Annotated in this window: 55 protein-coding genes and 1 tRNA gene (1 of these 56 running past the window's edge); 24 read left to right on the top strand and 32 right to left on the bottom strand. The window is 70.8% G+C overall.

Annotated features, from left to right (window positions below):
* The 3 genes from VFV21_RS08735 to VFV21_RS08725 all read right to left on the bottom strand — a co-directional run.
* Window positions 1–192, bottom strand: partial view of a serine hydrolase gene (locus VFV21_RS08735; protein WP_329669039.1) — the 5' end (the start) only. Its footprint begins 1,404 nt before the window's first position; the window shows 192 of its 1,596 coding nt (coding positions 1–192); it begins with the start codon at window positions 190–192; the stop codon falls past the left edge of the window.
* Window positions 193–309: 117 nt separating this feature from the next.
* On the bottom strand, window positions 310–1,017 hold the full coding sequence (locus VFV21_RS08730; protein ID WP_329669038.1) for a pirin family protein: 708 nt from the start codon (window positions 1,015–1,017) through the stop codon (window positions 310–312).
* 252 nt (window positions 1,018–1,269) lie between these two features.
* Window positions 1,270–2,169, bottom strand: coding sequence for a dienelactone hydrolase family protein (locus tag VFV21_RS08725; RefSeq protein WP_329669037.1), 900 nt, complete (start codon window positions 2,167–2,169; stop codon window positions 1,270–1,272).
* A gap of 213 nt (window positions 2,170–2,382) precedes the next feature.
* Between VFV21_RS08725 and VFV21_RS08720 the strand changes: the two genes are divergently transcribed.
* From VFV21_RS08720 to VFV21_RS08705, 4 genes are read left to right on the top strand one after another with little or no spacing between them, the layout of a single operon-like run.
* Complete coding sequence (locus tag VFV21_RS08720; protein ID WP_329669036.1) at window positions 2,383–3,063, top strand: YIP1 family protein; 681 nt, start codon at window positions 2,383–2,385, stop codon at window positions 3,061–3,063.
* A gap of 25 nt (window positions 3,064–3,088) precedes the next feature.
* Entirely contained in the window at window positions 3,089–4,318 is a 1,230-nt protein-coding gene (locus VFV21_RS08715) for an efflux RND transporter periplasmic adaptor subunit (protein WP_329669035.1), read from the top strand.
* Window positions 4,315–5,007, top strand: a complete 693-nt coding sequence (locus VFV21_RS08710; protein WP_329669034.1) for an ABC transporter ATP-binding protein — start codon at window positions 4,315–4,317, stop codon at window positions 5,005–5,007. The genes VFV21_RS08715 and VFV21_RS08710 overlap by 4 nt, the downstream gene beginning before the upstream one ends.
* Window positions 5,007–6,224, top strand: coding sequence for an ABC transporter permease (locus VFV21_RS08705; RefSeq protein WP_329669033.1), 1,218 nt, complete (start codon window positions 5,007–5,009; stop codon window positions 6,222–6,224). Before VFV21_RS08710 ends, VFV21_RS08705 begins: the two co-directional genes overlap by 1 nt.
* An 86-nt stretch (window positions 6,225–6,310) precedes the next feature.
* On the opposite strand, the gene VFV21_RS08700 is transcribed toward VFV21_RS08705, so the two are convergent.
* On the bottom strand, window positions 6,311–7,321 hold the full coding sequence (locus tag VFV21_RS08700; protein WP_329669032.1) for a zinc-dependent alcohol dehydrogenase family protein: 1,011 nt from the start codon (window positions 7,319–7,321) through the stop codon (window positions 6,311–6,313).
* 3 nt (window positions 7,322–7,324) lie between these two features.
* Window positions 7,325–8,194, bottom strand: a complete 870-nt coding sequence (locus VFV21_RS08695) for a 23S rRNA (adenine(2030)-N(6))-methyltransferase RlmJ (RefSeq protein ID WP_329669031.1) — start codon at window positions 8,192–8,194, stop codon at window positions 7,325–7,327.
* 86 nt (window positions 8,195–8,280) lie between these two features.
* Here VFV21_RS08695 and VFV21_RS08690 point away from each other — a divergent pair, with 86 nt between their 5' ends.
* Window positions 8,281–10,101, top strand: coding sequence for a DUF885 domain-containing protein (locus tag VFV21_RS08690; protein WP_329669030.1), 1,821 nt, complete (start codon window positions 8,281–8,283; stop codon window positions 10,099–10,101).
* Complete coding sequence (locus VFV21_RS08685) at window positions 10,098–10,700, top strand: GNAT family N-acetyltransferase (RefSeq protein ID WP_329669029.1); 603 nt, start codon at window positions 10,098–10,100, stop codon at window positions 10,698–10,700. The genes VFV21_RS08690 and VFV21_RS08685 overlap by 4 nt, the downstream gene beginning before the upstream one ends.
* On the opposite strand, the gene VFV21_RS08680 is transcribed toward VFV21_RS08685, so the two are convergent.
* The 8 genes from VFV21_RS08680 to VFV21_RS08645 form a co-directional block, all read right to left on the bottom strand.
* Window positions 10,666–12,132, bottom strand: a complete 1,467-nt coding sequence (locus VFV21_RS08680) for a serine hydrolase domain-containing protein (RefSeq protein WP_329669028.1) — start codon at window positions 12,130–12,132, stop codon at window positions 10,666–10,668. The genes VFV21_RS08685 and VFV21_RS08680 overlap by 35 nt on opposite strands.
* 115 nt (window positions 12,133–12,247) lie before the next feature.
* Entirely contained in the window at window positions 12,248–12,784 is a 537-nt protein-coding gene (locus tag VFV21_RS08675) for a phosphatase PAP2 family protein (RefSeq protein WP_414638529.1), read from the bottom strand.
* Window positions 12,781–13,908, bottom strand: coding sequence for a glycosyltransferase family 1 protein (locus tag VFV21_RS08670; protein WP_329669052.1), 1,128 nt, complete (start codon window positions 13,906–13,908; stop codon window positions 12,781–12,783). Before VFV21_RS08670 ends, VFV21_RS08675 begins: the two co-directional genes overlap by 4 nt.
* Window positions 13,909–14,001: 93 nt before the next feature.
* On the bottom strand, window positions 14,002–15,522 hold the full coding sequence (ppx, locus tag VFV21_RS08665; protein ID WP_329669027.1) for an exopolyphosphatase: 1,521 nt from the start codon (window positions 15,520–15,522) through the stop codon (window positions 14,002–14,004).
* 6 nt (window positions 15,523–15,528) lie between these two features.
* A complete protein-coding gene (gene ppk1 / locus VFV21_RS08660; RefSeq protein WP_329669026.1) occupies window positions 15,529–17,607 on the bottom strand; it encodes a polyphosphate kinase 1 in 2,079 nt (692 codons plus the stop codon).
* Between the two features lie 69 nt (window positions 17,608–17,676).
* On the bottom strand, window positions 17,677–19,005 hold the full coding sequence (gene phoR, locus VFV21_RS08655) for a phosphate regulon sensor histidine kinase PhoR (protein WP_414638528.1): 1,329 nt from the start codon (window positions 19,003–19,005) through the stop codon (window positions 17,677–17,679).
* 19 nt (window positions 19,006–19,024) lie between these two features.
* Window positions 19,025–19,717: a phosphate regulon transcriptional regulator PhoB gene (phoB, locus tag VFV21_RS08650; RefSeq protein ID WP_034210601.1), complete on the bottom strand. Its 693-nt coding sequence runs from the start codon at window positions 19,715–19,717 to the stop codon at window positions 19,025–19,027.
* An 81-nt stretch (window positions 19,718–19,798) separates the two neighbouring features.
* Window positions 19,799–21,409: a M48 family metalloprotease gene (locus VFV21_RS08645; protein ID WP_329669025.1), complete on the bottom strand. Its 1,611-nt coding sequence runs from the start codon at window positions 21,407–21,409 to the stop codon at window positions 19,799–19,801.
* Window positions 21,410–21,581: 172 nt separating this feature from the next.
* On the opposite strand from VFV21_RS08645, the gene grxC reads away from it, so the two are divergent.
* The 3 genes from grxC to VFV21_RS08630 all read left to right on the top strand — a co-directional run bounded on the left by grxC (window position 21,582) and on the right by VFV21_RS08630 (window position 23,394).
* Window positions 21,582–21,827 carry a glutaredoxin 3 gene (gene grxC, locus VFV21_RS08640; protein WP_329669050.1) on the top strand — a complete coding sequence of 82 codons (246 nt, stop codon included), beginning with the start codon at window positions 21,582–21,584 and terminating at the stop codon, window positions 21,825–21,827.
* The gene (locus VFV21_RS08635) at window positions 21,824–22,216 is read left to right on the top strand and encodes a carboxymuconolactone decarboxylase family protein (RefSeq protein ID WP_329669024.1); all 393 of its coding nucleotides are present in this window, start codon (window positions 21,824–21,826) and stop codon (window positions 22,214–22,216) included. The genes grxC and VFV21_RS08635 overlap by 4 nt, the downstream gene beginning before the upstream one ends.
* Window positions 22,217–22,383: 167 nt before the next feature.
* Complete coding sequence (locus VFV21_RS08630) at window positions 22,384–23,394, top strand: isocitrate dehydrogenase (protein WP_329669023.1); 1,011 nt, start codon at window positions 22,384–22,386, stop codon at window positions 23,392–23,394.
* A gap of 99 nt (window positions 23,395–23,493) precedes the next feature.
* Here VFV21_RS08630 and VFV21_RS08625 read toward each other — a convergent pair whose 3' ends face one another.
* Window positions 23,494–23,913 carry a putative signal transducing protein gene (locus tag VFV21_RS08625; RefSeq protein WP_329669022.1) on the bottom strand — a complete coding sequence of 140 codons (420 nt, stop codon included), beginning with the start codon at window positions 23,911–23,913 and terminating at the stop codon, window positions 23,494–23,496.
* 137 nt (window positions 23,914–24,050) lie between these two features.
* On the opposite strand from VFV21_RS08625, the gene VFV21_RS08620 reads away from it, so the two are divergent.
* A complete protein-coding gene (locus VFV21_RS08620) occupies window positions 24,051–25,070 on the top strand; it encodes an alpha/beta hydrolase (RefSeq protein ID WP_329669021.1) in 1,020 nt (339 codons plus the stop codon).
* 13 nt (window positions 25,071–25,083) lie between these two features.
* Here VFV21_RS08620 and VFV21_RS08615 read toward each other — a convergent pair whose 3' ends face one another.
* From VFV21_RS08615 to VFV21_RS08580, 8 genes are all read right to left on the bottom strand, one after another.
* Complete coding sequence (locus tag VFV21_RS08615) at window positions 25,084–25,347, bottom strand: hypothetical protein (protein ID WP_329669020.1); 264 nt, start codon at window positions 25,345–25,347, stop codon at window positions 25,084–25,086.
* 28 nt (window positions 25,348–25,375) lie between these two features.
* Entirely contained in the window at window positions 25,376–26,485 is a 1,110-nt protein-coding gene (locus VFV21_RS08610; RefSeq protein ID WP_329669019.1) for an SMP-30/gluconolactonase/LRE family protein, read from the bottom strand.
* A gap of 57 nt (window positions 26,486–26,542) precedes the next feature.
* On the bottom strand, window positions 26,543–27,013 hold the full coding sequence (locus VFV21_RS08605) for a hypothetical protein (protein ID WP_329669018.1): 471 nt from the start codon (window positions 27,011–27,013) through the stop codon (window positions 26,543–26,545).
* Between the two features lie 76 nt (window positions 27,014–27,089).
* Entirely contained in the window at window positions 27,090–27,713 is a 624-nt protein-coding gene (locus VFV21_RS08600; protein WP_329669017.1) for an HAD family hydrolase, read from the bottom strand.
* On the bottom strand, window positions 27,706–28,293 hold the full coding sequence (locus VFV21_RS08595; RefSeq protein ID WP_329669016.1) for a cold shock and DUF1294 domain-containing protein: 588 nt from the start codon (window positions 28,291–28,293) through the stop codon (window positions 27,706–27,708). The genes VFV21_RS08600 and VFV21_RS08595 overlap by 8 nt, the downstream gene beginning before the upstream one ends.
* 29 nt (window positions 28,294–28,322) lie before the next feature.
* Window positions 28,323–29,084, bottom strand: a complete 762-nt coding sequence (locus tag VFV21_RS08590) for a Bax inhibitor-1/YccA family protein (RefSeq protein ID WP_329669015.1) — start codon at window positions 29,082–29,084, stop codon at window positions 28,323–28,325.
* 73 nt (window positions 29,085–29,157) lie between these two features.
* On the bottom strand, window positions 29,158–29,976 hold the full coding sequence (gene thiD / locus VFV21_RS08585) for a bifunctional hydroxymethylpyrimidine kinase/phosphomethylpyrimidine kinase (protein ID WP_329669014.1): 819 nt from the start codon (window positions 29,974–29,976) through the stop codon (window positions 29,158–29,160).
* 88 nt (window positions 29,977–30,064) lie between these two features.
* Entirely contained in the window at window positions 30,065–30,430 is a 366-nt protein-coding gene (locus VFV21_RS08580) for a helix-turn-helix transcriptional regulator (RefSeq protein WP_329669013.1), read from the bottom strand.
* Window positions 30,431–30,717: 287 nt separating this feature from the next.
* Here VFV21_RS08580 and VFV21_RS08575 point away from each other — a divergent pair, with 287 nt between their 5' ends.
* The gene (locus tag VFV21_RS08575) at window positions 30,718–31,737 is read left to right on the top strand and encodes a hypothetical protein (RefSeq protein WP_329669012.1); all 1,020 of its coding nucleotides are present in this window, start codon (window positions 30,718–30,720) and stop codon (window positions 31,735–31,737) included.
* Between the two features lie 66 nt (window positions 31,738–31,803).
* Here the strand turns inward: VFV21_RS08575 and VFV21_RS08570 are convergent, their stop codons facing one another.
* From VFV21_RS08570 to VFV21_RS08555, 4 genes are all read right to left on the bottom strand, one after another.
* The gene (locus VFV21_RS08570; protein WP_329669011.1) at window positions 31,804–32,484 is read right to left on the bottom strand and encodes a YoaK family protein; all 681 of its coding nucleotides are present in this window, start codon (window positions 32,482–32,484) and stop codon (window positions 31,804–31,806) included.
* 4 nt (window positions 32,485–32,488) lie between these two features.
* Entirely contained in the window at window positions 32,489–33,889 is a 1,401-nt protein-coding gene (locus tag VFV21_RS08565; protein WP_329669010.1) for a PhoH family protein, read from the bottom strand.
* Window positions 33,890–33,995: 106 nt separating this feature from the next.
* Entirely contained in the window at window positions 33,996–34,469 is a 474-nt protein-coding gene (locus tag VFV21_RS08560) for a peroxiredoxin (protein WP_329669009.1), read from the bottom strand.
* Between the two features lie 8 nt (window positions 34,470–34,477).
* Window positions 34,478–35,038 carry a glycine cleavage system protein R gene (locus tag VFV21_RS08555; RefSeq protein WP_034210629.1) on the bottom strand — a complete coding sequence of 187 codons (561 nt, stop codon included), beginning with the start codon at window positions 35,036–35,038 and terminating at the stop codon, window positions 34,478–34,480.
* A gap of 115 nt (window positions 35,039–35,153) precedes the next feature.
* On the opposite strand from VFV21_RS08555, the gene dapA reads away from it, so the two are divergent.
* Window positions 35,154–36,044 carry a 4-hydroxy-tetrahydrodipicolinate synthase gene (gene dapA / locus VFV21_RS08550; protein WP_329669008.1) on the top strand — a complete coding sequence of 297 codons (891 nt, stop codon included), beginning with the start codon at window positions 35,154–35,156 and terminating at the stop codon, window positions 36,042–36,044.
* 58 nt (window positions 36,045–36,102) lie between these two features.
* On the top strand, window positions 36,103–36,675 hold the full coding sequence (locus VFV21_RS08545) for a hypothetical protein (protein ID WP_329669007.1): 573 nt from the start codon (window positions 36,103–36,105) through the stop codon (window positions 36,673–36,675).
* 72 nt (window positions 36,676–36,747) lie between these two features.
* Here the strand turns inward: VFV21_RS08545 and fdxA are convergent, their stop codons facing one another.
* Together fdxA and VFV21_RS08535 are read right to left on the bottom strand one after the other, a co-directional pair.
* A complete protein-coding gene (gene fdxA / locus VFV21_RS08540) occupies window positions 36,748–37,071 on the bottom strand; it encodes a ferredoxin FdxA (protein ID WP_034210635.1) in 324 nt (107 codons plus the stop codon).
* A gap of 124 nt (window positions 37,072–37,195) precedes the next feature.
* Window positions 37,196–37,271 (bottom strand) — tRNA-Glu (locus VFV21_RS08535).
* A 117-nt stretch (window positions 37,272–37,388) separates the two neighbouring features.
* Between VFV21_RS08535 and pcnB the strand changes: the two genes are divergently transcribed.
* The 5 genes from pcnB to pgi are packed head-to-tail and all read left to right on the top strand — an operon-like array spanning window position 37,389 to window position 42,476.
* On the top strand, window positions 37,389–38,762 hold the full coding sequence (gene pcnB, locus VFV21_RS08530) for a polynucleotide adenylyltransferase PcnB (protein WP_329669006.1): 1,374 nt from the start codon (window positions 37,389–37,391) through the stop codon (window positions 38,760–38,762).
* Window positions 38,759–39,259 carry a 2-amino-4-hydroxy-6-hydroxymethyldihydropteridine diphosphokinase gene (folK, locus tag VFV21_RS08525; RefSeq protein ID WP_329669005.1) on the top strand — a complete coding sequence of 167 codons (501 nt, stop codon included), beginning with the start codon at window positions 38,759–38,761 and terminating at the stop codon, window positions 39,257–39,259. Before pcnB ends, folK begins: the two co-directional genes overlap by 4 nt.
* A gap of 25 nt (window positions 39,260–39,284) precedes the next feature.
* Complete coding sequence (gene panB / locus VFV21_RS08520) at window positions 39,285–40,109, top strand: 3-methyl-2-oxobutanoate hydroxymethyltransferase (protein WP_329669004.1); 825 nt, start codon at window positions 39,285–39,287, stop codon at window positions 40,107–40,109.
* Between the two features lie 5 nt (window positions 40,110–40,114).
* A complete protein-coding gene (panC, locus tag VFV21_RS08515; protein WP_329669003.1) occupies window positions 40,115–40,963 on the top strand; it encodes a pantoate--beta-alanine ligase in 849 nt (282 codons plus the stop codon).
* Window positions 40,964–40,973: 10 nt separating this feature from the next.
* Window positions 40,974–42,476, top strand: coding sequence for a glucose-6-phosphate isomerase (pgi, locus tag VFV21_RS08510; protein WP_329669049.1), 1,503 nt, complete (start codon window positions 40,974–40,976; stop codon window positions 42,474–42,476).
* A gap of 4 nt (window positions 42,477–42,480) precedes the next feature.
* Here pgi and queG read toward each other — a convergent pair whose 3' ends face one another.
* Complete coding sequence (gene queG / locus VFV21_RS08505) at window positions 42,481–43,533, bottom strand: tRNA epoxyqueuosine(34) reductase QueG (protein ID WP_329669002.1); 1,053 nt, start codon at window positions 43,531–43,533, stop codon at window positions 42,481–42,483.
* 23 nt (window positions 43,534–43,556) lie between these two features.
* Between queG and VFV21_RS08500 the strand changes: the two genes are divergently transcribed.
* The 6 genes from VFV21_RS08500 to VFV21_RS08475 all read left to right on the top strand — a co-directional run bounded on the left by VFV21_RS08500 (window position 43,557) and on the right by VFV21_RS08475 (window position 50,635).
* Entirely contained in the window at window positions 43,557–45,035 is a 1,479-nt protein-coding gene (locus VFV21_RS08500; RefSeq protein ID WP_329669001.1) for an NAD(P)H-hydrate dehydratase, read from the top strand.
* Entirely contained in the window at window positions 45,032–45,490 is a 459-nt protein-coding gene (gene tsaE, locus VFV21_RS08495; RefSeq protein ID WP_329669000.1) for a tRNA (adenosine(37)-N6)-threonylcarbamoyltransferase complex ATPase subunit type 1 TsaE, read from the top strand. The genes VFV21_RS08500 and tsaE overlap by 4 nt, the downstream gene beginning before the upstream one ends.
* A gap of 108 nt (window positions 45,491–45,598) precedes the next feature.
* Window positions 45,599–46,948: an N-acetylmuramoyl-L-alanine amidase gene (locus VFV21_RS08490; RefSeq protein WP_329668999.1), complete on the top strand. Its 1,350-nt coding sequence runs from the start codon at window positions 45,599–45,601 to the stop codon at window positions 46,946–46,948.
* Window positions 46,949–46,995: 47 nt separating this feature from the next.
* On the top strand, window positions 46,996–48,771 hold the full coding sequence (gene mutL / locus VFV21_RS08485) for a DNA mismatch repair endonuclease MutL (RefSeq protein ID WP_329668998.1): 1,776 nt from the start codon (window positions 46,996–46,998) through the stop codon (window positions 48,769–48,771).
* Complete coding sequence (locus VFV21_RS08480; RefSeq protein ID WP_329668997.1) at window positions 48,771–49,730, top strand: DUF1684 domain-containing protein; 960 nt, start codon at window positions 48,771–48,773, stop codon at window positions 49,728–49,730. The genes mutL and VFV21_RS08480 overlap by 1 nt, the downstream gene beginning before the upstream one ends.
* A 26-nt stretch (window positions 49,731–49,756) precedes the next feature.
* On the top strand, window positions 49,757–50,635 hold the full coding sequence (locus tag VFV21_RS08475) for a TraB/GumN family protein (RefSeq protein ID WP_329668996.1): 879 nt from the start codon (window positions 49,757–49,759) through the stop codon (window positions 50,633–50,635).
* Window positions 50,636–50,645: 10 nt separating this feature from the next.
* On the opposite strand, the gene rsxB is transcribed toward VFV21_RS08475, so the two are convergent.
* The 3 genes from rsxB to metG are packed head-to-tail and all read right to left on the bottom strand — an operon-like array spanning window position 50,646 to window position 53,887.
* Window positions 50,646–51,176, bottom strand: a complete 531-nt coding sequence (gene rsxB / locus VFV21_RS08470) for an electron transport complex subunit RsxB (RefSeq protein ID WP_329668995.1) — start codon at window positions 51,174–51,176, stop codon at window positions 50,646–50,648.
* Between the two features lies 1 nt (window position 51,177).
* Window positions 51,178–51,759: an electron transport complex subunit RsxA gene (rsxA, locus tag VFV21_RS08465; protein WP_329668994.1), complete on the bottom strand. Its 582-nt coding sequence runs from the start codon at window positions 51,757–51,759 to the stop codon at window positions 51,178–51,180.
* Between the two features lie 7 nt (window positions 51,760–51,766).
* Entirely contained in the window at window positions 51,767–53,887 is a 2,121-nt protein-coding gene (gene metG / locus VFV21_RS08460; protein WP_329668993.1) for a methionine--tRNA ligase, read from the bottom strand.
* Between the last annotated feature and the right edge of the window lie 880 nt (window positions 53,888–54,767).

Below are 54,767 nucleotides of genomic sequence, written 5' to 3'. Positions count from 1 at the left end.
TTGGGCCAGCACGACCTGGCCATCCTTGATGATGGCGACCGCGATGCCGGGCACGTCGAAGGCGCGGCGCGTGGCCTCCGCCACGGTGGCGACGTCCGGTGCCGCGGTGGCCGCAGGCGCCGTGTCGGCGAAGGCCGCCGGCGGCAGCACCAGCAGCAGCGGCAGGCAGAAGCGATAAGCGGGTAAGGACACGGCGGGCTCCGGTAGGGTTGTCGCCCGATTATGCCCGTGCCCGCCGCAGCCGCTGCACCGGGCGCGGGTCGCGTTCGCGCCACCTGCGCGCGCCGCGCCCGCGCGACCTGGCGGCGATCAGTCCAGCGGCGGCAGGTCGAACACCAGCACCTCCGCGTCCCTGCCGGCGCGGATCCGGACTTCGGGTTCGTCGCGCAGCTTGAGTGCGTCGCCGGCGCGCAGCGCGTGGCCATTGACCTCGAGCTCGCCGCGCACCAGGTGCACGTAGCCCAGGCGGCCCGGCGCCAGCGCCAGCGTCGCGGTCTCGTCGCCGTCGAACAGGCCGGCATGCATCCGCGCGTCCTGGTGGATGGACACCGAGCCCTCGGCCCCGTCGCCGCTCACGACCAGCCGCAGCCGGCCGCGCTTTTCCTCCGCGCTGAAGCTGCGCTGCGCGTAGGACGGCGCCACGCCCATCACCCGCGGGATGATCCAGATCTGCAGGAAGTGGGTGGTGCCGCTGGCGTCGTAGTTGTACTCGGAGTGGGTGATGCCGGTGCCGGCGCTCAGGCGCTGTACTTCGCCCGGCACGATGCTGGCGGCATTGCCCATCGAGTCCTTGTGGCCCAGCGCGCCCTGGAGCACGTAGCTGATGATCTCCATGTCGCGATGGCCGTGGGTGCCGAAGCCCTGGCCGGCGGCGACGCGATCTTCGTTGATCACCCGCAGCGGCCCCCAGTGCACGTGGGCCGGGTCGCGGTAGTCGCCGAAAGAGAAGCTGTGCCAGGAGTCGAGCCAGCCGTGGTTGGCGTGGCCGCGCTCGCCGGCTGGGCGCAGCGCGATCATCGCGCACCGCCTTCGGCGTTCTGCACCAGCAGGCCGAACAGGACGAAGAACAGGCCCAGGCCGACACGGCCGGGCAGGGTGGCGAAGGCGTTCATAAGCGGCTCCGGTGCCAGGCGGTCCGGGGCGGCGGGATGCCGTCGGAGGGCGGAGGGTCTGGCGTGGCCGCTACTATGCGAGCCGACAAAAACAACGGCAATCCGGGTTAGCGACAAGCTATCGTTCCATCCGGGGAACGATAGCCCGTGGCGGGCCTCAGCCCTTCAGCGTCCGCCCGAACAGAGCCAGCGAGGCCTCCCAAGCCTGTTTCGCGGCCTCGGGCGCGTAGCGCGGGGTGGTGTCGTTGTGGAAGCCGTGCAGCGTGTCGGCGGGCTGCAGCAGGGTGTAGGTCTTGCCCGCCGCCTTGAGCGCGGCCTCATAGGCGGGCCAGCCGGCGTTGACGCGCTCGTCGTCCGAGGCCAGCACCACCAGCAGCTCGGCGTTGATGGCCGGCACGTCGGCCAGCGGCGCGCCGCTGCCGTAGAACGGAATCGCCGCGCGCAGGTCGGGCAGGCGGGTGGCCAGGAAGTTGGCGATGGCGCCGCCGTAGCAGAAGCCGATCGCGCCCATGCGGCCGTTGCCGCCGTCAACGGAGGCCAGGTACGCGGCCGCGGCGAGCATGTCCTCGCGGGTCTTCGCCTGGTCGAGCTGCTGGAACAGCGCGCGCGCCGAATCCTCGTCGCCGGGGTAGCCGCCCAGCGGGAACAGGGCGTCGGGCGCGAAAGCCAGGTAGCCCTCGAGCGCCAACCGGCGGGTGACGTCCTCGATGTGCGGGTTCAGGCCGCGGTTCTCGTGGATCACGATCACGGTGGGCAGCGGGCCCTCGGCCTGGGCGGGGCGCACGAAATAGCCGCGGCCCTTGCCGTAGCCCTTGGGCGAATCGAATTCGACGTGGCGGGCGTTGATGCGCGGGTCGTCGGTGGCCACCTGCCGGGCCTCGGCGAAACGCGGGCTGAGCGAGGCCAGCAGGCCCACCGCCGCGCTGGCGCTGAAGGCCAGGGCCGAGGCGCCCTGCAGGAAGCCGCGCCGGTCGATGAGCCCGTGCACGTACTGGTCGAACAGCTGCATCACGCGCGGGTCGAAATCGCGGGCGGTCTGGCGCGGCGGTCGGGGCATGGCGAGGGTCCAGGGCGGGCGGAACCCGGATCATTCCAAGGCGGGCGTTACGTGGCGTGAAGCCGGCCTGTCACGTTTTGCCCGGTGCACCCGTCTGGGTAAGCGTGGATGACTAGGACACTTGTCATGGGACGGCCCCATCGTCTTCACCTACCATCCACCGGCGGTTCGGGCAATCGCCGCGTCACCTTCTTATTTTTCGGGGAAAACACCATGTCGCAGTTGATCGATATCTTCCTGGAGCCGGGCAAAGTCTTCGCGGACCTCAAGGACAAGCCCCGCTTCCTGGCGCCGGCCCTCGTCCTGGTCGTCGCGATGACGTTGTCGGCCGTGCTGTACTTCTTCAACGTCGACCCCGAGTGGTTCACCAACTACCAGCTGCAGGCCGCGGGCCAGGACATGAGCAAGGCCGAACTCGAGCAGGCCAAGCAGTTCATGCCGGGCGCCCGCACGCTGGGCTACATCAGCATCGTCTCCACGTCCATCGTGTTCGCCATCATCTTCAGCCTGACGGCGCTGTACTACATGCTGGCCGGCAAGGTCAGCGGCAACCCGACGAGCTTCCGCCACGGCCTGTCGCTGGCGGTGTGGTCGTCGATGCCGATGGTGCTGGGCGCCGTGATCTCGATCATCGGCATCTTCACCAGCTCGCCGCAGTCGAGCCTGGAGTCGATGCAGCTGCTCAATATCGACCCGCTGTTCGTGCAGCTGGAAACCGGCCATCCGTGGGCTTCGCTGGCGCGCAACTTCAGCCTGCTCAGCTTCTGGGTCTGGTTCCTGGCCGCGCTGGGCTGGAAGACCTGGCATCGCACCGGCTGGGGCCAGGCCCTGTTCGTCGTGATGCTGCCCAACGTGGTGATCTACGGCGTCTGGGCCGCCTTCGCCGCGTTCTGACCGAATCCGCCTCCGGAAGACCTTGATGAAATCCAAGAAGAAGTACATCGCCGTCGCGGTGATCGTGGGCCTGCTCGCCGTTGCGCTGCTGGCGAAGATGACCCGCGGCGAGTCGGCCAAGGAAGTCGAGATCGCCGTCGCCGCCGAGCAGGAAATCCGGCCGACCATCCTCGCCTCCGGCGTGCTGGCCTACCGCAACGAGGTCGACCTGACCTCGGAGCTGGTGGCCAAGGTGCGCGAGATCCTGGTCGAGGAGGGCGACACGGTGGCGGAGGGGCAGCTGCTGCTGCGGCTGGATCCCGAGACCTACCGCAACGCCATCGACCGCGAGCAGGCCACGCGCCGACAGGCCGTGATCAGCATCGAGCGCCAGCGGCTGGCGCTGGCGCTGGCCGAGAAGCGGCTGGCCCGCGGCGAGCAGCTGGTGGCGCAGAAGATGATCGGCCAGAGCGAGTTCGACGACCTGCGCAACGCGCGCGACCTGGCCAAGGTCGAGCTGGAAAGCAGCCAGGAAGCGCTGCGCCGCGCCGAGGCCATCCTCGGCGAAGCCCGCGAGCAGCTGTCCAAGACCGACATCCGCGCCCCGATCGGCGGCGTCGTCGTGGCGCTGCCGATCAAGGTCGGCGAGACCGCGATCGCGTCCACCAACGCGTTCGCCGGCGCGCAGCTGATGAAGATCGCCGACACCTCGTCGATCCAGGCCGACCTGAAGGTGGACGAGGCCGACGTGGCCAAGATAGCGCTGGGCCAGGAGGTCGAGGTCTATGCGGCGGCGTTCCCGGACACCGCCATCACCGGCAAGGTCGAGCAGGTGGCGCTCGCGCCCACGCTGGAAAACCAGGGTCGCTCCTACCTGGTCACCGCCGAGCTGGCGCCGCCGGAGGGCCTGGCCTTGCGCTCGGGCATGAGCGCGCGCGCCGACATCTTCCTGGGCGACGGCGGCACCAAGCTGGCCGTGCCGGTCGAGGCGGTGGGCACCGAGGTGGATGAGGACAAGAAGGTTACCCGCCACGTGTGGGTGGACCGCGACGGCCGCGCGACGAAGGTGATCGTCGAGGTCGGCCTGTCGGACGACAAGTGGGAGGAGATCACCTCGGGCCTTGCCGCGGGCGATCGCGTCATCAAGGGCCCGGCCAAGCTGCTGCGCGGCCTGATCGAGGGCGAGCGCATCCGCGAGGCCGAGGAAAAAGATGCCGACCCGGCCAAGGCGGGCGCCGACGGCGAGGAAGCGGAAGAAGAGGCCGCCTCCGAATGATCCGGCTCAGCGGCATCGTCAAGCGCTACCTGATGGGCGAGGAGGAGTTGATGGCCCTGGCCGGCGTCGACCTGCACATCGGCCGCAACGAGTACGTGGCCCTGATCGGCCCGTCCGGCTCGGGCAAGTCGACGCTGATGAACCTGATCGGCTGCCTGGACACGCCCAGCGAGGGCACCTACGTGCTCAACGGCCGCGACACCTCGTCCATGACCGACAACGAGCTGGCGCAGGTGCGGAACCAGGAAATCGGCTTCGTGTTCCAGAGCTTCCACCTGCTGCCGCGCCTGACCGTGCTCGAGAACGTGATGCAGCCTCTGGTGTACCGCGGCATCCCGCGGGCCGAGCGGGCCGAGCGCGCCAGGGCGGCGCTGGAGCAGGTCGGCCTGGGCAACCGCCTCGGCCACCGGCCGAACCAGCTCTCGGGCGGCCAGCGCCAGCGCGTGGCCGTGGCCCGCGCCCTGGTCGGCAAGCCGTCCATCCTCCTGGCCGACGAGCCGACGGGAAACCTTGATTCGCGCACCTCGGCGGAGATCATGGCGCTGTTCGACGAAGTCCATCGCAGCGGCCAGACGGTGGTGGTGGTGACGCACGAACCCGACATCGCCGCGCACTGCCGGCGCACCCTGCGCGTCAGCGACGGCAAGATCGTCGAGGACCGCCTGAACCCGCCCCGCGAGGTGCACTGATGTACGCCTTCCTCGAGGCCTTCCGCGCCGCGTTGACCAGCCTGATGGCGCACCGCATGCGCAGCTTCCTGACCACGCTCGGCATCCTGATCGGCACCGCCTCCGTCATCGCGGTGGTGTCGCTGGTGCAGGGTTTCTCGAAGTCGGTGTCGGACCAGTTCGCCGACCTCGGCGGCAGCGCGCTGACGCTGCAGCCCTATACGCCGTTCGCCGATGCGTCGGTGGGCAAGGAGAACCGGCTGAGCTTCAATGACGTCGACACGCTGCGCTACCGCGTGCCGGGCGTCGCCCAGGTGGTGCCGACGATGCTGGTGCCGACGCCGGTCGGTTTCCGCGGCCGGCTTTCGAGCCCGCAGGTGATCGGCACGACCGCCGACTTCACCGTGGTGCGCGGCATCTACCCGGAGAGCGGGCGCTTCATCGTCGCCAGCGACGACGTCGGCCGCCGCCGCGTCGCGGTGGTCGGCCACAAGGTCATCGAGGACCTGGAGCTGCCCGAGGACCCGGTCGGCGAGTTCATCCGGCTCGGCACCGAGTGGTTCAAGGTCGTCGGCGTGATGGAGAAGCGCGGCGAGCTGCTGGGCTTCAGCCAGGACAACCTGGTGGTGATCCCGTTCGACGTCGGCCGGGCGATGACCGGCAACGACGTGCAGCCGCGCATGTCGATCTCGTTCACCGCCGAGAGCCTGGAGGACGTGGAGGCGCTGCGCGAGCGGGCCAAGCGCGCGATCCGCATCTCGCACCGGCTGCGGCCGGACCAGGAGGATGACTTCCGCATCCAGGCGGCCGATTCCTTCGTGAAGCAGTTCGAGCAGATCACCGGCACGGTGACGGCGGTGCTGGCGGGTGTGGTCAGCATCTCGCTGCTGGTCGGCGGCATCGGCATCATGAACATCATGCTGGTGTCGGTGACGGAGCGGACGCGCGAGATCGGCATCCTGAAGGCCCTCGGCGCGACCCGCCGCGACATCCTGGTGCAGTTCCTGCTGGAAGCCGCGCTGCTGGCGCTGCTGGGCGGCCTGATCGGGATCGTGCTGGGGTTGGGCATCGGCATCGGCGTGGCCAACCTGATCCCCGGCTTCCCGGACGCGTCGGTACCGCTCTGGGTCATCCTCGCCGCCGCGGGCTTCTCGGCGCTGGTCGGCATGGTCTTCGGCATCATGCCGGCCTCCAAGGCCGCCAGCCTCGATCCCATCGAAGCCCTGCGCTACGAATAGCCCGCGGACGCAAAAAAGGGGTCAGAGTAATTATTTGTTTCAAACAAATAATTACTCTGACCCCTTTTTTAGACCCCTTTTTTTAATCAGATGGCTGCGCGCGGCGGGCCGTTGGGTTCGACGATGATCTTGCCGTCGCGGGCGCCGCTGGCCGCGGCCTGCACCGCCTGCTTGATGTGGTCCAGGTCGTAGGTGGCCTGCACCCGCGCCTGCAGCTTGCCCTCGGCGATCAGGCCAGCGATGTGGCCGAAGACTTCGGCGCGCTTCTGCGGCGTGGCCTGCTTGAACCACTGCGACAGCCAGAAGCCCCGCAGCGTGATGTCGCGGAATACGAAGTAGCGCGGCGAGATCATGCAGCGCTCCCCGCTCATCGCCCCGTAGTTCACCAGCGTGCCGCCTTCGTCCAGGCAGCGCGCCAGGTTCTCGGTGCTGACGCCACCGACGCAGTCGATCGCCAGCTTCACGTGCGCGCCGCCCGTGGCCTCGCGCACCCGCTTGGGCAGGTCTTCCGCATCCACTACCACGTGCTCGGCGCCGCTGTCCTTCACCGCCTCGATGGCGGAGGCGCGGCGCACCACGTTGATGGTGTTCAGGCCGCGCAGCTTGGCCAGCTGGATCAGGTAGCCGCCGACCGCCGAGTTGGCCGCGTTCTGGATCACCCAGTCGCCGGGCTGCAGGTCCACGAATTCCGTGAGCATCAGCAGCGCGGTGGGCGGGTTCACGGTGAGCATGGACAGCTGCACCGGGTCGACGTCGTGCGGCAGCTCGACCAAGTGCTTGGCCGGCAGGTCCAGGTGCGTGGTCCAGGTGCCGCAGCCCACCGGCAGCAGCACCAGGCTGCCCGCCGCGGGCGAGGCCACGCCTTCGCCGCATTCGATCACGCGTCCGACGCCCTCGTTGCCGCCCGTGGCCGGCAGCGGCGGCAGCAGGCCGTACTCCCCGGTCAGCGTCAGCACGTCGGAGGGGTTGATCGGCGCGGCCAGCACGGCCACGCGCACGTACCCCGGCGCCAGCGCCGGCAGCTCGAACTCGACCGCACCGATCACGTCCTGCGGCACCGGGCCGCGCTGGCTGTACTGGGCTTTCTTCGCTTTCATGGCTCAGGCCTTGTCTTGCTTCAACCAGGTGAGGCGCCAGGAGGCGCCGGATTCGCCCATGGCCTGGGCGAGGGGTTTGAGGGCGGGCTCGATGTCCTTCTCGATCTGCCAGGGCGGATTGAGCAGCAGCATGCCGCTGCCGTTCATGCGCAGCGGCGAATCGTCGGGTCGCACCAGCAGCTCGATCGCCAGCGCCGACTTCACCGGCAGGGTGGCGACCTTGCGGAAGAAAGGATGCAGGCTGGGCCGCTGCTTGATCGGGTACCAGACCGCGAAGATGCCCTGCGGGAAGCGCTGCAGCGCGTCGGCGACGGCGCCGGTGATCAGCGGGTACTCCTCGTCCTGCGCTTCGTAGGGCGGGTCGATCAGCACCAGCGCGCGCGCGAACTTGGTGGCGCCGTCGCGCGGGGGCAGCAGGGCCTTGAGCGCGGTGTAGCCGTCGCGGGCGTGGACGTGGCTGTGGGGGTCGTGGGACAGCACGCCTTTGAGCGCGTTGGCTTCGTCCGGCAGCAGTTCGCAGGCCGCCAGCCGGTCCTGCGGGCGCAGGGCCTGGGACACGATCAGCGGCGAGCCGGGATAGCTGTCGGGCGCACCGGCCTGGGCGTCGGCCACGGCCGCGAGGTAGCGGGCGAGGGCGGGCGGCGGGCTCGGCATCGAGGCGGCGAGGGTCCAGAGCTTGCGGATGCCGGCCTTGGCTTCGCCGGTGCGGCTGGCCTGCAGGCCGCCGAGGTCGTAGCGGCCCCGGCCGGCGTGGGTATCGACCACGAAGAAGGGCGCCTCCTTTCTCTTTAGCGCATCGAGCAGCGACACCAGGACCAGGTGCTTGAGCACGTCCGCATGGTTGCCGGCGTGGAATCCGTGGCGATAGTTCATGGCGCCAGTCTACCGCCCCGGGCCGGCGCCCGGGGCGGCCGCCGGGCCGGCTCTGGTATGTTCCTGGCTGGCCAAGGAGCGAACCGATGAGAACCCTGATCCGCTGGACGACCTGGCTGCTGCTGGCCAGCCTGCTGGCCCTGGCCGCGCTGGTGCTGCACACGATTTACGCCAGGCCGCTGAAGATCGACTGGTTCTTCGAGCGCGTCTTCATCGAGTACGCGGTCGATGATCCGGAGCTGCTCAGCTCGATGCGGATGCTGCCGCCCTGGGCCGACTGGTTCAGCGACGACCTGACCGACCGTTCGCTGGCCCGTCAGCAGGCGCTGCAGGCCAAGCTGCGCGACGACCTCGCCACCCTGCGCGAGTACGACCGCGAGGCCCTGGACGAGGGCCGCAAACTCTCCTACGACATGCTCGAATACTTCCTGGCCAGCCAGGCCGAGGGCGAGCGCTTCGCGCTGCACGACTACCCGCTCAACCAGATGTTCGGCGTGCAAAGCCAGCTGCCGACCTTCCTGGCCACCCAGCACCCGGTGGCGTCCGAGGGCGAGGCCCGCGATTACCTCGCGCGCCTGCGCAAGATCCCGGTCGCCGCCGGCCAGGTGATGGAAGGCCTGGAGGCGCGCGAAGCCGCGGGCATCCTGCCGCCGACCTTCGTGGTCGAGAAGGTGCTGGCCGAGATGCGGCTGTTCGCCGACCAGCCGGCGGCGGAGAACATCCTCTATACCTCCTTCGCGGAGAAGCTGGCCAAGATTCCCGAGGGCGAAATGGACGCGACCACGCGCGCGGCCCTGCTGGCCGAGGCGCAGACCGCGATCGTGGACGCCGTGCAGCCCGCCTACCGCCGCTACATCGCCCACTACGAGGCCCTGCTGCCCAAGACCACCGGCAACCACGGCGTCTGGGCGCTGCCCGACGGCGCGGCCTTCTACGCCTGGCAGGTGAAGCAGAACACCACCACCGAGATGACGCCGGCCGAGATCCACGCGATGGGCCTGTCGGAAGTGGCGCGGATCGAGGCGGAGATGGACGCGATCCTGGTCGCCGAGGGCTTGGTGGAGGGCAGCATCGGCGAGCGCGTGCAGCAGATCGCGGCCCGCCCGGACCAGCTCTACCCGGACACGGACGAAGGTCGGGCGGCGATCCTGGCGGATTTCGACAGGATCATCCGCGAGATCGACGCCGGCATCGGCGACCTGTTCAACGTGCGGCCGTCGGCGGGCGTCAAGGTAGAGCGCATCCCGGTGTTCCGCGAGCAGACTTCGGCCGGCGCCTACTACAACGCGCCCGCGTTTGATGGCTCGCGGCCCGGCGTGTTCTACCTCAACCTGCGCAACACCGCCGAGGTGGCGCGCTTCGGCATGCGCACGCTGGCCTACCACGAGGCGATCCCGGGGCATCACTTCCAGATCGCGCTGCAGCAGGAAATGACCGGCGTGCCAACCTTCCGGAAGATCCTGCCGTTCACCGCGTTCTCGGAAGGCTGGGCGCTTTATGCCGAGCGGCTGGCCTGGGAGGAGGGCTTCCAGTCGCAGCCGCTCGACAACCTGGGGCGGCTGCAGGCCGAGATGTTCCGCGCCGTGCGCCTGGTGGTGGACACCGGCATGCACGAGCAGCGTTGGACCCGCGAGGAAGCCATTGCCTACATGCGCGACAAGACCGGCATGCCCGAGACCGACGTGGTGGCCGAGATCGAGCGCTACCTGGTGATGCCGGGACAGGCGCTGGCCTACAAGGTCGGCATGAACCGCATCCTGGCGATGCGCGAGAAGGCGCGCTCGGCGCTGGGGCCGAAGTTCGACGCGCGGGCCTTCCACGACCTGGTGCTGGGCGGCGGGTCGATGCCGATGGCGCTGCTCGAGCGCCGCGTGGACGCCTGGATCGGCGAGCAGGCCGCGAAATGAGCGAGGTCACCGTGCGGCGCCTGTCCGGCACCGCCATCGGCCCGTGGCTGGATGCGGTGGCGCGGCTTCGCATCGCCGTGTTCCGCGACTGGCCGTACCTGTACGCCGGCGACTTCGCTTACGAGCAGGAGTACCTGCGCGCCTACGCGCGCTCGCCCGACAGCGTGTTCGTGCTCGCGTTCGACGGCGACGCGGTGGTGGGTGCGTCCACCGGCCTGCCGCTGGCCGACGACACCGCCGAATTCCAGCAACCTTTCCTCGACGCCGGGCGCGACGTGGGCGAGGTGTTTTACTTCGGGGAATCGGTGCTGCTGCCTGCCTATCGCGGCCGCGGTATCGGCCACCGCTTCTTCGACGAACGCGAGGCGCATGCGCGCGCGCTGGGCCGCTTCACGACCACCGGCTTCTGCGCGGTGGACCGGGCCGACGATGACCCGCGGCGCCCCGCCGCCCACCGCGGCAACGAGGCCTTCTGGACCGGCCGCGGCTATGTCCGCCAGCCGGGACTGACCGTGCGGCTGGCCTGGCAGGAGATCGGCGAGGACCGGCCCACCGAAAAGCCGCTCACCTATTGGCTGCGCCCTCTGCCAGCCGGATGACGAGGGGTCGGCTCGACCCCAGCTCGCCCCGCAGCGTTCGCCCGTCCGGGTCTGCGCGAAGGTCGAGCAGGCCGATCGGCGTCACCAGTGCCGCGCGGCGCAAGCCCGCGCCGGCGTGGACGCCGATGATCTCCAGCGACTCGGCATCGCGCTGCGGGAACCCGTTCAACCAAGCCCGCAGCGGGCCCTCCGGCAACTGGATGCGCCCGCGGCAGATTCCGTCCTGCGCCGAGAACGTGGCGTCGCCTCCGAAGCGACCCTCCGCGTAGTCGGCAACATAGGCGATGGCGTCGACCGGGCAGGCCGGTGCCGGGCCGGCCTCCGGCGCGCGCCGTGGCTGGAAGGGTGCCGCCAGCATTTCGGCCGTCCTCTCGATCGAGGCGATCCACTCCGCGTTCGACAGTACGCTGGCCGCGACCCGGCGCGTCGGCCAAAGCACCAGGGCACTGCGGGCGCCGACGGTCGCGCCTGCGTGATGCGCGATGGTTTCGCCATCGGTATCGCGGCTGGTTCGCCAGCCAAACCCCACCTGGAAGTCGCGCTCACCGACCGCGGAGCCATCCGCCAGTCGGGCAGGCACCAGCATCGACTGGAACGTCCGTTTGGACACCACCTCGCCGTCCATCACCCGGTCTCCAAAAAGGGCGATGGCCTCGGGTGTCGCCGACAGCCCGCCGCCGGCCCAGGTGTAGCTGAAGTCATGGGCAGGCAGCCGTTCGATCCTGCCGTCGGAGAATCCATAGTTCCGCGACGCACGCGGGCCGCCGGAGTCCGAGGCATCCGGCCCGATCGCCAGGCCGGGCGTCACCTCGCTCGCCACATAGTCGAGGAATGGCTTGCCGGCGGCCGCTTCGATCGCAGCGCTGAGCAGCGTGTAGCCCCAGGACGAGTACACGTAGGCCTCGCCCGGGGCGGCGAGAAGTTCACGATCATCGAACAGGTCGACCGCCGCCCGGACGCTGGGGTACCGGGTCGCGCCGCGATTCCGATCCGCTTCCTGGTAATGCGGCATCCCCGAGGTGTGGGCCGCCAGCTGGCGCGGCGTCAGCGGCGCCCATTCGGCCTGCAGCCAGGGCAGCGATGCCTGCACCGGCGCGTCGGGGTCGAGCCGTCCGGCTTCGGCGAGTTTGGCGGCGGCGGTCGCGGCCACCAGCTTGGAGACGCTCGCCAGCCGGAACTCGGTGTGCCGGTCGACAGGCACGCCGGCTTCGATGTCCCGCAGGCCGGCGCTGCCGTGCCAGGCGACCCGGCCATCCACCACGACTGCGGCGCCCATGCCGGGCACGCCGTTGGCCTCCACCAGCGCGGCGAGCAACTGGTCGGCCACGCGCCGCGGGCGACCGCCTTCGTCGCCGTCCTGCGCGCGGCCGCTGGTCGAGGCGAGGGAAGCCAGCACGAGCGTGGTGCCGACGATGACACGGGGATAGGGCATGGGCGTCCTCCTGATGACGCCACAACGCCCCGCGTGCGCGTGCGTTGACACGAATCGTGCCTAGCGGCGACGTGGCCGCCCGGACCGTGCGGGCTCCGCGGCGGCGGGCAGGGCGTCAGAGGGTGGCGGGGAGGATCCAGAGGGACAGCGCGGCCAGCGCCGAGGCGATGCCCGAGGCCGCGAGCACGTCGCTGGGATAGTGCAGGCCGAGGACGACGCGCGAGGCCGCGACGCTGGCGGTGAAGGGCACCAGCAGCCAGGCCAGCATCGGGTAGTGCGCGAGCGCGACCAGGGTGAAGGACACCGCGTGCAGCGTGTGCCCGGACGGGAACGAGAATTCGTCGAGCGGCGCTTCCCAGGCGCGGATGCGGCCATCGGCCGCGAACGGACGCGGGCGGCGCGTCCAGCGCTTGAGCTTGCGGTACATCGTCAGCGCCACCAGGCCGGTCGCGGCCAGCTGGGCCGAGACCGCCAGCCCGCGCCAGCCGTCGAACAGCACCAGCGCGGCCATCAGCGCGTACCAGAAGGCGCCGTCGCCAAGACGGCTGATGGCGCGGAAATAGAGCCGCACCCAGGCGCGCGCGCCGAGGCGGTTGGCGGCCAGGCACCAGCCGTGCTCGCGGACCACGAGCCGGCGGGTGCGCGGGCTCACGCGGCTTCCCGCCAATGGCTGAGCGCCCCGAGCAGGGCGGCGAAGTCCGCGGCCACCTGGCCTGGCTCGAGGTGCAGCACCGCTTGCCGGGCCGCCGCGCCGAGCGTGGCGAGGCCGGGCCGCAGGCCGGTCTGCACGAACGCATCCACGAATCCGGCGTCGTCGCCGAAGGCCACGGTGGCGCCATGCACTCCGTTGCAGAGATGTTCGCGCGCCGCGCCGTAGTCGAACGCGACCGTGGCCAGGCCGCTGGCCATGGCCTCCAGCGTCACGTTGCCGAACGTTTCCGACAGGCTGGGGAAGCAGAACAGGTCGGCGCTGGCGAAGTAACGCGCCAGCGCGTCGCCGCGCTGCACGCCGGCGAATATGAAGTCGGGGTTCGCGGCCTGCAGCTCGGCCCGCGCCGGGCCGTCGCCGACCCAGACGAAACGCGCGCCCGGCCGCTGCGCCTGCAGCGCGCGGAAGCTGCGCACCGCCAGCGGCAGGTTCTTCTCCGGCGCGATGCGGCCGACGTGCAGCACGACCGGCGCACCGTCCGGCGTCCACTGCGCGCGCAGCGCTTCGTCGCGCCAGCCGGGATGGAACTGCCGGGTGTCCACCGCGCGGCCCAGGCGGCGCACGTGGCGGAAGCCCTGCTGGCGCAGGTCGTCCTCGAGCTCGCGGGTCGGCACCAGCGTCGCATCGGCCTTGTTGTGGAAGCGACGCAGCCACGAGAACACCCAGGGGCTCAGGAAGCCGGCGCCGTAGCGGCCCACGTAATCATCGAAACGCGTGTGGAAACCGGTGGCCACCGGGATGCCGAGCCGGCGGCAGGCGCGCAGCGCGGACCAGCCCAGCGGGCCCTCGGTGGCGATGTAGACCGCGTCGGGCCGCTGCGTCATCCAGCGCGCCGCCAGCCGCTTGCCGGCGGGCAGGCCGAAGCGCAGGCCGGGATAGCGCGGGATCGGCGCGCCTTCGACCACCATCAGCGACGGGTCGGGCCGCGGGCTTTCGTCGTCGCGCTGCGGGCGGACGATGCCGACGGTGTGGCCCTGCTGGCGCAGCCCGTGCTCGAGCGACTGCACGGTGAGGGCGACGCCGTTGACGTCGGGCGGGTAGGTCTCGGTGACCAGTTCGATGTGCAGGAGTCTGTCCATGGCGACAGGCTGCACGCGGGTCGTGCCAATGCCGTGACCGGCGGGTTTCAGCGCTGTGACGCCGCGGCCCCCGCAGGAGGGTCAGGTGGCCTTGATGACCAGCTTGCGGCCGACTTCCTGGAGGTGCTCGCGCTCGGTGTCGAGATCCAGGCGGGTCAGCGGGTGCCCTTCCAGCCAGCGCTTGGAGAGCTTGAGCGTGAGCGTGTCGCCGTCGGCGGTGGCGTCGGCCAGCGGCAGCGGGTCGCGCTCGTGGCTGCGGTGCAGCAGCACCGCCAGGCGCAGCAGCAGGGCACAGCGCAGGGTGTTGGGGATCAGGCGGTCGGGCAGCTTCTCGATGCTGGCCAGGTGCACGCCGCGGCGCTGGTTGCGCACCAGCGCGGCCAGGATCTGCTGCTCGGTGCGCGAGAACCCGGCGATGTCGGAGTGCTCGACCACGTAGGCGCCGTGCTGGTGGTACTGGCTGTGGGCGATCGCCAGCCCCAGCTCGTGGATGCGCGCGGCCCAGGACAGCAGGCGGCGGTTGTCGCTGTCCAGGCCCCAGGCCGCCTCGACCTGGTCGAACAGCCGCATCGCGGTCGCCTCGACCCGCGCCGACTGCGCGGCATCCACGCCGTAGCGGTTGCACAGCGCGACGATGGAGGCCTCGCGCGGATCGGTCTCGCTGGCGCGGCCCACCAGGTCGTACAGCACGCCCTCGCGCATGGCGTGGTCGCTGACGTACATGCGCTCGATGCCGAGCTCGGAGAAGGCGGCGTCGAGCACCAGCAGGCCGCCGGCGATGATCGGCCGGCGCTCGGCCGACAGGCCCGGCAGCCGGATGTCCTCGAGCTTGTCGAACTCGAGCAGCTTCTCGCGGATGGCGTCGATGCTCTGGGCGGTGATCGAGGCCTTGGTGATCTTGAGTGCGATCGAGATGTCGCAGATCGCCTTGATGGTGCCGGACGAGCCCATGGCGTCGTGCCAGCCGCGCCGGCGGTAGGCGTTGGCGAACTGCTGGAACTCGGCGGTGATCTCGGTGCGGCCTTCCTTCCAGCGCTTGCGCGAGAGCTTGCCGTCGCCGAAGAAGCGGCGGGTGGTGGCGATGCAGCCCATCTGCAGGCTCTCGCGCTCCACCGCCTCGAAGCCCTGGCCGATGATGAACTCGGTGCTGCCGCCGCCGATGTCCATCACCAGCCGGCGCTTGCCTTCGGCCGGCGGGCTCCCGTGCGCCACGCCCAGGTAGATCAGGCGCGCCTCCTCGCGGCCGGCCACGATCTCGATGCCGTGCCCGAGCGCGGTCTCGGCCGGCATCAGGAAGCTTTGCGGGTTGCGCAGCGCGCGCACGGTGTTGGTGGCGATGGCGCGCACGCGGTGCGCCGGGATGGTGTCGAGCCGCTGGCCGAAGCGGGCCAGGCAGTCGAGCGCGCGCGGCATCACGTCGGGGTTGAGGCCGCCGTCGCCGTCCAGGCCCTCGGCCAGGCGCACGGTTTCCTTGATGCGGTCGACGATGCGCAGCTGGCCCAGCACGTAGCGGGCCACGACCATGTGGAAGCTGTTCGAGCCCAGGTCGACCGCGGCCAGCAGGTCCCCGTCCTTGAGTGGCTGCTCGGCTTCAGTCGGCATCCGGTGTCATCCGCAGAGTCGGGCGAGTAGCGCGCCCTGCGCAGAATAAGGCATGTCGCCCTCGGGCGGGGAGACCCGAAGGTAGCGGCCATCCTCCTGCAGCAGCCAGGCGTTGAGGTTGTCGGCCAGGTAGTTGGCCAGCTCCTCGTCGAAGACGCGCTCGGCCAGCTTCGGGTCGAGGATGGGGAAGCAGGTCTCGACCCGACGCATCAGGTTGCGCTCCATCCAGTCGGCGCTGGAGCAGAAGATCTCCGGCTTGCCGCCGTTGCCGAACCAGTACACGCGGCTGTGCTCGAGGAAGCGCCCGATCACCGAGCGCACCCGGATGTTGTCCGACACGCCCGGCACGCCCGGTCGCAGGCAGCAGGCGCCGCGCACGATCAGGTCGATCTTCGCGCCGGCCTGCGAGGCCTCGTACAGCGCGCGGATCACGCCGGGCTCGTTGAGCGCGTTCATCTTGGCGATGATGCGGCCGCCCTTGCCGGCGCGGGCCAGCTCGGCCTCGCGGGCGATCTTCTTGAGCAGCGCCGCGTGCAGGGTGAACGGCGACTGCAGCAGCCGGCGCAGCTTGATCTTGGGCGCCAGGCCCGAGAGCTGGTGGAAGATGTCGTGCACGTCGGCGGCGATGTCCGGGTCGGCCGTCATCAGGCCGATGTCGGTGTACACGCGCGCGGTGCCGGCGTGGTAGTTGCCGGTGCCCAGGTGCACGTAGCGCTGCAGCTTCTTTCCCTCGCGGCGCACGATCAGCATCATCTTGGCGTGGGTCTTGTAGCCCACCACGCCGTACATCACCTGCACGCCGGCTTCCTGCAGCTGGTCGGCGAGGCGGATGTTGGCCTCCTCGTCGAAGCGCGCGCGCAGCTCCACCACCACGGTCACGTCCTTGCCGTTGCGGGCGGCCGTGATCAGGTGCTCGATGATCTTGCTGTCCTTGCCGGTGCGGTAGAGCGTCTGCTTGATCGCCAGCACGTCGGGGTCGTTGGCCGCGTGCTGCAGCAGGTCGAGCACCGACTGGAAGCTCTGGTAGGGATGGTGCAGCAGCACGTCGCCCTGCCGCAGGGTGGCGAAGGGCGAGTCCTCGTCGAGGTCGGCGGGCCGCTGGCGGAACGGGCGGAACTTGAGCTCGGGCCGGTTCACCAGGTCGTACACCTGGGTGACGCGGTTGAGGTTCACCGGGCCGTTGATGCGGTACACCGCGTTCTCGGTCAAGCCGAAGTTCTGCAGCAGGATCGCGACGATCGGCTTGGGGCAGTGCTCGGCGATCTCCAGCCGCACCGCGGGGCGGAAGCCGCGGCTGGCGAGCTCGTCCTTGAGCGCGCTGGCGAGGTTCTCGACTTCCTCCTCGTCCACGAACAGCTCGGAGTTGCGGGTGACGCGGAACTGGTAGGCGCCCTTGACCTTCATGCCGGTGAACAGGTCGTCCACGAAGGCGGTGAGCACGGCCGAGAGCAGCACGAAATCATGCTGGCCGCCCGAAACCTCCGGCGGCAGCTGGATGATGCGCGGCAGCGAGCGCGGTGCGCGCACGATGGCCATGCCGCCGCTGCGGCCGAACGCATCCTTGCCCTCGAGCACCACCACCACGTTCAGCGACTTGTTGAGGATGCGCGGGAACGGATGCACCGGGTCCAGGCCCAGCGGCGAGAGCACCGGCAGCAGCTCGTCCTGGAAGTACTTGTGCAGCCACTTGCGCTGGCGCGCGTTCCAGGCCGAGTGCGCGAGGATGCGGATGCCCGCCGCGTTGAGTTCGGGGCGCAGCGTTTCGTTCCAGTAGCGGTACTGCTCCTCGACCAGGCTGGCGGCCTTGTCGTGGATCAGTTCGAGCGCCTGGGTCGGCGGGATGCCGTCGGGCGGCAGCGGGCCGCCGAACTGCTGGGCGGTGCGCACGGTGGCCGCGCGGATCTCGAAGAACTCGTCGAGGTTGGTGCAGCTGATGCACAGGTACTTCAGGCGCTCGAGTAGCGGCACCGACGGATCCTGGGCCTGCGCCAGCACGCGGAAGTTGAACTCCAGCTGCGACAGCTCGCGGTTGAGGTAGAGCCCGGGGGCGTGCAGGTCGATGGGTTCGGGCAAGTCTGGGCTCATGGTCGGTTCGTGGGGCGGTGGCGCCGGTTGGACGGCCTAGCTTACGCCGGACGGGCGCGGCGCAGGCCCTCAGGCCTCGCCCGTGGCTTCGCGCGGGCGTACCCGGGCCGGGCCGAAGACGCAGGCGAAGGTGCTGCCGCGGCCCACTTCGCTGTCGATCTCCAGCCAGGCCTGGTGCAGGCTGAGCACGTGCTTGACGATGGACAGGCCGAGGCCGGTGCCGCCGGACTCGCGCGAGCGGCTGGTGGAGACGCGGTAGAAGCGCTCGGTGATGCGCGGCAGGTGCTGGGCCGGGATGCCCTGGCCGCTGTCCTGCACCGCGAGCCGGGCGCCGCGGTCGGCGGTGCGCTCGAAGCGGATGACGATGCGGCCGTCGGTGGGCGTGTAGCGCACCGCGTTGCTGACCAGGTTGGAGAAGGCGCTGTGCAGCTCCTTCACCGAGCCCACCAGGTCGCAGCCCGCCGCGTCCTCGACCACGATCCGGTGGCGGCCCTGGCTCAGCGCCTCGGCCTCGCGCCGCAGGGTCACCAGCATCGGCGCCATCGCCAGCGGCTCCTCCGGCAGGTGCTCCTGGGCCTCGAGCCGCGACAGCGTCAGCAGGTCTTCCACCAGCTGGGTCATGCGCTGCGACTGCCGGCGCATTTCCTCCACCATCACCGCCAGCTCCGGGTGTTCCTCGGGCTCGATCATGTCGAGGTAGCCGTGCACCACCGTCAGCGGCGTGCGCAGCTCGTGCGAGACGTTGGCCACGAAGTCGCGGCGCACCTGCTCGAGCCGCATCAGCTTGGTGACGTCGCGCACCACCACCATCCACTGGGTGGCGGAGTAGGGGATCAGGCGCAGGCTGATGCGCACCATCGGGTCGGCCGGGCTGGCCAGGTCGAGCAGCGGCTCGTCGGTCTGGCCCGCGGCCAGCCACTCGCGCACGCGCGGCTGCTCCGGGAAGCAGTCGAGCAGGGGCGTGTCCAGGCTTTGCGGATAGTGCAGCCCCAGCAGGCGGCGCGCGGTCTTGTTGAACCAGACCAGTCGGCCGTCGCGGCGCTGGATCACCAGGGCACCGTCGGGCATGGCGGTCGCCGCCTGCCGGTAGGCGCGCAGCAGGCGCACCAGTCGCCGGCTGCGGTTGCGGTTCTCGGTCTGGCGGCGGTGGATCAGGGTTTCCAGCGCGGCCCACAGGCCCTGGCCGTCCACCGTGCGCAGCTGCTTGCGCCAGTCCAGGAAGCGCAGCACGCGGTACAGGCGCCAGTAGGCGCGGGCCGCCAGCACGGCGGTGGCCAGGCCCAGCGCCCACCAGGGCTCGCCCAGCGCCAGCCCGATGCCGAGCGCGAAGGCGTAGAACAGCAGCAGCCGGATCAGGGACTGGCGCCAGGCCAGCCGCAGCAGCATCGATACGCTCATGTCCGGCGGTCGCCCATCCTCAGGCCGCCGCCGCGGAGAAGCGGTAGCCGGAGCCCCGCACGGTCTGCACCATGTCGTCCAGGCGGTAGGGTTCGAGCGCCTTGCGCAGGCGGCGGATGTGGACGTCCACCGTGCGCTCCTCGACGTAGACGTTGCCGCCCCAGACGTGGTCCAGCAGCTGGGTGCGGGAATACACGCGCTCGGCGTGGGTCATGAAGAAGTGCAGCAGGCGGTATTCGGTCGGGCCGACGTGCACCGGCTGCTCGCCGGCGTAGACGCGGTGGGCGGCGCCGTCGATGCGCAGGCCGCCGACGGTCACGGAACCGTCATCTTCGTCCTCGCGCGAGCGGCGCATCACGGCGCGGATCCGGGCCAGCAGCTCGCGGGCCGAGAAGGGCTTGACCACGTAGTCGTCCACGCCCGATTCGAGGCCGCTGACGCGGTCGTTCTCCTCGCCGCGGGCGGTGAGCATGATGATCGGCACGTCGCGGGTCAGCTCGTCCTTGCGCCAGCGCCGGGCCAGCTCCAGGCCGCTGGCGCCGGGCAGCATCCAGTCGAGCAGGATCAGGTCGGGCACCTTTTCGGCGATGGCGTGCTGGGCCTCGCGGGCGTCGCCGGCGTGGACCGGGTCGTAGTCGCCCTTGCGCAGGGCGTAGGCCACCATCTCGCGGATGGCGGGTTCGTCGTCGACGATCAGGATGCGTTTTTGCACGAGGGGTACCGTGTCACCGGGTGGGCCGTGGTGCAAGTAGATAAAACTTTTGTGACCGGCGGGTGACAGGGGTCGCGGGGGTTACTGGCGGTCGGGACGCTGCTGTTCCGGGCGGATGCCCTGGCGCTCCATTTCCAGCACCACCGGGGTGATCGCGGCCATGCGGGCCTCGATGCGGGCGCGCTGGTAGTAATCCAGGTCGTCCCGGCGCTTGAGGGCATCGAGCTGGTTGAGGGCATCCACGGCGCGGCCGTTGAGGTAGGCGGTCTCGGCGTAGGCCTCGCCGGCGCGAATCAGGTCGCCGGCCAGCTCGCTGGCCCGGGCGAAGCTGCGCTGGAACACCGGGTCGTCGCCGCCGGAGGCCAGCAGCGGCCGCAGCACGGCCTGGGCGCGGCGGCCCGCCTCGGGGGTGGCCTGCTTGCCGAGGGCGTCGGCGTAGGCGAGGCGCACGGCGCGGTTGTCGGGGTGGCGGGTGACCAGGGCCTCGAAGCGTTCGCGCGAGACCGCGTGGCGGCCGCCGATCGCGGCGGCTTCGGCCTGGGCCAGCTCCAGCCAGAGCTGGCCGGGATGGCGCCGGAGCAGGTCGGCCAGCGTGGCTTCGGCCTCGGCCGGGTAGCCGCCGCGCATCTGCGCCAGGGCCAGGCCATAGCGCTGGGCGTCGCTGACTTCGGCGCCCGGGGCGTTGGCCAGCGCGCGGTACTCGCGCAGGGCGGCCGCGGCATTGTCGGCGCTGAAGACGCGCAGGCGTTCGCGGGCCCAGGGGAAGGCGTCGCTGCCGCCGCGCAGTTCGGCGCTACCGAGGCTGAATTCGCCCGGCAGCAGCAGCGACGTGGCGGCCGGGGCGCGGATCGACCCGCGCTCGGGCTGGGCGGCCAGCTGCTCGGCACGCTGGCGGGTTTCGCTGATGCGGGTGGTGGTGACCGGGTGGCTGCGCAGGTATTCGGGCAGCTGGTAGCCGCCGCTGTTGCCGCGGCTGGCGCGCTGCATGCGCTCGAAGAAATCGGCCATGCCGCCGGGGGCGTAGCCGGCGCGGGCGAGGGTCTGGATGCCGACGCGGTCGGCCTCGGATTCGTTCGACCGGGTGTAGTTGATCTGGCGCTGCTGCATCAGGGCCGCGGCGCCGGTGATCGCCGCCGCGGTGGCGTCGCCGGCCTGGCTGCCGCCGCCGCTGGCGCGGGCACCGCCGCCCTGCGACTGCGACAGCGCGATCGCGCCGAGCATGGCCAGCAGGATCGGCACCTGGTCCTTCTGCGCGCGCTCGACGCCGCGCAGCACGTGGCGCTGGCTGACGTGCGCGATTTCATGCGCCATCACGCCCGCCACCTCGTCCTCGGTCTCGGCGGTGACCACCAGGCCGGCGTTCATGCCGATGTAGCCGCCGAGGGTGGCGAAGGCGTTGATCTGCCGGTCGCGCATCATGAAGAACGTGAAGGACTGGCGCGGCGTGTCGCTGGCGGCGGCGAGCCGGTAGCCCATGGACTGCAGCCAGCCGTCGATCAGCGGGTCGTCGAGCACCAGGCCCATGCGGCGCAACTCGTACAGCGTGTAGGCGCCGTAGCGGGCCTCCATGCCGGGGTCGATCACCTCGCCCGCGGACGAGCCGATGTCCGGCAGCCCGGTGCTCTGGGCGCGGGCGCTGCAGGCCAGCGACAGGGCCAGGCTGAGGGCGGCGACGGGAAGCAGGATGCGCACGGTGGCTCCAGGCGGGGGATGCCCGAGGATACCGGCTGGCCGGGCCGGCAGGCGTGAATCGGGGGTTAACACCGCCGCGTGCCGCAGCGTTCCGCCGGCGCGTGCTGGCAATGCCGCCCCGACGCCCCCAAACTTGGCGGGTCAACGGAGGACCGACGTGCCCAATATCACGATGTACACCACCGCGATCTGCCCCTATTGCGTGGCCGCGAAGAATTTCCTGAAGTCCCGGGGCGCCAGCTGGGAAGAGGTCCGCATCGACCTCGACCCCGCCGCCCGCGAGCAGATGATGGCGCGCGCGAAGCGCACCTCGGTGCCGCAGATCTTCGTCGGCGACACCCACGTCGGCGGCTACGACGACCTGGTGGCGCTGGACCGCGCCGGCGGCCTCAAGCCGCTGCTGGAGGCGCAGGCATGAGCAGTTCCGAGAAGGACCGGGTCAAGGCGTTCACCGAATTCCGCCAGCGCATGAACGAGCGCATCCTGGGACAGGACAACCAGGTGGTGCGGCGCTTCTTCGCGCTCGACACCCAGACCTACAAGGCCGGCAAGCTCGACCTCAAGACCAAGGAGCTGCTGGGCCTGGTGGCGTCGATGGTGCTGCGCTGCGACGACTGCATCAGTTACCACATCGCCCAGTGCAAGGAAGCCGGCGTCGACCGCGATGAAATGTTCGAGGCCTTCAGTGTGGCCCTGGTGGTCGGCGGCTCGATCGTGATCCCGCACCTGCGCCGCGGCGTCGACTTCCTCGACCAGCTAGAAGGCCAGGGCATCCACGCCCCCGCCGCCCCCGACCACGAGCATTGAAAAGCTTCGGGCCTGAAGGCCCTCCTACACGCGGCCTGTAGGAGGGCCTTCAGGCCCGAACGCCCTGAGACCAAGGTCCAGTGGGCGAGGGGTCAGCTTGTTCTGGCATAATGCTGCGCCTTTGGCGGCCGGCCGGCTGCCACTACTTCTTGGAAGAACAAGCACTTATGACCCAGACCATCGCGGTGATCCGTGGCGACGGCATCGGCCCGGAAATCATGGACGCCACCCTGAAGGTGCTCGATGCGCTGAAGGTCGGCCTCACCTATGACTTCGTCGAAGCCGGCCTGAGCGCCTACGAGAAGCAGGGCGAGCTGCTCCCCGCCGCCACCCTCGACGCCATCCACCGCCACCGCGTCGCGCTGAAGTCGCCGCTGACCACGCCGGTCGGCGAGGGCTTCAGCTCGATCAACGTCGAGCTGCGCAAGCGTTTCGACCTGTACGCGAACGTGCGCCCGGCGATCAGCTTCCCCAACACCAAGTCGCGCTACGAGAACATCGACCTGATCACGGTGCGCGAGAACACCGAGGGCGCCTACATCGGCGAGGGCCAGAACCTCACCGCCGACGGCGAAACCGCCACCCTGGTGCAGAAGGTCACGCGCCGCGGCTCCGAGCGCATCGTCCGCTACGCCTTCGACCTGGCCCGCCGCATCGGCCGCAAGAAGGTCACCGTGGTGCACAAGGCCAACATCCTGAAGTCGACCTCGGGCCTCTTCCTGAAGGTCGCGCGCCAGGTGGCCACCGAGTACCCGGACATCCAGTGCAACGAGATGATCGTGGACAACACCTGCATGCAGCTGGTGATGCGCCCCGAGCAGTTCGACGTCATCGTGACCACCAACCTGTTCGGCGACATCCTGTCCGACCTCTGCGCCGGACTGGTCGGCGGCCTGGGCCTGGCCCCGGGCGCGAACATCGGCACCGAGGCGGCGATCTTCGAGGCCGTGCACGGCTCGGCGCCGGACATCGCCGGCAAGGGCATCGCCAACCCGGTCGCGCTGCTGCTGGCCGCGGTGCAGATGCTCGAACACCTGGGCAAGGTGGCCGAAGCCAACCGCCTGCGCCAGGCGATCATCGACACGATGGCGGCCAAGGACAACCTGACGCCGGACCTCGGCGGCACCGGCACCACGCAGTCCTTCGCCGCGGCGATCGCGGCCCGCGCCGCGGGCTGAGCCGCCCGCCGGCGGCATCGAAAAGGGCGCCCCGCGGGCGCCCTTTTTCCTTGCAGGATCCGCCCCCGTGGGAGGGACTTCAGTCCCGAACGCCGCCGGTCACCCGCGCACCCACCGATGCCCGCAGTCCCCGCATTCGCCCCGACTGCCGCGCAGCGGGAACGTCGCCGCCCCGAACAGCCACACCGCCACGGCCAGCAGCTTGCCCGTGGTCGGTGCCCGGGTCGCGAAGCGGTGGCTGCCACAGGCCGGGCAAGCTTCTTCCACCGGTTCGCCGACGGCCTCCTCCAACTCGCGCTCCAGCTCGCCGTTGGCGTAGGCCGCGACCAGCGCCCGCGCCTCCTCGGCCTGGCCCGGCGGCACCTGCACCCGCACGCCACCCATCGCGCCGGTCAGCGGATAGTTGGCCGTGACCAGCTGGTCGTCCGCGACCGTGGCCTGCAGGCCTGCCGATTCGAGCAGGGCGCGCACCACGTGGGCCTCCGAGGGCTCGAAGTAGCGCGCGATGGTGACGGTCATGGAACGGCACTCCGACAATGGGAGGAGGCGGGCCGGCGCGTCCGGGCTGGCCCGGGGTTAGGCTGCCGCCGGGCCGCATTCGCGACCAACTAAGCACTTGGCGATATTCTGCCTCGTCCACGGCAGGAGCGAACCCCATGGCGAAGTTCGGGCAAGGCGGATTCCGTGTTGGTCGCGCGCTGGCCTGGCTGGTCGGCTCGCTCGGGTTGTTGGCCCTGGCGGTCTGGCTGGCGTTCCAGCTCAGTCCCTGGCCTTCGGTGCTGCTGGTGCGGCACGCGTTCGGGGAAGGCAGCGCGGCCGCTTCCCGGGCGCTGGAAAAACACGTGCCGGCCGGACTGCGCGAGTGGCGGGACCTGCGCTATGACGCCGGGGATCCCGACGGCTACCTCGACCTGTATGCGCCGGCGGACGCCACGGGCCCGCTGACGACGATCGTCTGGGTGCATGGGGGCGGCTTCATCTCGGGCGACAAGCAGGACATCGCCAACTACGCGCGGGTGCTGGCGGGCCAGGGCTTCGCCGTGGCCAGCGTGCAGTACACGATCGCGCCGGAGGCGAAGTACCCGACGCCGCTGCAGCAGGTGAACCGGGCCCTGGCCTGGTTGGCCTCCTCGCCGGAAGGCCTGCCGGTCGATCCTTCCCGGCTGGTGCTGGCGGGCGACTCCGCCGGTGCGCAGCTCGCCGCGCAGCTGGCGGCGGCGCTGTCGGATCCCTTGTATGGGGCCCGCCTGCGTCTGGCGCCGGCACCGGCACTGCCGCCAGGCCGGCTCGCGGGCACGCTGCTCTACTGCGGGCCGCACGATGCCCGGCTGGTCTTCACCGAGGGCGCGTTCGGTGGATTCCTCGAGACCGTGTTCTGGTCCTACTTCGGTGAGCGTGATTTCAGTAGCGTGCCCGCGCTGCAACAATTCTCCGTGCCGGCGCACGTCACGCCGCGGTTCCCGCCCAGCTTCATCTCTGTCGGCAATGCCGATCCGCTGATGCCGCATTCGGAGGCGCTGGCCGTCGCGCTGGCCAACCAGGGGGTTCGGGTAGAAACGCTGTTCTTTCCACCGGACTACGCGCCTGCGCTCGGGCACGAATACCAGTTCGACCTGGACTCCGAGGCCGGGCGCGAGGCGCTGGCACGAAGCGTCGCCTTCCTGCGCTCGCTTTAGGTGGGAGTCGCGCTCAGCGCACCACGACCGTCGTCGCCTTGTTCGCGACGAGGTAGGGCTTGAGGTCCTCCACCTGCCGCAGCTTGCCGATCGCGCGCTGGGCGAACTTGGCGGTGGTGATGCGCACATGGCAAGTCTGGAACTCGCGCTCGGGGTCCTTGCCGCGCGAGCTGTAGACCACGCGGCCGTCGCGGTCCCAGCCCAGCACCAGGCGCTCCTGCAGGTGGCTGGTGCGGTAGATCCAGCCCTTCTGGATGTCGGATTCGGCCATGGCCATGCGTGGGTACCTGTCGGGTGCGTTGAATTCAGTCGTTCGGCAGCCAGCCCAGCGTACCGGCGTGCAGGCTCTGGATATACAGGCGATCGCGCGTTTCGGTGGCGGCGGTGGTGTCCGGGTACGCGCCCACCGGGTCCTGCAGGTCGGCGAGCACGTGGCCCTCCTCGTTGAAGGCCATCACGTGGCCGTAGGCCGGCGGCACCGGCCACAGGACCCGGGGCAGCCGCAGCGTCATCCGCCGCAGGAACGGGTAGGGCGCCATCGCATCCACCAGCCCGCTGCGCGGCTTGGTGAGGCCCAGCCAGATCCGGCCGTCCAGCCCGCGCATCAGGTTGTCGGGATAGCCGGGCAGGTTGTCGAACAGCGCGAAGGCCTGCGTCGAGGCTTCGCGCACATCCAGCGCCCGCGCCTCGCGGTCGATGCGCCATACGCGGTACTGGCCGGTTTCGACCACCAGCAGCGCGCGCTGGTCGGCGGTGAGCGCCACGCCGTTGGCGAAGCTCAGCCCCCGCGCGACCACGCGCAGCGCGCGCGACGACGGGTCGAATTCGAACACGCGGCCGGTGGCCGATTGCTCGAGCAGGTCGAGCACGCTGGCCTCGAAGGCGCCGCCCCAGTCGGCCGGCGCGAAGCGGGTGCTGGCGTCGCTGAAGTAGATCCGGCCGTCGTCGGCCACCACCACGGCATCGGCGAAGCGGATGGGTTCACCGGCGAAGGCATCGGCCAGCACCGTCGCCTGGCCGTCCGGCGCGATCGACAGCAGGCCGCGGTAGGCGTCGGCGGCGATCAGCCGGCCGGCGGCATCGAAGTCGAAGCCCAGCACCCGCCCGCCGGTGTCCGCGAACACTTCGCGGCCGCTGCCGTCGGCGGCCATGCGCAGCACCTTGCCGCCGGCGACGGCGACGTACAGCCGGCCGTCCGGCCCGAAGGCGACGTGCTCCGGGCCGCGTTCGCCGCCCAGGTCGATGTGGCGCAGTCCGGCCAGCGCCTGGTTGGTCGCGTGCGGACCCCAATGGCCGAGATCCTCCGGCGCGCGCCAGGCCACCGGCTGCACGGGCACCGGCCAAACGCACAGGTAGCCGACCAGCGCCGCGGCCGCGACCAGGGCGGCCCGCCATCGGCGTGCGCGTCGGTTCACGCGCGGGGCCACGCGGACGCGGGTTCAGTCACGGCAGGGCCCGGCGCGACGGCGGGCTCAGTCGTTGTCGGCGTCGCCGCGCGCCGCCGCTTCGTCAGCGGCCTCGTCCACCGCTTCGGCCGGCGGCACGTACATCGCCACCGCCGTGGCCTGCTTTTGCGTGGTGGGAATGCCGATGCCCACGCCTACCGCGCTGTTGCGGCCGTAACTCGCACCGCCCACCGACATGCCCACCGGCGAGCGCGAATTGCCGCGCCCGAGGATCAGCAGGCCGTTGGCGCCCAGCGCCGCGGCCTCCGCGCGCAGGCGGTCCATCACCGCGGCGTCCTGGCCGCGGGTGCCAAAGCCAATCGCGCTGGACGCATCGATCTCGGCGATGTCGATCGCGCCCGGCGGCGGCACGCGATAGATGCGCACTTCCGAGGGATCGATAGGCGCGCGGGCTTCGCCCAGCATGAGCTTGTCGGTGCTGGCGCAGCCGCCGAGCAGGGCAAGGCCGGCGAGGGCGAGGATCAGTCGGCGGTTCATGGCGAAGCTCCGGCGGGGGCGGGTGCGGAAGGACGCGGCCATCGTCGCACGGGATCGCCGGTACCGGGGCGAAGGCTCAGTCGATCCGTTCAGGCGGCAGCCCGTCCGGCCAGCCGCGCGGCAGGTAGTGGGCGACGTCGGCCAGCAGCAGCATCGGCCGGTCCTCCGGGGTGTCGCCGTAGGCGTGGATGCGGTCGAAGCGGGAGGGTTCGACGTCGGCGCGGATGCGCGCCACTTTTTCCTCCAGCACGCATTGCGGCCCGGCATAGCGGCCGGTCAGGCGGCCATCGCGGTCCTCGAGCCGGGAGCCCATCGCCACGACGCCCTCGGACTCGGCCCAGGGCGCCAGCAGGGCTTCGAAGTTGCCCGATACGACGCGCACCGTGTCGCCGCGGTCGCGGTGCGCGCGCAGCCGGGCCAGGGCTTCGGGCCGCAGCAGCGCGGGAAGCTCGGCCTGCGACCAGTCGCGGGCGGCGGCTTCGAACTGCGCCACCGGCATCCCGGTGAGCGCCCGCGCCACCACGGCCGCGCGTACCCGGGTACCCGTGACCAGCCCGAGCCGGTAGCCGGCGACCAGCGGCGCCAGCCGCCAGCGCCCCCAGCGCAGCCGCTCGGCGGGCACCACGCTGCGCACGAAGCGCGGGAAGGTTTCGCAGTTCGTCAGCGTGCCGTCGAAATCAAACAGCGCGAGGTCAGGCACGGCGTTCGAAGATCCAAGCCGCCAGGCCGCCTACGTTGAGCAGTACCGTGGCCCAGTACACGGCCAGGAAGGAAGCCTTCACCGACTTGTGCCGCAGCCAGTGCTGCGCGGCCATGGCACCGGGCCAGCCGCCCGCGAGCGACAGGATATGCAGGGTGCTCTCCGGCGTCCGGCGATGCCCGGCCTGGGCCGCGCGCTTGTCGATCGCATAGGCGACGAAGGTGAGTGCGCTCATCACCGCGTACCCGGCCGGCACCAGCGCCGGCAGGCCGAGCCAGGCGGTGATGGCCACCACTGCGGACAGGCAGGCGAGGGCGAGCACGCCCTTCGGACCGCGTCCGCTCCGCGCGGTGGCGGTGCGGGGTTTACCGAAGCCTGCCGGACGCGCCGACACGGCGTTCATGCGGCCGCGTTCATCGCGCGCGACTTCGTAGGTCAGGTGCAGGCCCGGCCCGGGGCGCGAGCCGGCGCGGGAAATGGCGCGCACGTGGACGAACACGCGGTCACCGCCGCCGTTGGGCGTGATGAAACCGTAGCCCTTCTCGTCGTGCCACTCGGTGATCCGGCCGGCGAATCGCATCGTCGGCTGACTCCGCCCGTCGCGCGGACTCAGTCGCGCGACTGCAGCTTGGCCAGCAGGCGCAGGATCTCGAGGTAGAGCCAGACCAGGGTGACGGTCAGGCCGAAGGCGCCGTACCACTCCATGTACTTCGGCGCGCCGGCCTCGACGCCCGATTCGATGAAGTCGAAGTCCAGCACCAGGTTCAGCGCGGCGATCACGACCACGAAGCCGCTGAAGGCGATGCCCATCCAGCTGGACTCGTGGATGAACCCCATGCCCTCGAAGCCGAACAGGCGCATGCCGAAGTTCACGAGGTACAGCACGGCGATGCCGCCGGTGGCCGCGACCACGCCCAGCTTGAAGTTCTCGGTAGCCTTGATCAGGCCCGTCTTGTAGGCCAGCAGCAGCGAGGCCAGCACGCCCATGGTCAGCATCACGGCCTGCATGACGATGCCGGGGAAGCTGGCCTCGAACATGGCCGAGATGCCGCCGACGAACAGGCCCTCGAGCGCGGCGTAGAGCGGTGCGGTGACCGGGGCCCAGGTCTTCTTGAACACGGTGACCAGCGCGACGATGAAGCCGCCGATGCCGCCGACCAGCAGCCAGGGCATGACCGCACCCGGGTTCTCGGGGCTGTAGAAGCTCCAGGCGAAAGTGGCGGTGGCCACCAGCAGCAGGAGCATGAAGCCGGTCTTGTTGACGGTGCCGTTGAGCGACATCGTGTCGCTGGCGGCGCCCCCGCTCACCAACTGGCCGCTGGCGACGTCGAGGAAGGTGTTCTGGTTCAGGGCGGGATTGCCGCTGCGCATGCCGGGCTCCGGGGCGTGAAGGACTGCCCCGGATGCTAGCCGAGCGGCGCGCGGGGCGCCACCGTGGCCGGTCTCAGGGCGCGACGTCGCCGCGCAGCCGCCAGAAATGCTGCAGCACCGCCACCGGGGTGTGCCCGGGCCGGTAGGCGTGGCGCAGGGCGCCGTGCACGTAGTCGGTGGCGTCGGCGCAGGCCGTGCGCAGGTCCAGGCCCAGGCAGAGGTTGGCGGCGATGGCCGAAGCCAGGGTGCAGCCGGTGCCGTGGCCTTCGACGGGGAGCCGCGGATGGGTGAACACCGCCCGGGCGTGGTCGTGTCCGAAGCGGTCGGTCATCTCGCCCTCGCCGGGCAGGTGGCCGCCCTTGAGCAGCACCGCGCGGGCGCCTTCGGCCAGCATCTGGGCCAGCGCCCGTTCGGCGTCGTCGTCGGTCTGGATCCGGCGGCCCAGCAGCAGCTCGGCCTCGGGGATGTTCGGCGTCACCACGCTGGCCAGCGGCAGCAGGCGGGTGCGCAGCGCGTCCAGGGCGTCGTCGGCCAGCAGCTTGGCGCCCGAGGTGGCCACCATCACCGGGTCGAGCACGATGTGGGCGGGGCGGTGAACTTCCAGCGCATCGGCCACGCAGTGGATGACCTCGGTGCTGGCCAGCATGCCGAGCTTGACGCCGCCGATGTGGAAATCGTCGAAGCAGGCGTCGATCTGCGCGCGCAGGAACGCCAGCGGCGGCACGTGCACGGCGGTGACGGCGCGGGTGTTCTGCGCGGTCAGCGCGGCGATCGCGCTCAGCCCGTGCAGGCCGTGGGCGGCGAAAGTCTTGAGGTCGGCCTGGATGCCGGCCCCGCCGCCGCTGTCGGAGCCGGCTATGGTCAGTACGGAGATCGGGCGTAGTTGGGGCATCTCGGCTCTTCGGGGTTCTTCTTCAGGCGCGGAAAAACGCGGATTGACGCGGGTTGGAGCACGTAAGCTTATCCGGTGCGGTGCCGACTCAGAAGTTGTTGGCCACCAGCTTGAGCACGCCAAGCATTTGTTTCCGCACCGGTGTCGGCATGCGGCGGATCGCGGCCAGGCAATCCGCTTCGATGTCGTCCTGGGCGAAGTCCTCCCTTCGCACGGCTTCGGTCCAGTCGCCCGTCTCCTTCCTCCAGTCGCCCTCGCCGGTGCCCAGCCACTCCAGCCGCACGCCCGTGGTGCCGGCGATGGCGATCAGGTGCTGCATCGAGGGCAGGCAGCCATCCCGGCGCTCCCACTGCGCCACCGCACTGCGCCTGACGCCGACCGCTTCGGCCAACGCCACTTGGGATAGCCCTGCGAGGGATCGGGCGCGCCTGATTCTTTCGGCGGTGCTGGGCATGTTTGCTCCTGGGTCCGTGGCCGGGGAGGAATGCTTCCGCTAACTAGGTAGCACAACCGTTCGTGATTGGTAGTCAATGGCTAACCGCTGCGCGCTGAAATCTTCTCGCCCGCGGTTCCCGACCGGTCCCGGTGCCGATGCGGAGGCCGGACAGCGAAACCTCCCATTGCCCGGTGCGCCCGGATCGTAGTCCGCTTGCATTGCGGAACGCCGGCCCCGTTCCGCGGCGAGACAGGTCCCGTCTCGCCACACGCCCCCCGGGGTCGCATCCGAATGAGGAGATTCCCATGCACAGCAAACTGCGCGTCGCCAGCCTACTGTTGGCGGTCTTGTTGCCCTTCGGCGGCGTTCACGCGGCCTCGACGGTGGATGGCCTGGCGCCGGCGTCCATGCGGGCCGAGCTGGCTCGCGAACTCTTGGCGCGATGGCAACCCGTCGTGGTCGCACGCTACGGTGCGGACGCGGCAGGCTGGGCGGAGCGCATGCAGTCCACGCTCGCCAGCGCCGACATGGGCAACCTCGAGCTCGCCGCCAGCGCGGCCACCTTCGAGCAGATGAATGCGGCCCTGCTTGGCGGCGCCGCGGGCGGAGCCGCCGATGGCGGCAGTCGCCCCGCGGCCTTGGGGCAGCCCGGCGTCGACCTGGTCTACACCCCGGTCACGCCCTGCCGGATCGCCGACACCCGGGTCGTCGGCGGTCCGATCGCCGCGTCGTCGACACGGTCCTTCGCGGCCTACACCACCACCGACTTCAGTGCGCAGGGCGGCGGGATGGGCGACTGCGACCTTCCGGAGAACGCTTCGGCCATCACGGTCAAGCTCACCTCGGTGCGGCCGGCCGTGGACGGCTTCCTTACGGCGTTTCCGTTTGGCGAAACGCAGCCACTGGCGTCGTCGTTGAACTACACGCAGGGCCTGATCTCGTCGGATGAGTCGCATGTCCGCCTGTGCCGTCCGGCTTGCGCGAGCGGCTTCAATGTCTTCAGCTTCGGCGAATCAGACGTCGTCATCGACGTGACCGGCTACTTCGCCGAACCCGAAGCGACCGCGCTCGACTGCACGGTGGCCCAGCAGGCGGGCAACCTGGACCTGCTGGGTGGCCTGCAGGCGCGGAGCGTGAATTGCCCGGTGGGCTATAGCGCGACCGGCGGCGGCTGCGGCGGACCGCTGGGCATCGGGATCAGCAACTCGCAGCCCCTGCTCTCCGGTGGCGCCCCGGTCGGCTGGCGGTGCGACCTGGTGGGATCCTTGCTGAGCGTCATCAGCTATCAGGTCAGCGCCACCTGCTGCCGGATACCGGGTCGCTGAACCCAGCGGGGCCGGCGCCGCTCCACCGCCTTGGGTGGGGCGGCCCCGGCATCCTCGTCCGGGGCGTCAGGCGTCGCCGCGCCCCGGGCGCAGGGTCCGGTGCTTCCACACGGCGTAGGTCAGGCCGGTGGTGCCCGTCACTGCAGCCGGAAGGTAGAGGGCGCGGTAGTCGAGGGATGCGAAGGCGACGGCGCCGAGAACGCCGCCGGCCAGGAAGCTGGTGATGATGACCAGGCAGAGCCACAGGCGGCGGCGGGCGACGGGGAGTCCGCGCAGGGCGTGGCCGAGGGTGATGCCGAGGTCGGTGAACATGCCGCTGACGTGCGAGGTACGGATGATGGCGCCGCTGTAGGTGGTGGCCATCGCGTTCTGCAGGCCGATCGCCACCGCGGCCAGCAGCGGGCCGGCGAAGCTGCCGCGACTGAAAAGCGGCACCGCCAACGCCAGCAGCACCGCCTCGATCGCGAGCGCCACGCCGTAGCGGCGGCCCAGCCGCAGCACGCTGTCCTGCACCAGCAGCCCGCTGAGCATCGCGCCGCCGACGAAGGCCAGCAGCATCGCCGCCAGCTGCCACGCGGCGTGGCCGTCGCCGCCGGCAAGCGCGGCGCCGAGCAGGGTGGTGGTGCCGGTGAGGTGGGTGATGGCCTGGTGTTCGAAGCCGAGGTAACCCACCACGTTCACCATGCCGGCGACCAGGGCCAGGGCGGACGCCCCGACCCAGACCCAGGTCGCCAGCCGCTCGGTCATGGCCTCACAGCACTTCCGAGGCGTAGTCGGCCAGGCGCGACCGCTCGCCGCGACGCAGCGTGATGTGCGCGCTGTGCGCCCAGTTCTTGAACCGGTCCACCGCGTAGGTCAGGCCCGAGGTGGTCTCGGTGAGGTAGGGCGTGTCGATCTGCTCGACGTTGCCCATGCAGATGATCTTCGTGCCCGGGCCGGCGCGCGTGATCAGGGTCTTCATCTGCTTGGGCGTGAGGTTCTGCGCCTCGTCGACGATCACCCAGCGGTTGAGGAAGGTGCGGCCGCGCATGAAGTTCATCGAGCGGATCTTGATGCGGCTGGCGAGCAATTCATTGGTGGCGCCGCGGCCCCAGCTGCCGTGGTCCTCGGTGTGGGTGAGCACTTCGAGGTTGTCGGTCAGCGCGCCCATCCACGGCGTCATCTTCTCTTCCTCGGTGCCGGGCAGGAAGCCGATGTCCTCGCCCACGCTGACCGTGGCGCGGGTCATGATGATCTCGCGGTAGCGCTGGATGTCCATCGTCTGGGTCAGACCGGCGGCCAGGGCCAGCAGCGTCTTGCCGGTGCCGGCGGTGCCGAGCAGGGTGACGAAGTCGATCTCCGGGTCCATCAGCGCGTTGAAGGCGAAGTTCTGCTCCCGGTTGCGGGCGTTGATGCCCCACACCTGGTGCTGCGGCGCGCGGAAGTCGTCGACGATCTGCAGCACGGCGCGCTCGTCGTCGAGGCGCGCGACCTTCATCTCCACTTCCTCGGCGCCGGGCATGTACAGGAACTGGTTCGGGTACCAGCCGTCGTCGTCGCGGCGGCGCACTTCGTAGAAGGTGCGGCCTTTCTCGGTCCAGCTGCGCAAGCTGCCTTCGTGCTGGTCCCAGAAATCGGCGGCCAGTTCGGTGGCGCCGGTGAAGAGCAGGTTGAAGTCGTCGATCGCGCGGTCGTTCTCGTAGTCCTCGGCCTTGACGCCGCAGATCGAGGCCTTGATGCGCAGGTTGATGTCCTTGGACACCAGCACCACGGGCACGCCCGGGTGGTCCTCGATCAGCTGCAGGATCGAGCCCAGGATCTGGTTGTCGGGCAGCACGGTGCCGAAACGCTTGCCCACTTCCACCGGCTTGAGCTGGAACAGCAGCCGGCCGACGCTCTCGTTGGCGCGCAACTGCAGGCCCTTGGGCTGCACCAGGCGCACGCCGTCGTCGATGTTGTTGCCGTTGCCGTGCGCCTCGATGATCTCGTTGAGGAAGCGGCTGACCTGGCGGGCGTTGCGGCTGGCCTCGCTGTGGCCTTTCTTGCCGTTGTCGAGCTCCTCCAGGACCATCATCGGGATGAAGACGTCATGCTCCTCGAACTTGAACAGCGCGGTCGGGTCGTGCATCAGCACGTTGGTGTCCAGTACGTAGATCCGCTTGCTTCTCGTCATGGTTTTCTCATGTAGGGAAGGGACACAGTTGCACCTCCATGTGCACGGCGACGCACCGCCGTGGCTCGCGGGGCGAGACGGCGGGGCGGGTTTGCTCGGGGGTGGCTCACTTGGCTTTGGCGGCCTTCTTCAGGGCTTCCAGCACGGCCTCGGCATGGCCGGGCACCTTGACGCCGCGCCAGCTTTCGACGACGCGGCCGTCGGGATCGATCAGGAAGGTGCTGCGCTCGATCCCAAGCACCTTCTTGCCATACATGTTCTTCTCCTTGATGACACCGAAGGCGCGGCACACGGCCTCGTCGGCGTCGGAGATCAGGTCGAAGGCGAAGCCATGCTTGGTGCAGAAGTTCTGGTGCGACTTCACCGAGTCGCGCGACAGCCCCAGGACCTCGGCCTTGAGCTTGCGGAACTTCGGGTAGAGGGCGTTGAAGTCGATGCCCTCGGTGGTGCAGCCCGGGGTGTTGTCCTTCGGATAGAAGTAAAGCACCAGCCACTGGCCGCGGTAGTCGGCGAGGTTGGCGCTGCCGCCCTTGCCCAGGGAGATCGGGAGGTCGCTGATGCGGTCGCCGGTGTCGATCATTCGTGTCCTCAGAACTTCATCGGATCCATGATGGCGTCGAGGTTCAGGTGGTCGCAGAACTCGAGGAAATCGTCGCGCAGGGCGGCGATGTGCATGTTCGAAGGGATGCCGATGGTGACCTGGGCCGAGAACATGTCGGCGCCGGTCTGCATCGCCCGGTAGCGCGAGCTGTGCAGGCTCTCGATGGTGATGCCCTGGCGGTCGAAGAAATCAGCCAGCTGGAACAGGATGCCGGGCTTGTCGGCCGCCACCACTTCCACGATGTAGGGCAGCAGGTTCGACTGCAGGGCCTTGGGGCCGGTGCGGTACCAGACCAGCTTGTAGCCTTCCTCGCGCTCGAGCCGGGTGAGCATGGCCTCGAGCTTGGCGACGGCGTCCCAGGAGCCCACGGCCAGGGCGGTGACCGAGACGTCGCGACCCACGGTGGAGAGCCGCGCATCGACCATGTTGCAGCCGCTGTCGGAAATGCGCCGGGTGACGGCCAACAGGGGGGACTGCGGATGCGTGGTGTAGGCGCTGATCAGCAGGTGGTTCTCGTTGGCAGCGGGGCGTGCGGCGGGGTCGGTCAATGCGGTGTTCCGTGGCGGCGCGGATGAACCCGCGCGTAAGTGTCCCGGCCAGCATACTTGCCGCCGCTTTGAAGCCGCAAGTAACATCGGGCCACGTCCACGCAAGGCCTCTCCTTTGCACCTTTCCGGCAGCATCACCGCGTTGGCCACCCCGTTCACGGCGGCCGGCGACCTCGACCTCGACGCCTGGGCCCGCCTGCTGGACGCCCAGCTGGCCGGCGGCAGCCACGGCATCGTCGTCGCCGGTTCCACCGGCGAGGCGGCCGCGCTCACCGACGACGAATTCATGACCCTGCTGCGCACCGCGGTGGCCCGCGTCGGCGGCCGGATGAAGGTGCTGGCCGGCACGGGCCAGTCCAACACCGCCAAGACCATCGCCCAGACCCGCCTGGCGCGCGACGGCGGCGCCGACGCGGCGCTGGTGGTCACGCCGCCGTACGTGCGCCCGACCCAGGCCGGCCTCGTCGCCCATTACCAGGCGGTGGCGGCCCAGGGCGGCCTGCCGGTGGTGCTCTACAACGTGCCGGGACGCACCGGCTGCGACCTGCTGCCGGAAACCGTCGCGCAGCTGTGCCGCCACCCCGGCATCATCGGCCTGAAGGAAGCGCGCGGCGACGAGGCGCGCTGGAACGCGCTCTATCCGCTGGCCGGCGCCGACTTCGCCCTGCTCAGCGGCGACGATCCGACCTTCGTGCGCGCCATGCTCGGCGGCGCGGACGGCGTCATCTCGGTCGCATCGAACGTGCTCCCGCGGGCCTTCGCGCGGCTCTGTGCGCTGGCGTCTTCCGGCGATCCGGAAGCGGCGCGGTCGCTGGATGCACGCCTGCAGCCGGTCTACGACTTCACGGGCATCGAGTCCAACCCGATCCCGGTCAAGGCGCTGCTGGCCCGGCAGGGCATCGGCCATGGCCTGCGCCTGCCGCTGCTGCCCCTGTCCGCGCCGCACGCCGCCCTGGCCGACCAGATGGCCGCGCTGTGTCGCCAGGTCGAGCAGGAACTGGCCTGAACCGCTTACCATTGGCGCCTGCCGCGGTCCGCCCGCAGCGCCCTCCAGGAGATCCCGCATGACCGTGTCCAAGCCTTCCCTTCGCCCGCTGCTGTGCGGCGCCCTCGCCGTGGCCCTGGTGTCCCAGGCCGGCTGCGCCTGGACCCGCAGCAAGCTGGGGATGGACGTCGAGTACCAGAAGAGCGGGGAGGGCAAGCCCCTGGTCGTCCCCGCGGGCCTGGACACGCCTCCGGCCGGCGCGGCGATCGTGGTGCCCGCTGCGGCCAACGGCCCGCTGGTCAGCAGCGACCTGCCGCCCAGCAACCTCGGCGGTGGCGCCACCGTCGGCGAGGAACTGCCGCCGGCCTCGGGCGTGGCCGGGATCGCCGAATTGACCCTGGCCGATCCGGCCGACGAAGCCTGGCGCCGCGTGGGCGCGGCGCTGCCGGGCATCGCCGGCGTACGCGTGGGCGACAGCGCCAAGCTGCTCAACAGCCACGAGGCGACCTACCGCGGCGTGACCGTGCTGCTGCGCGCGGAACCGACCACCGCCGGCTCCCGCGTCGTGGCCCTGGGCGCCGACGGCCAGCCCGTCACCACCGGCGCCCCCGCCGAGCTGCTGGCCCTCCTGCGCGACAAGCTCGCCGAGTAACGCCGGAAAAAAAGGGGTCAGAGTGATTATTCGTTTAAAACGAATAATCACTCTGACCCCTTTTTTTGTTGCTCAGCGCTCGAGGAGGGGGAGTTTGCCGGGCTTGCCGTCCCATTCGGCGGCGTCGGGCAGGGGATCCTGGCGGGTGGTGATCACCGGCCACTGCTTGGACAGCTCGGCGTTGAGGGCGATGAAGCCCTCTTGGCCGGCGGGCACGTCGTCTTCCGGGTAGATCGCCTTGGCCGGGCACTCGGGCTCGCACAGCGTGCAGTCGATGCACTCTTCGGGGTCGATGACCAGGAAGTTCGGGCCCTCGTGGAAGCAGTCGACCGGGCACACCTCGACGCAGTCGGTGTACTTGCACTTGATGCAGTTCTCGATGACGACAAAGGGCATGGCCGGGACTCGTGGGAAGTGCGAACGCCGCTGATTCTAGCGGCAGCAGCCGGCGACGCCCAGCGCGGCGGGGCAGCGGGCCCGCAAAAAGCGAAGGCCCGGCATGGCCGGGCCTTCTGAAGAGTGGCGCTCCCTAGGGGACTCGAACCCCTGTTCCAGCCTTGAGAGGGCCGTGTCCTAGGCCACTAGACGAAGGGAGCGCGGATGGCGAAGCGGTGCAGCGGGCGCTAGTATACCGGGCTTTACCGGTGCCGGGAAGCCGCTTCCCGCCCGGGCCCGAAGACGCCGCGCAAGGACCCCGCGCCGCCCCGACCCGAATGGACAAGCGCATCGCCACTCCCCTCACGCCCCTGATCGTGCCGCGCGCCGAACACGGCATCTCCCGCAAGGACATCAGTCCCAACGCGCTGCGCGTGCTCTACAAGCTGCGCGAAGGCGGCTTCCAGGGCTACCTGGTCGGCGGCGCCGTCCGAGACCTGCTCGTCGGCGGCCACCCGAAGGACTTCGACGTCGCCACCGACGCCACCCCGGAGCAGGTGCGCTCGCTGTTCCGCAACTGCCGCCTGATCGGCCGGCGCTTCCGGCTTGCGCACGTGGTGTTCGGCCGCGAGATCATCGAGGTGGCCACGTTCCGCGCCAACACCGACGACGGCAGCGGCGACCGCGAGACCGAGGACGGGGGCCGCCTGCTGCGCGACAACGTCTACGGCACGATCGAGGACGACGCGGTCCGCCGCGACTTCACCGCGAACGCACTCTATTACGCCATCGAGGATTTCTCGGTGCGCGACTACTGCGGCGGCTACCAGGACTGCCAGGACCGCGTGCTGCGCCTGATCGGCGACCCGGTGGAGCGCTACCGCGAGGACCCTGTGCGCATGCTGCGCGCCGCGCGCCTGGCCGCGAAGCTCGGCTTCGCGATCGCGCCCGATGCCGCCGCGCCGATCCCCGAACTGGCGCCGCTGCTGTCGGCGGCGCCGCCGGCGCGCCTGTTCGACGAGTGCCTGAAGATGTTCCTGGCCGGCCACGCCGAGGCCAGCTTCATGCTGCTCGAGAACCACGGCCTGCTGCCGGCGCTGTTCCCCGAGACCGCGGTCGCGCTAGAGACCAACCGCAGCGGCGCCCTGCGCGCGATGGTGCTGCAGGCGCTGCGCAGCACCGACGAGCGCGTCGCCCAGGACAAGCCGGTGACGCCGGCCTTCCTGTTCGCCGCCCTGCTGTGGCCGGCGTACTGCCGCGAGCTGGCGGTGATGCAGAAGGCCGGCATCGACCCGCTGGTGGCCCAGCAGCGCGCCGCCGATCGCGTCACCCTGCACCAGGCCCAGCGGATCGCGCTGCCGCGCCGGTTCTCGCAGCCGATGCAGGAGATCTGGCTGCTGCAGCCGCGCTTTGCCCAGCGCGTGCGCAAGCGCGTGTTCCGGCTGCTGTCGCACCCGCGCTTCCGCGCCGCCTTCGACTTCCTCGAGCTGCGCGCCGGCGCCGCCCCCGAACTGGCGGCCGACGTCGCCTTCTGGCGCGAGGCCCAGGCCCAGGCGCCCGAGCAGTTGGCCGAACGCCTGGACCCGAAGTCGCCGCGCCGCGAGCGCGACCCCGAGGACGCCAGCCCCGAAGGCGAGGGCGCCGCGCCCGGCCCGAAGAAGCGCCGCCGGCGCCGGCGCAAGCCGGGCGGGGGCGAGGGTGGCGGCGAGTGAGGCCGGACGACCCGGTCCGCGCCTTCGTCGGCCTGGGCGGCAACCAGGGCGACGTCGAAACCACGCTGGTCGAGGCGCTCTGGGCGGTGGATGCGCTGCCCCAGACCACCATCCAGCGCCAGTCCGCGTTCTACCGCACGCCGGCCTGGGGCAAGACGGACCAGCCGGCGTTCCTCAATGCCGTGGTCGAGCTGCGCACGCGCATGCCCGCCAAGGTGCTGCTCGAGTCCCTGCTGGCGATCGAAGCGCGCTTCGGCCGCGTGCGCAGCGAGGCCGACCGCTGGGGCCCGCGCGCGATCGACCTCGACCTGCTGGCGTATGGCGACGAAGTGATCGACGAGCCCGGCCTCACGCTGCCGCACCCGCACCTGCACGAGCGCGCCTTCGTGCTGGTGCCGCTGGCCGAGATCGCCCCGGCGCTGGTCATCCCGGGCCGCGGCGACGTCGCCTCGCTGCTCGCCGCGGTGGATGTTTCGGGTATCGAAGCGATACCTTAGGGGTCCTTCCCCCCGGGCCAACGCCATGTATGCGAACGACCCCAACGCCCCGGCGCGCGTCCGCCTGACGGTGCCCGCGCTGCGCAAGATGAAGGCCGAGGGCCGGCGGATCGTGTCGATCACGGCTTACGACGCCAGCTTCGCCCGCAGCATCGACGCCGCCGGCATCGACCTGGTGCTGGTGGGCGATTCGCTGGGCATGGTCTGCCAGGGCCGCGACAGCACGCTGCCGGTCACGGTGGACGACATCGCCTACCACGTCGCCTGCGTGGCGCGCGGCCTGTCCGGTGCCTTCCTGGTCGCCGACCTGCCGTTCCAGTCCGACGCCACGCCGGAGCGCGCGCTAGATGCCTCCACCCGCTGCCTGCAGGCCGGCGCGCAGATGGTGAAGCTCGAGGGCGCGGGCCCGAAGCTCGAGGTCATCCGCTTCCTGGCCGAGCGCGAGATCCCGGTGTGCGCGCACCTCGGGCTGACGCCGCAGTCGGTGCTGCGGCTGGGCGGCTACAAGGTGCAGGGCAAGGAGGCCGCGGCCGCGAAGAAGCTGCTGGCCGACGCCCGCGCCGTGGCCGAGGCCGGCGCCGACCTGCTGGTGCTCGAGTGCGTGCCTTCGTCGCTGGCGGCCGAGATCACCGCCGCGGTCGCCATCCCCACCATCGGCATCGGCGCCGGCCCGGCCTGCGACGGCCAGATCCTGGTGCTGCACGACCTGCTGGGCATGAACAGCGGCCACCGCCGGCCGCGTTTCGTCAAGGATTTCCTGGCCGAAGGCGGCTCCGTGCTGGGCGCTTTCCAGGCCTATGCGGCCGCCGTGCGCGACGGCAGCTTCCCCGCCCCCGAACACGGATACTGAAACGGATGCAGACCCACTCCACGCTGGCCGCGCTGCGCGCCCAGGTCCGCCAGTGGCGCCGCGAAGGCGCCAGCATCGGCTTCGTCCCGACCATGGGCAACCTGCACGCCGGCCACCACGCCCTGGTGGCACTGGCGCGCCGGCACGCCGACCGCGTCGTCGCCAGCATCTTCGTCAACCCGACCCAGTTCGGCCCGAACGAGGACTACGCGCGCTACCCGCGCACGCCCGACAGCGACATCAAGGGCCTGGCCGAAACCGGCTGCGACGCGCTGTTCCTGCCGCCGGTGGAGCAGATGTACCCGTTCGGCACCATGGGCTGCGTGCAGATGCACGTGCCCGGCATCACCGACATCCTGTGCGGTGCGCACCGCCCGGGCCACTTCAACGGCGTGGCGCAGGTGGTGGCGCGGCTGTTCAACATGGTGCAGCCCGACCTGGCCGTGTTCGGGCGCAAGGATTACCAGCAGCTGCAGGTGATCCGCTACATGACCCGCGAGATGAGCTTCCCGGTGGAGATCATCCCGGCGCCGACGCTGCGCGAGGCCGACGGCCTGGCCATGAGTTCGCGCAACCAGTACCTGCAGGGCGACGAACGTCCGGCCGCGACGCGCATCTACCAGACCTTGCGCTTCATGCGCGACGCGGCGCGCCAGGGCCTGCCCGTGGCGGGCATCGAGGACGAGGCGGTGGCGCGGCTCGAAGCGGCCGGCTTCACCGTGGACTACGCCGAAGTGCGCCGCGGCGACCTCACCCGCGCCAAGTCACCGGATGAAAAAGGCCTGGTCGCCCTGGTCGCCGCGCGCCTCGGCCGCACGCGGCTGATCGACAACCTGGAGTTCGACGGTGAGTGAGGGCGTGGGGCTGGACCAATCGCACTGGCAGGCACTGCGGGCCCAGGCCGAACGCCTGGCCCGGGCCCCGTTGCCGGTCGACGCCGCGCGCGCGAGTGAGTTCGCGCTGCGCGTCGGGCCGCTTTACGCCAGCTTCGCGCGCCAGCGGCTGGATGCGGAGGCACGCGACACGCTGTTTGCGATGGCGCGGGCCGCCGACCTGCCGACGGCGCTGAGGGCGCTGTTCGACGGGGAGATGGTCAACACCTCCGAGCGCCGCGCGGCGCTGCACACCGCCTTGCGCGGCGGGCTGGGCCAGTCCGCGGCCGCGCGCGAGGCGAGGGCGCTGGCGCTGGCGGCGCAAGCCCGGATGGACGCGCTGCACGCGATGCTCGAAGCCAGCGACGTCACCGACATCGTCAGCGTCGGGATCGGCGGCTCCGACCTCGGGCCGCGCCTGGCCGTGGACGCGCTGCGCGACTTCCACGCCGGGCGCTTCCGCGTCCACTTCCTCACCAACGTCGACGGCAGCGATGCCCAGCACCTGCTGCGCGGCCTGGACCCGGCCCGCACCGCCGGCATCCTGGTCTCGAAAAGCTTCGGCACCCAGGAAACCCTGCTCAACGGCACCTTGCTGCGCGATTGGATGGGCGGCGCCGAACGCCTGTTCGCGGTCAGCGCCAACATCGAATGCGCCGAGGCGTTCGGCATCCCTGCGGCACGGGTGCTGCCGATGTGGGACTGGGTCGGCGGCCGTTACTCGCTGTGGTCGGCGGTCGGTTTCTCGGTGCAGCTGGCGATCGGCCGCGAGCGTTTCGCCCAGCTGCTGGCGGGCGCGGCCCTCGTCGACGAGCACGTGCTCACCGCGCCGACCGAACGCAACCTCGCCGCCTGGCACGCCTTGGTCGGCATCTGGAACCGCAACGGCCTCGGCCTGGCCAGCGCCGCGGTGCTGCCCTACGACCAGCGCCTGGCCCTGCTGCCGGCCTTCCTGCAGCAGCTGGTGATGGAGAGCCTGGGCAAGTCGGTGCGCCACGACGGCAGCCCGGTGCTGGCCGACACCGTGCCCGTGCTCTGGGGCGGCGCCGGCACCAATGCCCAGCACAGTTTCTTCCAGGCCTTGCACCAGGGCACCGAGACGGTGCCCGCGGACTTCCTCGGCGTGGTGCGCCCGGCGCACGCGCACGGCCACCACCACGACGTGCTGCTGGCGAACCTGCTGGCGCAGGCCGAGGCGCTGGGCAACGGCTGGCCGTCGGACGACGCGCACAAGGGCTATCCCGGCGGCCGGCCCTCCACCCTGCTGCTGCTCGACGAGCTCAACCCGCATTCGCTGGGTGCGCTGCTCGCGCTGTACGAGCATAGCGTGTACGTGCAGTCGGTGCTCTGGGGCATCAACGCCTTCGACCAGTGGGGCGTCGAGCTGGGCAAGCGCATTGCCGGCGAACTGCTGCCGGCGCTGTCGGACGCCACGATGCCGGCCGGCGACCCGGTCACCCGCGCGCTGCTGGCCGAGATCCGCGCGCGGCGCTGAGGGCTCAGGCCTTCGGGTGCCGCGACAGCGCCCAGGCCACGTGTTCGCGCACCATCGGGTCGGGGTCCTCGCGGCGCGAGGCCAGCGCCGCGAGCACGGCCGGCGTGGTCGGGGCATTGCCCAGCGCCACCGCGATGTTGCGCAGCCAGCCGGCGTGGCCGGTGCGGCGGATCGCCGAGCCTTCGGTGCGCTGCAGGAAGGTGGCTTCGTCCCAGCCAAAGAGTTCCGCCAGCCCTGCGGCGTCCAGCCCGTGGCGCGGCTGGAAATCCGGCTGCGCGTGCTTCACCGCGAACTTGTTCCAGGGGCAGGCCAGCTGGCAGTCGTCGCAGCCAAAGATGCGGTTGCCCATCAGCGGCCGCAGCTCCTCCGGGATCGATTCCTTCAGCTCGATCGTGAGGTAGCTGATGCAGCGGCGCGCATCCACGCGGTAGGGCGCGACGATCGCGCCGGTCGGGCAGACGGTGATGCAGCGCGTGCAGGTGCCGCAGTGCGCGCTGGCCGGCGCATCCACCGGCAGCGGCAGATCGGTGAGGATCTCGCCGAGGAAGAACCAGCTGCCGGCGTCGCGGTTGATCAGGCAGGTGTGCTTGCCGATCCAGCCCAGGCCCGCGTCGCGCGCCAGCGCGCGCTCGAGCACGGGCGCGGAGTCGACGAAGGCGCGGTAGCCGAACGGTCCGATCTCGGCGGCGATGCGGTCGGCCAGTTTCTGCAGCCGGTTGCGCATCACCTTGTGGTAATCGCGCCCCAGCGCGTAGCGCGCGACGTAGGCGCGTTCGCCCTCGGCCAGGGTGTCCCAGGCCGCGGCGTCGTCGCCGGTGCCGTAGTCCATGCGCACCGACAGCACCCGCAGCGTGCCGGGCACCAGCTCGTCCGGCCGGGCGCGCAGGTCGCCGTGGCGGGCCATGTACTCCATCCGGCCGTGCAGGCCTTCGTCGAGCCACCGGCGCAAGTGGGCCGCGTCCTCGCCCAGGGCGATGCCGGCCACGCCCAGCTGCTGGAAGCCCAGCTCCCGGCTCCAGGTCTTGATCCGTTCGGCGAGGGCGGCGAGGTCGGGCATCCCGGCAAGTATAGAATCCCCGCATGAGCGAACAGCTGCCGCTTTACCGGACATCGCAGGTGCGGGCCATGGACGAACTGGCCTCCGGCGCGTTCGGCGTGCCGCCCTACGAGCTGATGGCGCGCGCCGGCGCGGCCGCCTGGCGCGTGCTGCAGCAGCGATGGCCCCAGGTGCGCCATCTGGGCGTCGCCTGCGGCCCGGGCAACAACGGCGGCGACGGCTACGTGGTGGCGCGGCTCGCGCGCGCGGCCGGGCTGAAGGTCAGCGTGGTGACGCCGCCCGGCGCCACGCCGCGCACCGCGCAGGCCCGCCAGGCGCTGGCGGATTGGCGCGCGGCCGGCGGCACGGTTGCCCCCTTCGACGGCATGCTGCCCGACTGCGAGGCCTGGGTGGATGCGCTGTACGGCATCGGGCTGACGCGCCCGCCCTCGGAGGCCGCGCAGTCGATGATCGAACGCATCAACGCCGCGCGCGTGCCGGTGCTGTCGCTGGACGTGCCCTCTGGCCTGGACGCCGACACCGGGCACGCCGCCGGCACCGCGGTGCACGCCAGCGCCACGCTCTGCTTCATCGCCGCCAAGCGCGGCCTGTACACGGGCATGGCCCGCGATTTCGACGGCGAGGTGCTGCTCGACCGGCTCGACCTGAAGATCGGCGCCTTCGATGATTTCACGCCGGCCGCGTGGCTGTGCCGCCCCGAGGGCCTGGCGCGCTGGCTGGCGCCGCGCCACGCCAACGCCCACAAGGGGGAGCACGGCCACGTGCTGTGCGTCGGCGGCGAGGAGGGCATGGGCGGCGCGGTGCGGCTGTGCGCCGAGGGCGCGCTGCGCACCGGCGTGGGCCTCGCGAGCGTGGCGACGCGGCGTTCGGGCGTGGCCGCGCTGGTGGCGGCGCGCCCGGAGGCAATGACCCATGCGGTGGAGGACGCGGCGGCGCTGCGGCCCCTGGTCGAACGCGCCACGGTGCTGGCCGTGGGCCCCGGGCTGGGGCAGGGCGACTGGGGCCGGGCGCTGTTCGCGGAGGCGCTGGGCTCGGGCAAGCCGCTGGTGCTCGATGCCGACGCGCTGAACCTGCTGGCCAACCATCCGGTGGCGGTGCCGCAGGCCATCCTCACGCCGCATCCGGGCGAAGCCGCGCGTTTGCTGGCGCGCGACAAGGCCGCGGTGCAGGCGGATCGCTTCGCCGCCGCGGAGGCGCTGGCGCAGGCTTTCCAATGCACGGTGGTGCTCAAGGGCGCCGGCACGATCGTCGCGGCGCCGGGCGAAATCCCGGCCGTGATCGGGGCCGGCAATCCGGGCATGGCGACCGGCGGCATGGGCGATGTGCTTTCTGGCGTGATCGGCGCACTGGTGGCGCAGGGCCTGCCGCTGTTCCAGGCGGCGGTCGCGGGCGCGTTGCTGCACTCGGCGGCCGGCGACGCCGCGGCCCGGGTCGGCGGCGAGCGCGGCCTGCTGCCCTCCGACCTGTTCCCCCACCTGCGCCGGATGGCAAACCCCGGATGAGCCGCGACCTGTTCCTGCCGGATGCCGAAGCCACGGAGGCACTCGGTGCCGCCCTGGCGCAGACCCGCCCGCCGCGGGCGGTGGTCTACCTCGAGGGCGACCTCGGCGCCGGCAAGTCCACGCTGGCCCGCGCCCTGCTGCGGGCGCTGGGCGTGGCCGGCGCCATCCGCAGCCCGACCTACACCCTGGTCGAGCGCTACCCGGTGCCGGGCGGCGAGGCCGCCCACCTCGATCTTTATCGGCTGGCGGCCGCGTCCGAGCTGGATTTCCTCGGCCTGGACGAGCTCTCCGCCGAGGCGGGCCTGTGGCTGGTGGAGTGGCCCGAGCGGGGGCAGGGCGGCCTGCCGGCCCCGGACCTGCGGCTCCGGCTGTCGGTCGAGGGCGCCGGGCGGCGGATCCGGCTCGCGCCGGGCAGCCCGGCCGGCGAGGCCTGGCTGGCCAGGGTCGCGTCCTGACGGCCTCTCCGGGCCTCTTCTGACCCGAATCCTAGGAAGGTTCGGCAGGCCCCGGATTTAAAAAGGATTTTCTTGCTTTTCGCTGCGGACGGTGCTTGAATCCCGCCCATGCGCCGCCTTCCCGCCTTCGCCCTGCTGCTCCCGGCCCTCCTGGGCCTGTCCGCGTTCGACGCGCACGCGGCCCGGCTCGATGCCATGAAAGTGGTGCAGGACGACGCCGGCACCCACGCCGTGATCGACCTCACCGGCGCGGTGGACTACAAGGTTTTCACGCTTTCGAATCCTGATCGCCTGGTGCTCGATCTGTCGGGCACGTCGCTCGGCGCCGCCTACAAGGCGCCCGCGCCGAACGGCGTCGTCGCCGGCGTGCGCACCGGCAAGCCGGCCGAAGGCGACCTGCGCGTGGTGCTCGACCTCGCGCGCGCGGTGAAGCCGCGCAGCCGCATCGAACACATCGGCAGCGGTTCGCGTTTGGTGCTCGACCTGCGCGACGAAGGCGAGACCGTCGCCGGCAAGCCCGCGCCCGCGCGCACGCTGCAGGACGTGATCGGCACCGGCGACCGCAAGCTCGTGATCGCGATCGACGCCGGCCACGGCGGCAAGGATCCCGGCGCCATCGGCCCGACCCGCAAGTACGAAAAGGACATCACGCTCGCGATCGCGCGCGAACTCGCGGCGAAGATCGACGCCGACCCGGGCATGCGCGCCTTCCTGGTGCGCGACCGCGACGTGTTCATCCCGCTCGAGCAGCGCTACATGATCGCGCGCGAGGCGCAGGCCGACCTCTTCATCTCCATCCATGCCGACGCCGCGCACAACAAGGCCGCCAGCGGCGCGTCGGTGTACGTGCTGTCGCTTCGCGGCGCGTCTTCCGAGGCCGCGCGCTGGCTGGCCGACCAGGAGAACGCGGCGGACCTCGTCGGCGGCGTCGAGCTCGATGCCCGCGACAAGAACCTGGCCGCGGTGCTGCTGGATCTTTCGCAGAACGCCACCATGCGCGTCTCCGACGACGTCGCCACGCAGGTGCTCGCCTCGCTCAAGCAGTTCGGCAAGACCCACAAGCCGCAGATCGAGCGCGCCAACTTCGTGGTGCTGCGTTCGCCCGACGTGCCCTCGATGCTGGTCGAGACCGGCTTCATCTCGAACCCGGGCGAAGAGGCCAAGCTCAGCGATCCGGGCTACCGCAAGCGCATGGTCGAGGCCATCCACGGGGGCCTGCGCGCCTACTTCTCCGACCAGGCGCCCCCGGGCACCTGGTACGCGGCCCGCCAGGGCCAGTTCGGCGGCAGCCGGCAGCACGTGGTCAGCCGCGGCGAAACCCTGAGCCTGATCGCGGCCCGCCACGGCGTGCCCATGAGCAGCATCCGCGCCGCCAACAAGCTCAACGGCGACACCGTCCGCATCGGCGAGCGCCTGACCATCCCGGTCTCGCCGACCCTGGCCTCCGCGCCCGAGTAATCGGCCCGCCGCTGGTATCATCGGGCCTCGTTCCCCCGAGGCCCGCCGTGCCGATCCAGCAGCTCCCCGACACCCTCGTCAACCAGATCGCCGCCGGCGAGGTGGTCGAACGCCCGGCCTCCGTGGTCAAGGAACTGGTGGAGAACGCGCTCGATGCCGGCGCCACCCGCGTCGACATCGACCTGGAAGAGGGCGGCATCCGCCTGATCCGCATCCGCGACGACGGCGGCGGCATCCCCGCCGGCGAACTGCCGCTGGCGATCTCGCGCCACGCCACCAGCAAGATCAGCTCGCTCGACGACCTCGAGGAAGTGGCCACGCTGGGCTTCCGCGGCGAGGCGCTGCCCTCCATCGCCTCGGTCAGCCGCTTCGCGATCAGCTCGCGCACGGCGCAGCAGGAGCACGGCCTGCGGCTGGAAGTGGACGGCGGCAAGTTCGCGCCGCCGCAGCCGCACCCGCATCCGGCCGGCACCACGGTGGAAGTGCGCGACCTGTTCTTCAACGTGCCGGCGCGGCGCAAGTTCCTGCGCGCCGAGCGCACCGAGCTGGGCCACATCGAGGAATGGCTGCGCTCGCTGGCGCTGGCGCGGCCGCGGGTGGAGCTGCGCATCAGCCACAACGGCCGGCTCACGCGGCACTACAAGCCCGCGCGCGACGCGGGCGACCACGTGCGTCGCGTGGCCGAGGCGCTGGGCGAGGAGTTCACGTCGCAGTGCCTGCAGGTCGAACACGCCGGCGCCGGGCTGAGGCTCTGGGGCTGGGTCGGGCTGCCGACCGCGGCGCGCTCCAGCGCCGACCAGCAGTACTTCTACGTCAACGGCCGCGCCGTGCGCGACCGCACCGTGGCGCATGCGGTTCGCCAGGCGTATGCCGACGTGCTGTTCCATGGGCGCTACCCGGCCTTCGTGTTGTTCCTGGAGTGCGATCCGCGCCAGGTCGACGTGAACGTGCACCCGGCCAAGCACGAGGTGCGCTTCCGCGAGCAGCGGCTGGTGCACGAGTTCATCTACCGCACGCTGCACGAGGCGCTGGCCTCCACGCGCGCGGGCCTGGCCGCCACCGGCCACGAGGCGGTGGCCATGCCCGCGGGCGGCGCTGGCGGCGGCTGGACGGCGCCGGCGCAGGGCGGGCTGGGGTTGCCGGTGCGCGACACGCTGGCGGGCTACGCGGCGCTCTACGGCGGCGCGAGCGGTGCCGTCGGCGCGGCGGCGCCGATGCCCGCCGCCAACGAAGCCGAGGCGCCGCCGTTGGGCTATGCGCTGGCCCAGCTGCACGGTGTGTTCGTGCTGGCTGAGAACGAGCAGGGCCTGGTGCTGGTGGACATGCATGCCGCGCACGAGCGCATCACCTACGAGCGGCTCAAGGCCGCGCGCGACGGCGAGGGCATCCGTTCGCAGCCACTGCTGGTGCCGCTGCCGCTGGCGGTGTCCGAGCGCGAGGCCGACATCGCCGAGCAGCACGCCGACACCCTGGCCGGCTACGGCTTCGAGATCCGCCGCTCCGGCCCGCAGGCGCTGAGCGTGCGCAGCGTGCCGACCCTGCTGGCCGACCTCGACCCCAAGGCCCTGGTGCTGGACGTGCTGTCGGACCTGCGCGAGCACGGCAGCAGCCGCAAGCTGGAGGAAGCCCGCAACGAACTGCTCTCCACCCTGGCCTGCCACACCTCGGTGCGCGCCAACCGGCGCCTGACGCTCCCGGAAATGAATGCCCTGCTGCGTGACATGGAATCCACGGAGCGCAGCGGACAGTGCAACCACGGCCGCCCCACCTGGGTGCAGCTGAGCAAATCCGAACTCGATCGCTTGTTCCTGAGGGGGCGCTGATGAAATTCCGACACCTGCTGTGGGTCACGGCCCTGGCCGCGATGGCCGGCTGCGGCGGCGCCGACGAGGCCGCGCAGTCGCAGAACGCCGAGCGGGCCGCGCGCGCGGCGAAGCTGGCCTACGAGGGCGAGATCCTGGCCTGGCGCGACCAGCGGCTGGCCGCGCTCAAGCGCCCCGACGGCTGGCTGTCGCTGGTGGGCCTGCACTGGCTCACGCCCGGCTCGACCTACGTTGGTTCGGCGCAGGACAACGGCACCCGGCTGGCGGTGGGTCCGGCGCAGGTGGGCATGCTGACCCTGGCCCGCGACGGCAGCGCGACGCTGAAGCTGCACCCGGGCGTGGAGACCGAAGTGATGGTGGACGGCGTCGCACCCGAGCCCGAGGCGCTGGTGCCGATGGCGTCGGACGCCGACGGCCCGCCCACGGTGGTGTCGTTTAACAAGGGCGACGCCAGCTTCGTGCTGATCAAGCGCGCCGACCGGTATGCGCTGCGGGTGCGCAACGCCTTCGCGCCGACGCGCACGCGCTTCCCGGGCATCGAGTACTTCGACATCAATCCCGGCATGCGCTTCGTGGCGCGCTTCGAGGCGCACCCGCCCGGCAAGACCGTCGAGATCGTCAACATGCTGGGCATGGTCGAGCCGATGCCGAACCCGGGCACGCTGAGCTTCGAGGCCGACGGCAAGACCTTCCGCATGGAGGCGGTGGACGAGGGCGACGGCCGGCTGTTCTTCACCTTCGCCGACCGCACCAGTGGCCACGAGACCTACTCCGCCTCGCGCATGGTCTACGCCGACCCGGTCGGCGCCGATGGCACCACCGTGCTCGACTTCAACAAGGCCTACAATCCGCCGTGCGCGTTCACGCCTTACTCGACCTGCCCGATGCCGCTGCCGGAAAACCGGCTCGACCTGCGGGTCGAGGCGGGCGAGAAGAAGCCGCTGCCGTTTCCCGAATAGTCCCCCCGCCAAGAGACCCCCGACCCATGTCGATCCGCTTCCTCGCCACCCTGCTGCTGGCCACCGTCGCCGGCAGCGCATTCGCCGAACCGCCCAAGCCCCTGCTCTGGAAGGTCAGCGATGCCGACAACGCCATTTACCTGCTCGGCTCCTTCCACCTGCTCAAGGCCGGCGACTACCCGCTGTCGCCGGACACCTATGCCGCGCTGGATGACGCCGAGAAGGTGGTGTTCGAGCTCTCGCCCGCCGAAATGAACGATCCGGCGCTCGGCCAGAAGATGGCGGTGGTGGCCCAGCGCGCCGACGGCAAGACCCTGCAGGCGGCGCTGCCGGGCGAGACCTGGGCGCAGCTGGTGGATTACGCCGGCAAGCGCGGCATCGCGCTGCAGAACTTCCAGGGCTTCGACACCTGGTTCGTGGGGCTGGTGATCGGCATCACCGAGATGCAGATCGCGGGCCTGGATTCCTCGCTGGGCCTGGACAAGCATTTCGCCGAGCGCGCCCAGGCCGCTGGCAAGCAGGTGGGGGCGCTGGAAACCGCCGACCAGCAGTTCGCCATGTTCGACGGCATGAGCCCGGGCGAGCAGCTGCAGCAGCTGCAGGACGCGCTGGGCGAGGTCGCCGCGATGGAGCAGGAGATCAACCGGATGCACGCGCTCTGGCGCGCCGGCGACGGCGAGGCGCTGTATGCGATGACCGGCGCCGAGATGAAGGCCGAGTACCCCGACCTCTACGAGCGCCTGAACGTGGCCCGCAACCGCGCCTGGCTGCCGAAGGTGCGCGCCATGCTCGACCAGCAGGACCGCGACGAAACCCTGGTGGTGGTCGGCGCGATGCACCTGCTCGGCGAGGACGGCCTGGTGCACCTGCTGCGCGAGGCCGGCTACACGGTCGAGCGGCTCTGACCGAACCCGCTCAGGCGGGCCGCGGCCAGCGCACCGCGCCGGGCCGCGGCGCCGGCGGCACCAACGCGATGCAATCCACGGGGCAGGGCGGCAGGCACAGCTCGCAGCCGGTGCACAGGTCGGCGATCACCGTGTGCATGCGCTTGGGCGCGCCCACGATCGCATCCACCGGGCAGGCCTGGATGCACTTGGTGCAGCCGATGCAGTCGGCCTCGATGACCACGGCGACGACCGCCGGCTTCTCGACGCCGTTCCCGGGGTTGAGCGGCTTGGGCTCGCGGCCCAGCAGCTCGGCCAGCGCGCGCACGCCGGCCTCGCCGCCCGGCGGGCATTGGTTGATGTCGGCCTCGCCCGCCGCGATCGCGCGCGCATAGGGCTTGCAGCCCGGGAAACCGCACTGGCCGCACTGGGTCTGCGGCAGGAGGCGGTCGATGCGCTCGACCATCGGATCGGCCTGCACCCGGAACCGCACCGCGGCCCAGCCCAGCGCCGCGCCCAGCAGGGCGGCCAGCGCGACCACCAGCAGCCAGGTCGCCGTCATCTCAGGCCGGCACCAGGCCGGCGAAGCCCATGAAGGCCAGCGACATCAGGCCGGCCGTGGCCAGCGCGATCGGCGCGCCGCGCCATGAGGCCGGTACGTCGGCGGCCTCGAGCCGCTCACGCATGGCGGAGAACAGCACCAGCACCCCGCCGAAGCCCAGCGAGGCGCCGAAGCCGTACAGCACCGATTCGAGCAGGTCGTGCCGCGCCTGCACGTTCAGCAGCGCCACGCCGAGCACGGCGCAGTTGGTGGTGATCAGCGGCAGGTAGATGCCCAGCACGCGGTAGAGCCGCGGGCTCTGCCGGTTCATCACGATCTCGGTGAACTGCACCACCGCCGCGATCACCAGGATGAAGCCGAGCGTGCGCAGGTACTCCAGCCCCAGCGGCAGCAGGATCCAGTGGTGCACGACCCAGGCCAGCGCGGACGACAGGGTGAGCACGAAGCCGGTGGCCAGGGCCATGCCGTAGGCGGCGTCCATGCGCCGCGACACGCCCATGAACGGGCACAGGCCGAGGAACTTCACCAGCACGAAGTTGTTGACGAAGACCGCGCCGACCAGCAGCAGGGCGATGTCTTCCACGGCGCGCTTACCGGACCGGCATGCCGGGCAGGGCGCCGGCGTCGGCGTCGAGCAGGGCCAGCGCGCCGCCGTCGAAGCCGGCGGAGAGGATCATGCCCTCGCTCAGGCCGAAGCGCATCTTGCGCGGCGCGAGGTTGGCGATGAACACCACCGAGCGCCCGACCAGCTTCTCCGGCTCGGCATAGCTGCCGCGGATGCCCGAGAAGATCTGGCGCTGGCCAAGTTCGCCGGCGTCGAGCAGGAAGCGCAGCAGCTTGTCGGAGCCGTCCACGAAGCCGCACTCGAGCACCTTGCCGATGCGCAGGTCGAGCTTGGCGAAATCCTCGATGCCTATCGTGGCGCTGGCCTTGCCCTCTGTAGGAGGGGCTTCAGCCCCGAAGCTTTTCGCGGAAGGCTTCGGGCCTGAAGGCCCTCCTACAGTCCCGCCCACAGGGGCGGCGGCCGGAACGGCGGCGGGCTTGAGGTCTTCCTTGCTGGCTTCGGTCATGGCTTCGATCTGCTTCGGGTCGATGCGGGTCATCAGGGCTTCGAACGGGGCGATGGCGTGGGCGGTGAGCGGCGCGGCGACGTCGTCCCAGTGCGCGACGGGCGCGCGCAGGAAGGCCTCGGCGCGGGCCACCGTGGCCGGCAGCACCGGCTTGAGCGCGGCGGCCAGCAGGCGGAACAGGTTCAGGCCCTGCGTGCAGACCGCCTGCAGCTCGGCGTCGGCGCCTTCCTGCTTGGCGATCACCCAGGGCTTGCGCTCGTCGATGTAGCGGTTGGCCTCGTCGGCCAGCGCCATCACCTGGCGCATGGCCTGGCCGAATTCGTCGCGGGCGTAGCTGGCGGCGACGTCGCGCACGCCGGCGACGAAGCGCGCGTACATCGCCGGATCGGGCAGTTCGTCCGCCAGTTGGCCGTCGAAGCGCTTGGAGATGAACCCGGCACAGCGGCTGGCGATGTTGACGAACTTGCCGACCAGGTCGGCGTTCACGCGCGCGACGAAATCGTCGAGGTTCAGGTCGAGGTCGACCACGCCGGCGCCGGTCTTGACCGCGAAGTAGTAGCGCAGGTGCTCGGGGTTCAGGCCGCTGTCGAGGTAGGTGCGCGCCTGCACGAAGGTGCCGCGCGACTTGCTCATCTTGGCGCCATTGACGGTGAGGTAGCCGTTGACGTGCAGCGCCGTCGGCGTGCGCAGCCCCGCGCCGTGCAGCATCGCCGGCCAGAACAGGCCGTGGAAATTGATGATGTCCTTGCCGAGGAAGTGGTGCATCTCGGTCTCGCCCGCGGCGTTGCGGCTGGCCTCGGTGAAGGCGGCGAAGTCGGCGCCGCCGCGGTCGCAAAAGGCCTTGAAGCTGGCCAGGTAGCCGATCGGCGCATCCAGCCAGACGTAGAAGAACTTGCCCGGCGCGTCCGGGATCGGGAAGCCGAAGTAGGGCGCGTCGCGGCTGATGTCCCAGTCGCGCAGGCCGCCCTCGAGCCATTCGCCCAGCTTGGCCTTCACCGACGGGTGCGCCACGTCGCCGGCCAGCCACTCGCGCAGGAAGCCCTCGAACTTGCCCAGCTCGAAGAAGTAATGTTCGGAGTCACGCAGCTCGGGCACCGCGCCCGAGACCACCGACCGCGGGTTCTTCAGCTCGGTCGGCGAATAGGCCTTGCCGCAGACCTCGCAGTTGTCGCCGTACTGGTCGGCGGCGCCGCAGTTCGGGCACTCGCCCTTGATGTAGCGGTCGGGCAGGAACATCTGCCGCTCGGGGTCGAACAGCTGCTGGATCGAGCGGCGGGCGATGGCCTTGGCGCCATGGGTGCCGTCGCGCAGGCGGGTGTAGATCAGGCTGGCGAGCGCGCGGTTCTCGTCCGAGTGGGTCGAGTGGTAGTGGTCGAAGGCGACGCCGAAGGCCGCGAAATCGGCCTCGTGGCTGGCCTGCATGCCGCGGATGAAGTCCTCGGGGCTGGTGCCGGCCTTCTCGGCCGCCAGCATGATCGGGGTGCCGTGCGCGTCGTCGGCGCAGACGAAGTGGGTGGTGCCGCCGGCCATGCGCCGGGCCCGCACCCAGATATCCGCCTGCACGTACCCGACCAGGTGGCCGAGGTGCAGGTGCCCGTTGGCATAGGGCAGGGCGGTGGTGACGAGGGCAGGCGCGGGCATGGGCAGGCAACGAAGGGCAAGGGCAGGCCGCGATTATCCTAGGTCTGCGGTCCTTGCGGTACTGCGGGATATGGCGCCGGGGCCACCGCGGAAGCGCAGGTCGCTTCCTCCTCCGTGAAGCCTTTATGTCGGAGGAAGCGACCTGCGCTTCCGCGGCGTCCCCGGTGCGTGTCATCGGGTTTGGTGGACGGAGGGCCCGTGGCCGCGCGCTCCGATGCTTGCGCGTATCGATCCGGACCAAGGCTGGGCATTTTTCCTGCTGATCCGGTTTGGCTAACCCGTTCGCGCCCTGAACTCCGCTGACGCCTATCGCGCGCGTCCCTACGGACGCGAGGTGTTGCGCCGGCGCGAGCCCGGAAGGTGGCCAGCGCGGGAGACCTATCCGCCCGGCGGCGGGTGAGGGGCATTGGCCTTTGTGGTGGGCCATGCTTTTCCGACCGCTCCGTCGCGACGGCGATGGCACTGGATGGTTCTGGAGAAGAGCTAGGGGCCCGAACGCTCAAGCGCTCAAGTGCTCAAGCGCTAGACGGCTTGACGGCTCGTGCGCCCAGACGCCGTGGGCGCGCAGCGGATTGTCGGTGCGCCCATCGGAAAAGCATGGACCGGGGCGCTTCGCCTTGCACCCACACCCGCCGCCGGGCGGATAGGTCTCCCGCGCTGGCCACCTTCCACGCTGGCCAGGACGCCCCACCTCGCGTCCGTAGGGACGCGCGCGATGGGCCGTCAGCGACCACTTGCCTCGCACGGGTCAGCCCACCGGATCAGCGAGAAAAATGCCGTGCCTTGGTCGTGGACCCCGCACGCGCAAGCATCGGAGCGCGCGGCTGCGGGCCTTCCGTTGGGCTCCCAAGTCGGAGGTACCGGCGGCGCCGCGGAAGCG

Origin of the sequence: Arenimonas sp., assembly GCF_036275555.1 — a bacterium.
Taxonomy (GTDB): domain Bacteria; phylum Pseudomonadota; class Gammaproteobacteria; order Xanthomonadales; family Xanthomonadaceae; genus Arenimonas.
Note: the sequence above shows the minus strand (reverse complement) of the source record. Positions and strands in the feature narration are given on the sequence as shown.

What these genes read in the sequence shown, in the direction of transcription:
- VFV21_RS08730 (WP_329669038.1), bottom strand. Translation starts at nt 1,017, where the DNA reads ATGATCGCGCTGCGCCCAGCCGGCGAGCGCGGCCACGCCAACCACGGC.
- VFV21_RS08725 (WP_329669037.1), bottom strand. Translation starts at nt 2,169, where the DNA reads ATGCCCCGACCGCCGCGCCAGACCGCCCGCGATTTCGACCCGCGCGTG.
- VFV21_RS08720 (WP_329669036.1), top strand. Translation starts at nt 2,383, where the DNA reads ATGTCGCAGTTGATCGATATCTTCCTGGAGCCGGGCAAAGTCTTCGCG.
- VFV21_RS08715 (WP_329669035.1), top strand. Translation starts at nt 3,089, where the DNA reads ATGAAATCCAAGAAGAAGTACATCGCCGTCGCGGTGATCGTGGGCCTG.
- VFV21_RS08710 (WP_329669034.1), top strand. Translation starts at nt 4,315, where the DNA reads ATGATCCGGCTCAGCGGCATCGTCAAGCGCTACCTGATGGGCGAGGAG.
- VFV21_RS08705 (WP_329669033.1), top strand. Translation starts at nt 5,007, where the DNA reads ATGTACGCCTTCCTCGAGGCCTTCCGCGCCGCGTTGACCAGCCTGATG.
- VFV21_RS08700 (WP_329669032.1), bottom strand. Translation starts at nt 7,321, where the DNA reads ATGAAAGCGAAGAAAGCCCAGTACAGCCAGCGCGGCCCGGTGCCGCAG.
- VFV21_RS08695 (WP_329669031.1), bottom strand. Translation starts at nt 8,194, where the DNA reads ATGAACTATCGCCACGGATTCCACGCCGGCAACCATGCGGACGTGCTC.
- VFV21_RS08690 (WP_329669030.1), top strand. Translation starts at nt 8,281, where the DNA reads ATGAGAACCCTGATCCGCTGGACGACCTGGCTGCTGCTGGCCAGCCTG.
- VFV21_RS08685 (WP_329669029.1), top strand. Translation starts at nt 10,098, where the DNA reads ATGAGCGAGGTCACCGTGCGGCGCCTGTCCGGCACCGCCATCGGCCCG.
- VFV21_RS08680 (WP_329669028.1), bottom strand. Translation starts at nt 12,132, where the DNA reads ATGCCCTATCCCCGTGTCATCGTCGGCACCACGCTCGTGCTGGCTTCC.
- ppx (WP_329669027.1), bottom strand. Translation starts at nt 15,522, where the DNA reads ATGCCGACTGAAGCCGAGCAGCCACTCAAGGACGGGGACCTGCTGGCC.
- ppk1 (WP_329669026.1), bottom strand. Translation starts at nt 17,607, where the DNA reads ATGAGCCCAGACTTGCCCGAACCCATCGACCTGCACGCCCCCGGGCTC.
- phoR (WP_414638528.1), bottom strand. Translation starts at nt 19,005, where the DNA reads ATGAGCGTATCGATGCTGCTGCGGCTGGCCTGGCGCCAGTCCCTGATC.
- grxC (WP_329669050.1), top strand. Translation starts at nt 21,582, where the DNA reads ATGTACACCACCGCGATCTGCCCCTATTGCGTGGCCGCGAAGAATTTC.
- VFV21_RS08635 (WP_329669024.1), top strand. Translation starts at nt 21,824, where the DNA reads ATGAGCAGTTCCGAGAAGGACCGGGTCAAGGCGTTCACCGAATTCCGC.
- VFV21_RS08630 (WP_329669023.1), top strand. Translation starts at nt 22,384, where the DNA reads ATGACCCAGACCATCGCGGTGATCCGTGGCGACGGCATCGGCCCGGAA.
- VFV21_RS08625 (WP_329669022.1), bottom strand. Translation starts at nt 23,913, where the DNA reads ATGACCGTCACCATCGCGCGCTACTTCGAGCCCTCGGAGGCCCACGTG.
- VFV21_RS08620 (WP_329669021.1), top strand. Translation starts at nt 24,051, where the DNA reads ATGGCGAAGTTCGGGCAAGGCGGATTCCGTGTTGGTCGCGCGCTGGCC.
- VFV21_RS08615 (WP_329669020.1), bottom strand. Translation starts at nt 25,347, where the DNA reads ATGGCCATGGCCGAATCCGACATCCAGAAGGGCTGGATCTACCGCACC.
- VFV21_RS08605 (WP_329669018.1), bottom strand. Translation starts at nt 27,013, where the DNA reads ATGAACCGCCGACTGATCCTCGCCCTCGCCGGCCTTGCCCTGCTCGGC.
- VFV21_RS08595 (WP_329669016.1), bottom strand. Translation starts at nt 28,293, where the DNA reads ATGCGATTCGCCGGCCGGATCACCGAGTGGCACGACGAGAAGGGCTAC.
- VFV21_RS08590 (WP_329669015.1), bottom strand. Translation starts at nt 29,084, where the DNA reads ATGCGCAGCGGCAATCCCGCCCTGAACCAGAACACCTTCCTCGACGTC.
- thiD (WP_329669014.1), bottom strand. Translation starts at nt 29,976, where the DNA reads ATGCCCCAACTACGCCCGATCTCCGTACTGACCATAGCCGGCTCCGAC.
- VFV21_RS08580 (WP_329669013.1), bottom strand. Translation starts at nt 30,430, where the DNA reads ATGCCCAGCACCGCCGAAAGAATCAGGCGCGCCCGATCCCTCGCAGGG.
- VFV21_RS08575 (WP_329669012.1), top strand. Translation starts at nt 30,718, where the DNA reads ATGCACAGCAAACTGCGCGTCGCCAGCCTACTGTTGGCGGTCTTGTTG.
- VFV21_RS08570 (WP_329669011.1), bottom strand. Translation starts at nt 32,484, where the DNA reads ATGACCGAGCGGCTGGCGACCTGGGTCTGGGTCGGGGCGTCCGCCCTG.
- VFV21_RS08565 (WP_329669010.1), bottom strand. Translation starts at nt 33,889, where the DNA reads ATGACGAGAAGCAAGCGGATCTACGTACTGGACACCAACGTGCTGATG.
- VFV21_RS08560 (WP_329669009.1), bottom strand. Translation starts at nt 34,469, where the DNA reads ATGATCGACACCGGCGACCGCATCAGCGACCTCCCGATCTCCCTGGGC.
- VFV21_RS08545 (WP_329669007.1), top strand. Translation starts at nt 36,103, where the DNA reads ATGACCGTGTCCAAGCCTTCCCTTCGCCCGCTGCTGTGCGGCGCCCTC.
- fdxA (WP_034210635.1), bottom strand. Translation starts at nt 37,071, where the DNA reads ATGCCCTTTGTCGTCATCGAGAACTGCATCAAGTGCAAGTACACCGAC.
- pcnB (WP_329669006.1), top strand. Translation starts at nt 37,389, where the DNA reads ATGGACAAGCGCATCGCCACTCCCCTCACGCCCCTGATCGTGCCGCGC.
- panB (WP_329669004.1), top strand. Translation starts at nt 39,285, where the DNA reads ATGTATGCGAACGACCCCAACGCCCCGGCGCGCGTCCGCCTGACGGTG.
- panC (WP_329669003.1), top strand. Translation starts at nt 40,115, where the DNA reads ATGCAGACCCACTCCACGCTGGCCGCGCTGCGCGCCCAGGTCCGCCAG.
- queG (WP_329669002.1), bottom strand. Translation starts at nt 43,533, where the DNA reads ATGCCCGACCTCGCCGCCCTCGCCGAACGGATCAAGACCTGGAGCCGG.
- VFV21_RS08500 (WP_329669001.1), top strand. Translation starts at nt 43,557, where the DNA reads ATGAGCGAACAGCTGCCGCTTTACCGGACATCGCAGGTGCGGGCCATG.
- tsaE (WP_329669000.1), top strand. Translation starts at nt 45,032, where the DNA reads ATGAGCCGCGACCTGTTCCTGCCGGATGCCGAAGCCACGGAGGCACTC.
- VFV21_RS08490 (WP_329668999.1), top strand. Translation starts at nt 45,599, where the DNA reads ATGCGCCGCCTTCCCGCCTTCGCCCTGCTGCTCCCGGCCCTCCTGGGC.
- VFV21_RS08480 (WP_329668997.1), top strand. Translation starts at nt 48,771, where the DNA reads ATGAAATTCCGACACCTGCTGTGGGTCACGGCCCTGGCCGCGATGGCC.
- VFV21_RS08475 (WP_329668996.1), top strand. Translation starts at nt 49,757, where the DNA reads ATGTCGATCCGCTTCCTCGCCACCCTGCTGCTGGCCACCGTCGCCGGC.
- rsxB (WP_329668995.1), bottom strand. Translation starts at nt 51,176, where the DNA reads ATGACGGCGACCTGGCTGCTGGTGGTCGCGCTGGCCGCCCTGCTGGGC.
- metG (WP_329668993.1), bottom strand. Translation starts at nt 53,887, where the DNA reads ATGCCCGCGCCTGCCCTCGTCACCACCGCCCTGCCCTATGCCAACGGG.